This window comes from Streptomyces canarius, from assembly GCF_014650735.1.
In the GTDB taxonomy this organism is placed as follows: Bacteria; Actinomycetota; Actinomycetes; order Streptomycetales; family Streptomycetaceae; genus Streptomyces; species Streptomyces olivaceoviridis.
The window spans coordinates 113,283-167,283 of record NZ_BMVN01000011.1 but is presented as its reverse complement, the minus strand read 5'-3'; the positions used below and the strand labels follow the sequence as shown (position 1 = coordinate 167,283).

Sequence of the window (54,001 nt, the reverse complement as noted above, 5' to 3'; positions counted from 1 at the left end):
GCCGAAGGACACGCCGAACACAGCGAGCAGGACGCCACTCCACACACTGGTGGTGCCGATGACGTTGCGCGGGGGGCTGATGACGTCGGTGATGACGTGGGCGGACCGCCCGGACAGGCCCATGCCGTCGGTGAGCCAGGAGGCGAAGCCGCCGCGTACCAGCGGGTCGGCCGCGGCGACCACGATCAGCAGCGGGGCCAGCGTGACCAGGGCCAGGGTGGCGAACCCCATGGCCCGGTGCATCAGCTCCAGCTCCCGGCCGTGCTCGAACAGGGTCTGGACCCGCAGCCACCGCCACGCGCGGTGCAGGCCGCGCCGCAACCGCCTCACGGCTCCTCCCGCCGCTCGCCGCCCACCACACGCTCTCCTGTGCCGATTCATCCAGCCTGGCACGCGCCGCGCGACTCGCAGCCCGAGGGCGGGCACCGGCCCGGGGCACTGCTGCGGACGGGTGACCGTCCGGCCGGCGACACGGCCGGCGGGTGCGCGGTTTGCGCGTCGCGGCGGCGGAGAATCGGACTCCGTGCCTACCACCGAGGACGCGCCGGGCGGCCGGCTGCGCATGCTGATCCTGAGCGCGAGCATGGGAGCCGGTCACGACACCGTGGCCGCCGAGCTGGCGCGGCGGGCCGCCGGCCGGGGCCACGAGGCCCGGGTGGCCGACGTGCTGGCGCTGCTGCCGTACGGGCTGGGTACGGGGCTGCGCCGCGGCTACCAGGCGTCGGTACGGCACCTGCCCTGGCTGTACGGCGGCGTCTACGCCGCGTTCCTGCGCGGTGGGCCCGGCCGGCGGCCCAGCGGGATTCCGCTCGCCCGGCTGGCCGGGGACCGGCTGACGGAACTCGTGGACCGGACGGGCGCCGACGTGGTGGTGTCCGTCTTCCACCTGGCCGCGCAGCTGACCGGGCATCTGCGGGAGCGGGGCGGGCTGCGGGTGCCGAGCGCCGTTTTCCTGCTCGACTTCGCGGTGCACCGGCAGTGGCTGCATCCGGGCAACGACCGCTATCTGTGCCTCACGGACGCGGCGGCGGCACAGGTGCGCCGGTCGCTGGCCGTGCCGGTGGTCACGACGGGCCCGGTGGTCGCGCCCGCCTTCCGCGCGCCGGCCCCCGGAGCGGCCCGCTGGCGGGAGCGGTTCGCCCGGCGGGCGCCCGGCCGGCCCCCGGTGCTGCTGTCCGCCGGTGCCTGGGGCGCGGCGTCCCGCCCGGCCGCCACCGCCCGGCTGCTGGCTGCGGCCGGCTATCTGCCGGTGGTGCTGTGCGGCCGCAACGAGCGGCTGCGCGCGCATGTCTCCCGGGAGCCGGCGGCGCTCGCCCTGGGCTGGGTCGACGACATGCCGGGCCTGCTGGCCGCCTGCTACGCGCTGGTGGACAACGCGGCCGGTCAGACCGCCGTCCAGGCCCTCGCCGCGGGCCTGCCCGTGATCGCCCACCGCCCGCTCCCCGGCCACGGCACGGACGGCGTGCGCCGCATGACCGAGCTGGGCCTGTCCGAGCTGGCCCCTAACGCCCCCGCCCTGCTGGCGGCGCTCGGGCGGCTCGGGGAGCACACCCGGGAGCGCACGGACCGGGTGGCCCGCGGGCGCACGGTGTTCCGAGGGGAGGCCCTGGACCGCGTAACGGATCTGGCGACGAACCCGTGACCGGGCCGGGGCCGGACGCCCGGGAGCCATGGCCGAGACGGGTCGGGTCGGCTCGGCTCGGCTCAGGTCAGGTCAGGTCAGGTCAGGTCAGGTCAGGTCAGGGAGGCGTACGGCACCGCGCCGACCGGCACACCGGTCCCTGACCGACACCGCCGACACACCCGTACGCCGGCAGGCCCCCGCTCCGGCAGCGAAGCCGATCCGTGCTCGCCGGGAGACCCCCACGGTCGCTGACCGGACCAGCCGAGCCCGAGCGCCGCCCGTCACTCCCCCGCCACCACCCCACCCGGAACCGGAACCGGCCCATGGTCACGCAGAGGCCCCACCACCAGCCCCGCCTCACGGCAGTCCCCGACCACCGTCGGCAGGGCCGCCAGGGTCGCGTGCCAGCAGCCGGGGGCCGAGTGGCGGTCGGAGTCGTGGAGCAGGACGGTGCCGCCGCCACGCAGGTCCGCGGCGACCCGGGCCCGTACGGACGCGGGCGTGGCGTCGGCGGTCCAGTCCCTGCCCCATGCCGACCACAGCACCGTCCGCAGTCCGGCCCGCCGGGCGGCCAGCCAGCGGCTCGTGGTGAGGATGCCGTACGGCGGGCGGTACCACCGCGGGCGGTGGCCGGTGAGGTCGTGCACCGCGCGGACGGTCCGGGCGACCTCCTCGGCGTCGCGGGCGAACGCCGGCCACCAGGGCCGGTCGTGGGTCCAGCCGTGCACCCCGAGCTCGTGCCCGCGCCGTACCGTCTCGCGGGCCAGCGCGGGATGGCGCACCGCCTGCTCGCCGAGGACGAAGAACGTGGCCCGCACCCCGAGCTCGTCCAGCGCGTCGAGGAAGCGCGGGGTCGACACCGGGTCCGGTCCGTCGTCGAAGGTGAGCGCGATGTGCCGGCGGGGCCCGGTGCCGACGAGTCCGGGGAAGAGCGGCAGCCGTACGCCCGGGAGCCAGGTGGCCGCCGGGCCGATGTGGGCCGCGGCGACCGCGGCGGGCAGCAGGACGGCGGCCGTCCGCACGGCGCGGCCGGACACGAGGGACATGGGTGACCTACCTCCTCGGGGTGCGCGGGACCGCGGCGGTGGAGCCGGAGGACTCCTCCGGGTCGGTGGCGTCCCACTCCCCGCCGACCGACGGCGAGTGGACCAGGCCGATGCTGCCCGCGCCGATGAGGGCGACGCCGATCGCCTCCGGCAGCAGGCTGAGGCCCAGGTGGATGGTTTCGCCGAACAGCACCCAGCCGAGTACCACGCTGGTGAGCGCGTCGCCGAGGGTGAGGGCGGGCTGGGAGGCCGTCAGCGAGCCGGCCCCGAGCGCACCCTGGAGCAGCAGGAACGCGACGAGTCCGGCGACCCCCGTGGCGTACAGCGACCAGTGGCCGAACATCTCCGCGGGCCCCTGCGCGAGCCGCCCCACGGCCTCCTTCAGCAGCGCCGCGGTCGTGGCGAAGGACACGGCGGAGGCGAGGCCGAGCAGCGCGGCCCGCGACGCGCCCCGGGTCGGGCGCGCGGCCACCACCAGCAGGATGACGACGCCGAGCGCCCCGCCGCCGCCCAGCAGCCAGTCCCCCGGCCGCGCGGTGGGCCGGCCGGCGGACGGCGCCGCCGCCAGGAGGAACAGGGCCAGTCCGCCGGCGAGGGCGACGAACGCCAGCCAGGTGCGGGCTTCCGGGCGGCGCCGGAAGACGACACTGCCCACGGCCAGCGTGAACAGCAGTTCGGCGGTGAGCAGGGGCTGGACCAGGGACAGGCTGCCCACGGCCAGCGCCCCGGCCTGCAACAGGCTGGACAGCCCGAGCAGTCCGGCGCCCGCCAGCCAGTAGGGTCTGCGCAGCAGATGGGCGAACCGGCGCACCGCGGACCCCGCCCCGCCGTCCTGGTCCGGCTCCTCCTGCACGGCGGCCCGGCGCTGGAGGACCGACGCGGACGCGTTGGACAGGGCCGCGAGCAGGGCGAGCAGCACCGTCAGCGCCATCATGGCCGTTCACCCGAAGCGGGCGGCGAGCCGCCGGTAGAGTCCGGGCGCGGCGCCGCGCACCCGGGCGGGCAGCCGGAGCCACCCGGGGACGTACACCTCGTCCCGGCCGTGCAGGACGGCGGCGCAGACCGCGTCGGCCACGCGTTCGGCGGACACGGGCCTCGGCCAGGCCCGGGTGTAGGGGGTGCCCCGCCGGTCGAAGAAGGGGGTGGCGACCACGCCGGGGATGACATGGCTGACGCCCACCCCGGTGCCGCGCAGTTCGTAGCGCAGGCAGTCGGCGAAGGTGGCCAGCGCGGCCTTCGCCGCGGAGTAGACGGCCTCACCGCGCACGCCCACGCTGCCGGCGAGGGATCCGATGAGCACGACGCGTCCGGATCCGGCGGCGACCATGTGCGGCAGCACGGTCCGCACCAGGTGCATGGTGGCGAGCAGGTCGACCCCCACGATCTCGTCGATCCGCGCGGCCGGCATGCCGGCGAAGTCGCCGGCCCAGCCGACGCCGGCGCCCGCGACGAGCAGGTCGAGCCGTCCGAGGTGGTCCAGCGCGAGGCCGGCGAGCCGGCGGTCGGCGCCGGGCCGGGTCAGGTCGGCGGGCAGCGCGACCGCACCGGCCTGTGCGGCCACCTGCTCCAGTCGGGTGACGTCGCGTCCGTTCAGGGCCAGCCGCCAGCCGCCCTCGGCGGCCAGCCGGCGGGCCACGGCCGCGCCGATGCCCGAGGAGGCGCCCGTCACCAGGGCGGTGCCGCCCCGGCCGGGGCAGGGGGCGGTGTCCGCCGTTCCGGCCGGGGCCGGCAGCGGCCGGGTGTCGTTCGACGGTCCTGCGGAGGACGGGGCATGGGACATGGTGACGACCTCACTGCGACGGCGTTGCACGGGCTCGCGAACTGTCGGGGCCGAACCTTCGCGGTGTATCCAGGGCGCCACACACTGAAACTCCGCGCACGGCGAAGTGGGCCGCAATAGAGAAACGTTGCCGTTTCGATCGCGGTGACCTAAGCTCTAGGTGTACGAAACAGTTTCGTTTATGAGCTGTTCACCTTCTCGTACCCGTCCGCCGTCCCGTACCCGAACGACTTCCCTGGAGTGGTTCCGCATGCCCGAGAAGACCCTGGCCGAGAGTTCCCGCGCGGGAGCCGCGGCGCCAGAGCGCACCGAGGCCTCGCCCAAGCGGTGGTGGATCCTCGCGGTCATCGCGACAGCCCAGCTCATGGTGGTGCTCGACGCCACCATCGTGAACATCGCCCTGCCGTCCGCCCAGACCGACCTCGGCTTCTCCGACGGCAACCGGCAGTGGATCGTCACGGCCTACGCGCTGGCCTTCGCCTCCCTGCTGCTGCTCGGCGGCCGGATCGCCGACATGTTCGGCCGCAAGACCGCCTTCCTCATCGGTGTCGTCGGCTTCGCCGCGGTCTCCGCGCTCGGCGGCGCCGCGAACGGCTTCACCATGCTGGTCGTGGCCCGCGCCCTCCAGGGCGTCTTCGGCGCGCTGCTCGCGCCCGCCGCGCTGTCGCTGCTCAACACCACGTTCACCGACGCCCGGGAGCGGGCGCGCGCGTTCAGCGTGTACGGCGCGATCGCCGGCGCGGGCGGCGCGTTCGGTCTGCTGCTCGGCGGTGTGCTGACCGACGCGCTGGACTGGCGCTGGACGCTGTACGTGAACGTGGCCATCGCGGTCGTCGCCTTCGCGGGCGGCTGGCTGCTGCTGAGCAACCACCGCGACGCGGCGAACGCCAAGCTCGACGTCCCGGGCACCATCCTGGTCGCCGCCGGTCTGTTCTCCCTGGTCTACGGCTTCTCCAACGCCGAGACCCACGACTGGGGCTCGCCGCTGACCTGGGGCTTCCTGCTGGCGGGCGGGGTGCTGCTGGCCGCCTTCGCCTGGTGGCAGACCCGGACCGCGCACCCGCTGCTGCCGCTGCGCATCCTGCTCGACCGCGACCGCGCGGCCTCCTTCCTCGCGGTGCTGATCGCCGCCGGCGGCATGTTCGGCGTGTTCCTCTTCCTGACCTACTACCTCCAGCTCAACCTCGGCTTCAGCCCCACGAAGACCGGTGTGGCGTTCCTGCCGATGGTCGGCGCGCTGATGGTGACCGCGCAGGTGGGCACCACCGCCCTGCTGCCGCGGACCGGCCCCAAGGTGGTCATCCCGCTGGGCTTCGCGGTCGCCACGGCCGGCATGGCCTGGCTGACCGGCATCGGCCTCGGCTCGCACTACCTCGGCGCGGTGCTCCCGCAGCTGATCGTGATCGGCGTGGGCCTCGGCCTCGTCATGCCGACGGCCATGCAGCTCGCCACCGGCGGGGTCGCGGCCGAGGACGCGGGCGTGGCCTCCGCGACCGTCAACGCCATGCAGCAGGTGGGCGGCTCGATCGGCACGGCCCTGCTGAACACCCTCGCGGCGAGCGCGGCCACCGACTACCTGGCCGGCCGGGACGCCACCAGCAAGCTGGTGCAGGCGCAGGCCACGATCGAGAGTTACACCACCGCCTTCCGGTGGTCGGCGGTCCTCTTCGGCGCCGGGACGGTCATCGCCTTCCTCTGCTACCGGCGCGGGGTGCCGCGGCAGGACGCGGGCGCCGCACCCGTCGTCCACATGTGACAGCCGCAGCCATCCGGGCCCGGGGGGCCGCCGTCCGCAGGGAGACGGCGGCCCCCCGCCCTGTCCGGGGCAGGCTTGGGACGCCTCCGGCGGGTAACCCGCAGGCGAGATCACCTCGCCGACGGAAGGAGACGCCATGCCTGGCGGGAACGGCCACGACGACCACGAGGACCGGCCGGATACGGCCCTGGAGGAGGTGCTCCGGGAGGTCGAGGAGGCCGAGAAGCGCGACGAGGACCAGTCCGCCTCGGGCGAGGCCGGGGACACCATCACCCCGAGCCCCACGGCGCAGGAGCAGGCGAAGGGCGACTGAGGAAGGGCGGCTTGAGGTCAGCCGGGCGGCGCGCCCACGGGGCGCTCCGCCGGAGCCCGTGCCACCCCGTACAGGTTCGCGGCCATGGCCCGGCCGGTGCGGTGCGACCAGTCCCGGCCGCGTTCCTCCTCCAGACAGTCCGGGCCGGGGCCGGGGCCCAGGTGCCAGTACGTCCAGGCCCGCCCGGGGACGGTGGAGCCGATGTCGGCGAGGGCGCCCTGGAGCTCGCCGATCACGTGGTGGGCGCCGTCCTCGTTGCCGGTGACGACCACACCCGCGACCCGGTTGGAGGCGACCGGGCGGCCCTCGTCGTCGGTCTCGGAGACCCGCTGCGCGACGGACGAGGGATGCCCGAACCAGGCCGACGAGGCGACCACCAGGATCTCGGCGTCCAGCAGCTTGTGGTGCACGGCCGGCCAGGCGCCGCCCTCCCGCACGGCCTCGCTGACCACACCCGGCCCGATGGGCAGGTCGACGGCCCGCAGGACCTCCACGGCCACGCCCCGCCCCGCGAGCTGCTCGGTGACGACCCGGGCCGGCGCCTCGGTGTGGGAGGGGTCCGGTGACCTCTTCAGGGTCCAGTTGATCACTAGTGCTTTCCTGCGGGACGGGTACCCGGGCCGCATGAACCACCACGTGCGAGGACCCCTGCTGCCCCCGCCCCGAGGCCCGCTCTCCGCCGCGGTCACCGCGTACCTGCGCGGCACGGGCCCGCTTCCCGACCCCGCGTGCGCCGGGGCCGCCGATCCGTACGGCGACGACCTCCAGCTCGCCCTCTACCTCTGCTACGAGCTGCACTACCGCGGCTTCGCCGGTGTTCCGCCGGAGACCGAGTGGGACCCGGAGCTGCTGCGGGTCCGGGCCGCGCTGGAACACCGCTTCGGTGCCGCGCTGCGCGCCGACACCCCGGTCCACGACAGCCTGGACGACGCGCTCGCCGCCCTCCTGGTCGAGCCGGCCGAGGGCACGGGGGTCACCCACTTCCTGTGTGCCGAGGGCGAGCCGTGGCAGCTGCGGGAGTACGCGGCGCTGCGCTCGCTGTACCACCTGAAGGAGGCCGACCCGCACGCCTGGGTGCTGCCGCGGCTGTGGGGCCGGGCGAAGGCGGCGATGGCCGCGGTGGAGTACGACGAGTTCGGCGGCGGCCGGGCCGAGCGGGTGCACGCGCGCCTTTTCGCCGACCTGATGACGGACCTGGGCCTGGACACCACGTACGGCCGCCACCTGGACGCGGCCCCGGCCGAGATGCTGGCCGTCGTCAACCTGATGTCCCTGTTCGGCCTGCACCGCGATCTGCGCGGCGCGCTGGTGGGCCACTTCGCCGAGGTGGAGATCACCTCCTCGCCCGGCTCCCGCCGGCTGGCCGAGGCGATGCGCCGCACCGGCGCCGGCCCGGCCGCGGAGTTCTTCTACGACGAGCACGTGGAAGCGGACGCGGTGCACGAGCAGGTCGTCCGGCACGAGGTGATCGGCGGACTGCTCGCCGAGGAGCCGGAGCTGGCGCCGGACATCGCCTTCGGGATCGACGCGACCGAGTACCTGGAGGACCGGCTGGCCCGGCGGCTGCTGACGGACTGGCGCGCGGGACGGTCGTCCCTGCGGACCCCCCTGGACTCCTCCGTGCGCACAGCCCCGGACTCCCCCGTGGGGACACCCCTGGAACAGGAGGTTTCCCATACATCCCGATGACCGGGGTACCCGCGCGATGTGATCGCTTTGGTGCTTCCGGGTGTGTACGCCCCGCAGGACGATACGGAGCTGCTGGCCGAGGCCCTCCACGAGGAGGCGCCGCCGCCCGGCGCCCGGGTGCTGGACGTCGGCACCGGGAGCGGGGCGCTGGCCCTGGAGGCGGCCCGTCGGGGCGCCGAGGTGACCGCGGTGGACGTGTCCCGGCGGGCGGTGTGGACGGCCCGGCTGAACGCGTGGCTGACCCGGCTGCCGGTGCGCATCCGGCGCGGCAACCTCTTCGCACCGGCGCGGGACCGGACGTACGACCTCATCCTGGCGAACCCGCCCTACGTGCCGGCGCCCGACGCCGGGCGAGGGCCGCACGGGCGGGCCCGGGCCTGGGACGCCGGGCGCGACGGGCGGCTGCTGCTGGACCGGATCTGCCGGGACGCGCCGGCGCTGCTGCGCCCCGGCGGGGTGCTGCTGATCGTGCACTCGGCGCTGAGCGGTTCCGACCGCACCCTGGAACTGCTGCGGGCGGCGGGCCTGAAGGCCTCGGTGATCCGGCGGCGCTGGATCGCCTTCGGCCCGGTGCTGCGCGCCCGGGAGGACTGGCTGCGCCGGAGCGGGCTGCTCGCGCCGGCCGAGGACAGAGAAGAGCTGGTGGTCATCCGTGCCGAACGACCCTGCTGAGGCCGCGGACTGCGCGGCTGCCTCCGCCGACTCCACGGCGGACACCGCCCCCGCCGGCCCGGCGGCCGGCGCTCCGGCCGACCGGGCGCGGCGGATCACCGTGCAGCGACGCGGGCCCCTCCTCGTGGAAGGGCCCGTGGAGATCGAGCTGGAGGACGGGACCACGGTCTCCTCGGACCGCTTCCGCGTCGCTCTGTGTACCTGCCGGCGCAGTCGCCGCTACCCCTGGTGCGACACGAGTCACCGGCGCAAGGCCTGAGCAGCTCGTTGAAACCGATTGTTTTTCGCCGCTCCCCGGGCGGTCCCCCACGGACCGGCCCGGGGAGCGGCTGTGTGCCCGGGTCCTGCGGGCGGCCCCACTCCGCCCGCCGGCCCCGGCGCGAGATCGCAGGTTCCCCGCTCCAGGGGGCCGCACTCCCCAGTTGCGGGCCTGATCCGGTGTCCACGGGGACCCGTGCGATCCCGGTCCTAGAAGGCGAACAGACCGCCGCCGACGGCATCCCTCACACACGCGTTGCCGAAGCTGCGCTCGTAGGAGACGCGCTTGCCCTGCCAGACACCCTGGACGGTAACGACGACGGGGTCGTAGACCTTGGCGCACATCACGTCGCCGGCCGGCTTCAGCGCGTCCGGTTCGCCGCCGACGCCGCGCAGTTCGGCGCAGGCACGGGCAGCGGCCGGATGGGTGCCGGAGGCGGTGGGGGCGCAGGTGAGGGTGACGGCACGCTCCGGAGTGGCCGTGGCCGCGTCGTCGCCGTGGCCGGTGGTGAGCACCAGCGCGGAGGGGGCGTAGAGCGACGACGGGGCGGCGCCCGGTGCGGCGACGGCGGCCCCGGTCAGGGGTCCGCAAACGGCGGCGGCCGTGAGGCCGAGGGCCGCTGCCCAGCGCGCGGTGTTCCGCATTGTGTGCATCCTTCCGCTCGAACAGTCGGGTCGCCGGCTCCGGTCCGGTCGGGCGCCGGAGCGGCGAGCGCCACTCTGCCGACTCCCTCGGGGAAACTCACATCGAACCCACGGGTTTCAGTAACCTTTCGTGTTGAATCAGTGGCGTGAAGTCACGGAATTCGAACGTCGTGACCCCGGAACCAAGCGGTTGCCCCGCTGCGGAAGCAGCCAGTTGGCCGAAAAACAGCTCTTCGTTAATCGTCCTGAAACACTCCGGCTCCGACCGCGTCGCGCCCCTTCATGACTCCTCGTGTTCATGAAGCGATCACCAGACGCCGGTGTCCCCGTCGCCCGACCCATGGGCGATTCATCCATGAGCGGCGCGAAATTTGGATGAACCGTCCTCTGGATCACATGGTTCCGCCCGCCGTACCGTCAGCGCACCCCGCTGCCGTCCCCGCTGGAGCGCCCGTGTCCGCACAGCCCGCACCACCCACCGAGTCCGCCTCCTCGTCCGCACCCGCCCTGACCGAGGTCGAGGCCCACGGTGTGGAACGCATCCCCGACGCCGACCGCACCGCGACCCCGCTGGACCTGTTCCGGCTCGCCTTCGGCGGCGCCAACACCTTCTCCACCTGTGTCCTCGGCGCCTTCCCGATCCTGTTCGGGCTCTCCTTCTGGCAGGGCCTCGCGGCCACCGTGCTCGGTGTCCTCGCGGGCGCGCTGATCCTGTGCCCGATGGCGGTGTTCGGCCCGGTCAACGGCACCAACAACGCCGTGTCGTCCTCGGCGCACCTCGGGGTGCACGGCCGGGTGGTCGGTTCGTTCCTGTCCCTGCTGACCGCCGTCGCGTTCTTCTCGCTGTCGGTGTGGAGTTCGGGCGACGCCCTGGTCGGCGGCGCGCACCGGCTGTTCGGCCTGGAGCGCGGCACCCTGTCGTACGTCGTCGCGTACGCGCTCTTCGCCGGTCTGGTGCTCGCGGTGTGCGTCTACGGCTTCCGGTTCATGCTGTTCGTCAACAAGATCGCGGTGACCTCCGCGAGCGTGCTGTTCCTGCTCGGCGCGGTCGCGTTCGCCGGTGACTTCGACCCGTCGTACGCCGGGGTGTTCACCGACTCGGCGGACGCGGCGACGCGGTCGATGTTCTGGCCCTCCTTCATCGGCGCGGCGCTGATCGTGCTGTCCAACCCGGTGTCGTTCGGCGCGTTCCTCGGCGACTGGTCGCGCTACATCCCGGCCGCCACCCCGCGCCGCCGGGTGGTCGGGGCCGCGTTCCTGTCCCAGCTCGCGACGCTGCTGCCGTTCGTGTTCGGTCTGGCGACGGCCAGCATCGTGGCGACGGAGGCACCGAAGTACGTCGACCCGGCCGCGCCGGACTTCGTGGGCGGGCTGCTGGCGATCTCGCCGAGCTGGTTCTTCCTGCCGGTGTGTCTGCTGGCGCTGATCGGTGGCATGTCCACGGGCACGACCTCGCTGTACGGCACCGGCCTCGACTTCTCCTCGGTGTTCCCGCGGCTGTCGCGGGTCCAGGCGACGCTGCTGGTCGGCGTGTTGTCGATCGCGTTCATCTTCGCCGGCCGGTTCGGCCTGGACCTGGTGCAGTCGATCTCCACCTTCGCCACCATGATCATCACCTGCACCACGCCCTGGATGGTCGTGCTGATGCTGGGCTTCTGGACCCGCCGCGGCTGGTACGACCCGGACGCGCTCCAGGTCTTCAACCGCCGTCAGCGCGGCGGCCGTTACTGGTTCGCGCACGGCTGGAACTGGCGCGGCATGACCGCGTGGTGGGTGTCGGCGCTCATCGGAGTGCTGTTCACGAACATCCCGGGCCAGTTCGTGGGTCCGCTGGGCGATCTGGCGCACGGCGTCGACATCAGCCTGCCGCTCTCGCTGGCGACGGCCGCGGTGCTCTTCCTGGCGCTGCTGTGGCTGTTCCCCGAACCCCGTGCCGCGTACGGCCCCGAGGGCGCCCGGCTGGTCCGTACGGTCGAGGTCCCGGTGCCCCCGATCACCGGTCCGGGAGCCGCCGTCGACGCCCCCGCGCCCGTGCCGGCGGGCGGGGCCGGCTGACGTGGTCCCGCGGCACGCCGTCCGACGTACCGGTCGGTATCGTCGGGGGCGCACGCGGCCGACGACGCGCGGGAGTTGACGGATGGCACAGCACTGGGCGGACTTCCAGTACGAGATCTACCTGAACGGGGTGACCGGGGCCGTCCCCCGGCTCCCCACCGACCTGACCCGGCTGGAGGAGCTGGCCGAACACCGGCTCGGCCCGGGCCCGGTGGGCTATGTGGCGGGCAGCGCGGGCGACGGCGGCACGGCCCGCGCCAACCGGGCGGCCCTGGCCCGGCGCCGGATCGTGCCGCGCATGCTGCGGGACGTGCACGAGCGCGACCTCACCACCGAGGTGCTCGGGCGGACCCTGCCGGCACCGCTCGCCCTCGCCCCCGTCGGCGTGCTGTCGATCATGCACCCGGACGCCGAGACCGCCGCCGCCCGGGCCGCCGCCGCACAGGGCGTGCCGTACGTCCTGTCGTCGGCGTCGAGCACGCCGATGGAGCAGGTCGCCGAGGCGATGGGGGACGCCGAGCGGTGGTTCCAGCTGTACTGGGGCAAGGACCGCGAGGTGACCCGGAGTTTCCTCGCCCGGGCCCGTGCGGCCGGCTTCTCGGTGCTGGTCGTCACGCTGGACACCCCGCTGCTGGCGTGGCGGCCCCGCGATCTGGACCAGGCCTACCTGCCGTTCGTGCACGGCGTGGGCACCGCCAACTACTTCACCGACCCGGCGTTCCGGGCGGGCCTCGCCAAGCCGGTGCACGAGGACCCGAACGCGGCGGTGCTGCACTTCCTCGGCCTGTTCGGGGACGCGAGCCACACCTGGCCGGACCTGGCCTTCCTGCGGGAGCACTGGGACGGGCCGATCGTACTCAAGGGCGTCCTGCACCCGGACGACGCCCGGCTCGCCGCCGACGTCGGCATGGACGGTGTGGTGGTCTCCAACCACGGCGGCCGGCAGGTGGCCGGTTCGGTCGCGGCGGCCGACGCGCTGCCCAGGGTCGCGGACGCGGTGGGCGACCGGCTGACGGTGCTGTTCGACAGCGGGGTGCGCACCGGCGACGACGTCTTCAAGGCCCTGGCCCTGGGCGCACGGGCGGTCCTGCTCGGGCGCCCGTACGTCTACGGCCTCGGTCTGGACGGCCAGGCGGGCGTGGAGCACGTCGTCCGCTGCCTCCTCGCGGAGTTCGACCTGACCCTCGCCCTGTCGGGCCACGCTCGCCCGGGTACGGTGACGCGGTCGGACCTGGAAGCCGACGGCGGCGCGGCCTCCTGAGGGCCGCGGGCCGGTGCCGGCGTGCGGCCCCCAGCCGGGAAACGGGCGGCGCCGTCGCCACCGGGACCGCGGCATGCTGCACGAGCGGCCGGCCGCCCGTCTGCCGCTGCGGGCCCGATATCCCGGCGGGCACCGGAGCGCCGGGGCTTCGCGTGCCCTGATGCCGGTGCCGCTGCCGGTCCGCGACGGGCCGGCAGCCGGTGTGACGACCTGCCGCAGCCCTACGCTCGGCCGCCAAAGACCCACCGTTGGCCGGCGGACCCGTCCCGGACCTTGACGACGAGGTCGGCCCCCGCCTGGTCGCCACCGGCGGCGAGCGCGAGCGTCCGGTCCCACCGCGGCAGCAACTCGCCCTGCGCAGAGAGGTCGTAGCGCACGTCGTCGCCCCGTTCCGACCCGGCTCCGGCGCAGCGGCCGAGGAGCACCACGCCGGCGTCGGCGTGCGAGTCCAGGCACAGACCGGTACCGGCGGCACTGCGCAGCAGCCCGTCCGTCTCGTACGTCCATCGCTGCGTGGCCGAGCCGGAGCACTCGGCGAGCACGGCGCTCGCCCCCGCCTCCGGCGTGCCCTTGACGTCCAGGCACCGGCCGGCGGCGTTGCGCAGCGGACCCGGCCGGCCGGCGGCGGGCAGGCCCGGGGTGCCCGACGGAGCCGACGCGCCGGGGACGGCGCTGGTGGCGACGGGGGCGGTGCCGCCGTCGGCGTCCGGCCACACGCCGACCGCGAGGACGGTGGCGAGCAGCCCGGCCGAGGCCACGCCGACCCCGGTCAGCAGCGTCCGGGACGACCAGGCGGTGCCGGGTGCGCGGTGCGCGGACACCCCGGCGAGGAACCGGGCCGGCAGCCCCCTGCCGCCCTCGGTGCCGCGCCGGCCGCCGCCGGACCGCCGGGAGCCGCCGCGGGCGGGGCCGGGACGTCGGCCGGGGCGCGAGTCGAGGTAGCGGCGGGCACCCCAGCCGAGCACGGCCTCGGCGAGCAGCACGCCCAATGCCGCGTCGGCGTGGCCGAGTTGCTCGGCCGCGTGCCGGCAGTAGGCGCAGCCGGCCAGATGCTCCTGGACGTCGGGCAGCAGCGCGCCGCCCCGGCGGATCGGGACGTCGAGCAGGCGGTTGTAGTAACGGCAGTCCTTGCCGGGCGCGAGTTCCCGGTGGGCGCGTACCAGGCCCTCGCGGAACTTCTCCCGGGCCTGTTCGAGCGCGGCGGCGGCGTTCCGGATGTCCACGCCGAGCAGTCCGGCGGGCACGTCCAGCGGTTCGGCCTCGACCTCGACGTGCCACAACAGGGCCCGTTCCAGGCGGGACAGGCCGTGGAAGGAACGGTCGGAGAGGGCGCGGTTCTCCGGTACGAGCGGTTGCGCGGCCCGCATTCCGCGGCCCCCGGCGGGTTTGCCGAGTCCGGGGAGCACGGCGGTGATCCGGTCGGTGCCGGACCAGTTCAGGACCGTGTCACGGACGGCCACCAGCAGGCGGGGCCGCAACGCGTCGGCGGGTTCGCCGAGCGCCAGCCGGCCGAGGACCTGGTGGAAGGCGGTCGCGGTGACCATGTGGGCGAGGGGTCCGGAGGCGGCCAGGCAGATGACCGCGTACTCCTGGGCCGACTGCCAGTGCCGGGCCATCAGGAGGGCGGCCGACCGGGAGGCCTCCGCGTCGGAGCCGGCCCGCAGCGGGCCGGCGAGGAACTCGTCGGATTCCCCGGGATCGGCGCCGGACGGCGGATAGGGAGGACGAGGGGGGTGGGGGGTGAGCACGGAGCGGATTCCTTCTGGCGCGTGTGCGAGCGGGAAATTCACCGCGCTCGAACCCTTGCACACGTGCGACACGGGCAACAAGGCGCACGGAAGACATAGCCGGTTTGAAAGAAAGTCAGAATCGCGGCCGCGGCCTGGGGTTGTCGTGAAAGCGGCCGGATTTCTCAGGCGCCCCGTGTGAAGCGTGCGCACGCGTCCACCGGACGCGCACGCTCCCGCGGCGGGCGGCCCGGTGGTGGACTGGGTACCGGTCCTCCTCGGAAAGGCCCGCTCCCGGCCGGCGGCTCCCGGCGGCTTCCCCCGCCGGCCGGGGGCGGGCGGGCCCGGCCGCCTCAGATCTGCCAGGAGCGGAGCCGGTCGGCGGCGCCGTACACGTCGGTCTTGCCGGAGATCAGGTCGCGGGCCAGGTCGACGAGCGCGCCGTAGGGCGGGTCGATGCCGACGCCGCTGACGAACATGTAGGCCACGGCGGTGGCGCAGGCGAAGCGGGCGTTGGCCGCGGGCAGCGGCTTGAGCACGGCGAGGGTGTGCAGCAGCGCGGCGGCCCGCCAGGCGGCGTCGGAGTCCACGCCGAGCCGGGGTGGGTCCACCCGGTGCCGGGCGACGGCGGCGACCAGCGCGGAGAAGTCGTCCACGGCGGGCTGGTCGGGCAGGACCTCCTCGTGCCGCTGGAGCAGCCACGGGACGTCGATGTGGATGACGGAGGGCATCGCTCAGGCGGCCTCGCCCTTGGCGGGGCGCTCGTCGTCGGGGAAGGCCGCCGCGAACTCCTCGGCATGGCCGGCGAAGAAGCGGCGGAACGCCTCGGCGCCCTCCTGGAGGGCCCGGTGCCGGGCGATGTCGGCGGCGGCGGCCTCGCGCACGAGGGCCTTCATCGACGTACCGCGCTCCTTGGCGATCTGCCGCAGGTCCTCTAGTTCCCGTTCGCTGAACTCCACGTTGAGAGCTGGCATGCCCCTCACGGTACCGTGCGGGTACTCACGCGTAAATATGCCCAGGTCAACAGGGCCTCGGTGCGGTACCGGCCGGGGCCGAGGACCATGTCCGGTTCCCGCCGGTGGCACGGCCGGCGGCGCAGCAGACTCGACTCGACAGCGCCGAAGGTTCTCGACGCCTGCTTGGGGCGCGCTCCACCCCCGCCTGCTGCCGGTCGCCCGGGACCGGGCGGCCCGGCTGGACCGTCCGGCCCCCTGACCCGGCTCGCTCGACGCGTGGTCGGCGCGGATCCTGCTCAGATACGGTCCGGGCGACCGGAACGCGCTGCACCGGGACGTGTTCGGGGAGCCGGTCTTCCCGCTCCAGGTGGTGATCGCGCCGGACGCGCACGGCACCGACTGCGCCGGTGGCGAGTTCCTCATGTCGGAACAGCGCCCGCGCGCCCAGTCGCGGGGTACGGCGAGCGTCTCGCGGCAGGGCACGGGCTGCTGTTCGCCACCCGGGACCGCCCCGTGCGCACCCGCCTCGACCGGTCGGCCGGGCCTGGTCCTCCACGGTGCCGCCCGACCGTCCCCGGGCCGTGCCCGTCCCGTCACACGTCCAGCCGGCTGATCCGCACCGCCCCCTTCGTCTGCCCCGGGTACGCGCTGGTGAGCGTCAGCCGCAGCCGGGAGCCGCGTACCGCGTCGAAGGTGATGGCCGTCGGGCTGTCGGAGGCGGTGGCCCACTCCACCTCCGCCCCGGTCACCGGGACCCAGGCGTGGCCGTCCCACACCGCCACCTCGGCCCGCGCGGGCAGGGTGTGGCCGGCGTCGACGGTGAAGGAGACCGTGACCCGGTCGAAGGTCCGGGTGCGCCCGAAGTCGACGGACACCCAGTCCTTCGGCCGGGCCCCGCTGAACGCCGGCAGCAGCGCGGTGGCCTGCTTGACGAAGGCGTTGGACCAGCCGGTGGCCGGGTCGCCGTCCAGCATCGCGGCGGGCAGGGTGTCCGGACGGCCGGAGTAACCGGCGTCGGCGTACGGGTAGCCGGGCGGCGTCGGGTGGTCGGGCCGGAAGCCGGCGGGTTCGGTCGTCGCGGCCGAGCGGGCCGGGCTCGTGACCAGGCGGGCCGTGCCGGTGCGCAGGCCGTCCACCCGGGCGCTGACCTTCAGGGTGCCGGGCCTGGTGCCGGAGCGGACGATGGCGAGGGCCGTACCGGTCCCGGTCCTTCTTGTGCCCGTACTCGCCGCTCATCGTCCAGGAGGCGAGGTTGTTGTCGTACGAGGAGACCACCCGCCTGCCGGGCGTGTGGTTCTCGCCGGTGTTGAGGTGCTCCGGCTCCTGGTAGGTGCCGCGGGTCGAGGTCTGCGAGGAGGACTCGGACTCGAAGAGGAACAGGTGCGGGTAGGCGGCGTGCAGGGCGTCCACCGACTTCGCCGTGTTGTAGTTGAGGCCGAGGCCGTCCAGTTTGGCGAGCATCAGGTCGGCCGCCGAGCCCTTGGCGGGTACGCGCCGGTACTTGTCGGAGCCGATGACGAGCGGCCGGGTGTCGTCGGCGGCCTTGGCGCCCCCCGGCGGCGGGCGCGTCGGCGGCGAGGGCGGCCGGAGCCGCGGAGATGTCCAGGAGCGTCCCTGCCGCGGGCGCTGCCGTGGCTGCGACCAGAACCGATCTGCGCGTGACCGACATGGGCGGCTCTCCCTCATACAGGCCCAGAAGTACTCATAACTGATCGTGAACAAACAGATTCTGACGTCCGGCCACACACGATCGTCAAGGGTCCGGACCCCTCCGAGTACCGTCGGCGGCGCATCGGCCGGATGTGCCCCTTGACCGTGCCCCCGGCGTGTTCGACGGGTCGGCCCGGCGGCCGGGAATCGGGGCTCATGGGCGGGCGCGAAGCACTAGGCTGGTACACGAGTGGTGCCACCTGTTCACTGTGAGTGTGCGCTTGGGAGCGGCGACGATGAGCCGGGTCTATCCGTTCGACGATGCGGCGACGGCCCGGGCTGTCATCGGCCACGACGGAACGCTGGTGGAGTGGAACGAGGGCGCCCGCCGCCTGCTCGGCCACCCGGCCGACGCCGTCCTGGGCCGTCCCGCCGCCGAGCTGCTGGCCGACGTCGGCACCCCGGTACCGCCCACGGGCCCCCGCTGGACGGGGACGGTCGGATTGCGCCACCGGGACGGCAGTACGGTCCCCGTGTGGCTGCTCGCCCACCACCGCCCGCCGCACGACGAGCACCCGGGTGACTGGCTCGTGGTCACCCCGCTCACCGGCACCGAACCGCCCGCCGGGGACGACCCGCTCACCGAGGCGGGCCTGATCCAGTCGCCGTGCCCGGTCGCCGTCTACGACGACCGGCTGCGGCTGCGCCGGATGAACGAGGCGATGGCCGCCGTCGTGGGGCTGCCCGAGGAGCGGGTACGGGGGCTGCGGCTCGCGGAGATCGGCGGCAGACCGCAGAGCGAGGAGCTGGAGGAGAGCATGCTCCGGGTGCTGGCCTCGGGCCGGCCCCTGGACGTGCAGACCTTCACGCGCACCGGCGGGGAGGACCGGGCCCACGCCTGGCTCGCCAGCATGGCGCCGATCCGGGACCCGGCCGGCCGGGTCCGGGGCGTGTGCCTGGCCGCGCACGACATCACCGACAACCACCGCGCCCGGCAGCGGCTGCAACTGCTCAACGAGGCCAGCGTGCGCATCGGGACCACGCTCGACGTCACGCGTACCGCGCAGGAGCTGGCCGACATGTGCGTGCCCGCGCTCGCCGACTTCGTCACCATCGACCTGCTGGACCCGCAGGAGTACGGCGGTGAGCCCCCGGCCCGCATCACCGCGCCGGTACGGCTGCGCCGCGCCGCCCACCAGTCGGTGCTGCCGGACCTGCCGGAGGCGGTGGTCCAGCCCGGGACGACGGAGGAGTACCCGGCCCTCTCCCCCCAGGCCGACTCGCTGACCGCGGGCCGCACGATCACCGCCGCCGTGTCCGCCGGTGACATGGACCAGTGGCTGGCCTGGCATCCGGTGCGCGGCGAGCGGGTGCGGCGGTACGGCATCCACTCCTCGATGTCGGTGCCGATCCAGGCACGCGGACTCACCCTCGGGGTCGCGGTGCTCACCCGGCACCGCCGCCCGGACCCCTTCACCGCGGACGACGTGCTGCTGGCCGAGGAGATCACCGCGCGGGCGGCCGTCTGCATCGACAACGCCCGCCGCTACTCGCGCGAGCGGGAGACGGCGCTCGCGCTCCAGCGCAGCCTGCTGCCCCGCTCGCTGCCGCGCACGGCCGCGCTGGACGCCTCCTCCCGCTATCTGCCGGCCGCGCGGGCCGGCGTGGGCGGGGACTGGTTCGATGTGATCCCGCTGTCCGGGTTGCGGGTCGCGATGGTCGTCGGGGACGTCGTCGGGCACGGCATCCAGGCCTCGGCCACCATGGGCCGGCTCCGCACCGCCGTGCGTACCCTCGCCGACATCGACCTGGCCCCGGACGAGCTGCTCACACACCTGGACGACCTGGTGCTGCGGCTGTCGGAGGACGCCGGCGCCGAGGGCAGCCCGGGGGAGGTCGGCGCGACCTGCCTGTACGCCGTCTACGACCCGGTGTCCCGCCGCTGCGCGCTGGCCCGCGCCGGGCATCCGCCGCCCGTCCTGCTGCGGCCGGGCGGCCGGCCGCAGCTGCTCGACCTGCCCGCCGGTCCCCCGCTGGGCCTCGGCGGGCTGCCGTTCGAGTCCACCGAGGTGGACCTGCCCGAGGGAACCGTCCTCGCGCTGTACACGGACGGTCTGGTGCAGTCCCGGGAGCGGGACCTGGACGCCAGCCGCGAGCTGCTGTACCGGGCGCTGGGGCGGGACACGGACTGCCTGGACGAGGCGTGCGACGGCGTCCTGCACGCCCTGCTCCCGGGCGGGGCCGCGCCGGACGACGTGGCGCTGCTGCTGGCCCGGACCCGGGGCCTGCCCGCCGCGCAGGTGGCGACCTGGGACATCCCCGCCGACCCGGCGCTGGTCGCGCCGATCCGCAAGCAGGTCGTGGACCAGCTGGACGCCTGGTCGCTGAGCGAGGCGACGTTCACGGCGGAGCTGGTGGTCAGCGAGCTGGTCACCAACGCCATCCGGTACGGGGCGCGGCCGATCCGGCTCCGGCTGATCCACGACGCGACCACGCTGATCTGCGAGGTCTCCGACACCAGCCACACCGCGCCGCACCTGCGCCGGGCGAAGACCTTCGACGAGGGCGGCCGGGGCCTGCTGCTGGTCGCCCAGCTCACCCAGCGCTGGGGCAGCCGGCACACCCCCGACGGCAAGACGATCTGGGCCGAGCTGTCGCTGTACGAGGAGGACCGGTAGGCGCGGGGCCGCGTCTCAGGAGGCGGCCAGCCAGGGCCGCACCTGTTTGCGGGCCTCGTGCAGACGGGACTTGAGGGTGCCGAGCGGGATGCCCGCGCGCTCGGCGGCCTCGGCGTAGTCCAGTTGGCAGATGTCCCGGTAGACCAGCGGCGCCACCAGATGCGGATGCTCGCGCTCCAGCCGGTCCAGGGCCTCCAGCAGATCCACCCGGGAGCCGGCTATGACGCTGGTGGTGCGCGGGTCGACGGCGTGTGCGGGCTCGATGGCCGCGGGCTGTTCGGCGGCCCGCCGTTTCAGCTCGCGGTACTTCTGCCGGCAGCAGTTGGCGACGACGGTGTACAGCCAGGTGCCGAAGCGGCTGCGGCCCTGGAAGCCGGTGATGTGCCGGGCCACCTGGAGCAGCACGTCCTGCGCGGCCTCCTCGGCGTCCTCCCGGCAGGGCAGGAAGCGCGCGCAGCGGCGCACGACCTCGGGCCGGATCTCGGTCAGCAGCCGGTCCAGGGCCCCGCTGTCGCCGGCGGCGGCGCGCCGGGCGAGGTCTTCCGTCGGCGCCTGGTCCTGCACGGACGGGCCCCCCTCCAAGTCGATCTCAGGCCAGGCATGATAGTCGTATGCACCCCCTGGAGCGGATCGGCCGCCACCGTCTCGAACGGCCGCTGGGCAGCGGCGCCTTCGCCACGGTGTGGCTCGCGCACGACCCCGAGCTCCAGGCCCCCGTGGCGGTGAAGGTCCTCGCCGAGAACTGGTCACACCGGCTCGACATCAGGGAGCGCTTCCTGTCCGAGGCGCGGCTGCTGCGCCGGGCCGGGTCCAGCCGGGTGGTGCAGGTCTACGACATCGGGGAACTCCCGGACGGCAGGCCGTACTTCGTGATGGAGTACGCCGCCGGCGGGACCCTCGCCGATCTGCCGGCGGGCGGCCCGCTGCCGGTGCGGGAGGCGCTCGCGCTGACCGCCGAGGCCGCGCGCGGCGCCGCCGCGCTGCACGAGGCGGGCATCGTCCACCGCGACATCAAGCCGACCAATGTGCTGCTGCACCCCGCCCCGGACGGCACCCGCCGGGTGCTGCTGGCCGACCTGGGGCTGGCCAAGAGCCTCGCGCAGGCGTCGGTGCTGACCCTGGCGGCCGGTTCGGCGGGCTACCAGCCGCCGGAGCAGGCCGAGCCGGGCGAGGGCATCGACGAGCGGGCGGACGTCTACAGCCTGGGCGCGGTCGGCTACGAACTGCTCACCGGGACCGTCCCGGGCCCGCCGGGGAAGGTGATACCGCCCCGGCGGCTGCGGCCGGAGCTCGGCGCGGACGTGGAGCGGGCGCTGCTGCGCGCGCTGGAACCGGACCGGGCGCGGCGCTGGCCGGGCGCCCTGGCGTTCGCCCACGAGCTGGACCGGCTGGCCGCGGGTCCGTCGGTGCGGCCCGCGCGGCGCCTGGACGGGGTGCGCGGCCGGCTCAACACCGTGACGCTGGCCGTGGCCGCGGTCCTCGCCGCCACCGCCGCCGCGGTCACGGTGACCGTGGCGCTGCACCGGGACGGCGGCACGGACGACGGGGTGCGGGTCGCGGACGCCACCGGGCGGGTGACCCTCCGGGTGCCCGCCGGCTGGGGCCGCGAACTGCGCGACGCCGGCTGGGACCCGCACGCACTCGGGCTGGCGGCGGGGCACGAACCGGGTCTCGTGGTGGCCGACGACCTGTCCCGCTGGTCCGATCCGAAGGCCGCCGTGGACGGGGTGTTCGTCGGGGTCGGCGGGCGCGGCGACGTCACCGCGAAGGTGAAGGCGCTCGCGCACCCCGGCTGCCGCTACGCGGGCGCCCACAGCTTCACGGACCCCGACTGGCACGGGCTGGTCCGGTCCTGGAGCGACTGCCCGGACGGCGGCTCGATCACCGAGTCCGCGCTGGCGCCGGCGGGCGGGGCGGCGCGGTCGCAGGTGTACGTACAGGTGCGCGAGCGGGGCGACGGCGGCGCCACCGACGGCGTGCTCCGTTCGCTGCGGGTGGCCTGAACGCGCCTGCCGGGGGGCGGGGCGGGGAAGAGAACACGACAGAACCCGGCGCGTCCCGAACTTTTCCGGCGGTCCGTGCATCGGACGGAGAGGACGGCGCACCCGGCGCCGTAGGCACGCGTTCCCGTCGCGTGCCGTGACCTCCAGGAGTGTTGAGCGACATGGTGTACACCCCCCGGTCCGCCCCCCGGTCCGCGCGGCACGGGGCCCTGCTCGTGAGCACGGTCGCCGTGCTGGGCCTGCTGACCGCCTGCGGCAACGGCACGAGCGCGCACGGCGACGCCCCGGCCACCGTCTCGGGTACGGCCGCCCCCGCGACGGACGGCACGACGAGCCCGGCGCCGCCCGCCACGGCCTCCTCCGCCACCGGCACCGGCTCGCCGGCCGCGCCCCGGACGACGGCGTCCCCGGGCGGCGCCACGGCCACGAGCGCTCCGGCCGCGGCGAGCACCCGCTGCCACACCTCCGAGCTGCGCGCCTCCGTGGGCCGCAACGACCCGGGCGCCGGCCAGGAGAACTTCCCCGTGGTCCTCACCAACGCCTCCGCCCGGACCTGCACCCTGCACGGTTATCCGGGCGCGGCCTTCGTGGGCGCCTCCGGCGACCAGCTCGGTCCGGACCCCCAGCGGTCCCCGGGCACCCCGGTGACCGTCACGCTCAAGCCCGGGCAGAGCGCCTGGGCGGGGCTGACCTTCTCCAACCCGGGGGTCAGCGGGGCCAAGACGGCCACGCCGGCCACGCTGCTGGTGACCCCGCCGGACGAGCGGGACCAGGTGAAGGTGGTCTGGAAGGGCGGCCCCGTGCCGGTTTCCGGCAACTCCTCGACCGTCCGTCTGACGGTGTTCAGCCCCGGCGCCGGGCCCTCCTGACCCGACGCCCCTCCGCGCGGACCCCGCTGTCACTCCCCCGAGGCGGCGGGGTCCGCCACGTCGGTGCCCGCCGCGTTTGTCATGCTGGCGCCACAACTGTCACAGGACGGCAACAGCCGCCGCGGGCCGCGATCTTTTCCCGCCCCCCGGTCATCGAACCCGGTCGACCGCACAGCGAAGTGGCCCCCACAGGGGCCGTGACCAGGGAATCGGGGAGAAGATGAGCGGGATCTCACGCAGGCGGATGCTGGCGTCCGGGGCGGTGGCGGGCGCCCTCGGGACACTGGCCGCCTGCTCCTCCGGCACCGGCCTGAGGACCGGCGGGCCGGACCCGGCGGACGGGAAGGGCACCGCGCAGGCCCGGCCGGTGAAGCCGATCGGCGACGGCTCCACCGCCGACACCGGCGCCCAGCCGCACCAGCCGGAGCCGGAGCGGCTGCGTCCGGGCCGGCGGCCCCCGCAGTTCGTGGTGTTCTCGTGGGACGGCGCGGGCGAGCTGAGCAACAAGCTGTTCTCCCGGTTCCGCAAGGTGGCCGCCGACCACGGCGCCGGGATGACGTTCTTCCTCAGCGGCATCTACACCCTGCCCGAGTCCAAGAAGCACCTGTACCGGCCGCCGCAGCACCCGGTCGGCGCCTCCGCGATCGGCTACCTCGCCGACCGGCACATCCACGCCACGCTCCAACAGGTGCGCGCGGCCTGGCTGGAGGGCCACGAGATCGGCACCCACTTCAACGGGCACTTCTGCGGCGCGACCGGCGTGCGCAACTGGTCCCCGGCCGAGTGGCGCAGCGAGATCGACCAGGCGGTGGACTTCGTGACGAAGTGGAAGACCAACACCGGCTTCACCGACCTCGACCCGCTGCCCTTCGACTACCGCAAGGAGCTGATCGGCGGCCGTACTCCCTGTCTGGAGGGCCAGGCCCGACTGCTGCCCACCGCCGCCGCGCTCGGCTGGAAGTACGACGCCAGTTCCCCCGGCGGCCTCCAGGTCTGGCCGGGCAAGGTGCAGGGGGGCAGGCTCTGGGACTTCCCGCTCCAGTCCATACCGTTCGCCGGGCACTCCTTCCAGGTCCTCTCGATGGACTACAACATGATGTTCAACCAGTCCGGCGGGAACCCGCTCGGCGACCGCGCGCAGTACGACACCTGGCGCGTCCAGGCCCGCGACACCTACCTGGCCGGTTTCCGGCGGGCCTACGAGTCCAACCGCGCGCCCCTCTTCATCGGCAACCACTTCGAACGCTGGAACGGCGGCATCTACATGGACGCCGTCGAGGAGGCGATCGGGAAGATGGCCGCCTACGACGACGTGCGGTTCGTGTCCTTCAAGCAGTTGGTGGCCTGGCTGGAGGCGCAGGACCCGGCGGTGCTGCGCAAGCTGCGCACGCTCGTGCCCGGGCAGTCCCCGGCGGGCGGCTGGGCGGAGTTCCTGGGCGCGGCGGGCGCCCGGACGTCATAACCCTTCGGGATCATCTGTTTTCATGGGCGGGCACCCCCGATCCACTCCGGAAGGACCCGCCCTGAACACCCCGCTCGCCGAGGCGCTGTCCGCCGTACTGCTGGTCGCCGTGCTGGCCTGGGCCGTCGTGCGGCCCTTCGGATGGCCGGAGGCGGTCATGGCCGTGCCCGCCGCCGGGATCGCCGTCGCGACCGGCGCGATCTCCCTCGGGCACGCGCGGGCCGAGGCGGAGCGGCTCGGCCCGGTGGTCGGGTTCCTGGCGGCGGTGCTGGTGCTCGCCCACTTCTGTGACGTGGAGGGGCTGTTCCAGGCGTGCGGGGCGTGGATGGCGCGGTGGGCGGCGGGCCGTCCGGTGCGGCTGCTGACGGCGGTGTTCGCGCTGGCGTCGGCCATCACCGCCGTCCTCAGCCTGGACGCGACGATCGTGCTGCTCACCCCGGTGGTCTTCGCCACGGCCGCGCGCACGGGCGTACGGCCCAAGCCGCACGTCTACGCCTGTACGCATCTGTCGAACACGGCGTCGCTGCTGCTGCCGGTGTCCAACCTGACGAACCTGCTGGCGTTCGCGGCGAGCGGGCTGAGCTTCACCCGGTTCGCGGCGTTGATGGCGCTGCCGTGGCTGGCCGCGATCGGCGTCGAGTTCCTGGTTTTCCGGCGGTTCTTCGCCCGGGACCTGGCGGCGGCGGCCCCGGCGGGCCGGGACACCGGTGAGACGCCCGAGCTGCCGCTGTTCGCGCTGCTGACCGTGGGCTGCACGCTGGCCGGGTTCGTGGTGGCGTCGGCGTTCGGCGTGGAGCCCGCGTGGGTGGCCGCGGCCGGCGCGCTGGTGCTGGCCGGGCGGGCGCTGGTGCGCCGGAAGGCGGGCCCGCTGACCGTCGTACGGGCGGCGGCCCCGGCCTTCCTCGCGTTCGTGCTGGCGCTGGGCATCGTGGTGCGGGCGGTGGTCGACAACGGACTCGCGGACGTGCTCGGGCGGGTGATGCCGGGCGGCACCGGGCTGCCCGCGCTGCTCGGGATCGCCGCGCTGGCCGCCCTGCTGGCCAACCTGATCAACAACCTGCCCGCCGTCCTGGTCCTGCTGCCACTGGCGGCACCCGCCGGTCCGGGGGCCGTCCTGGCCGTGCTGCTCGGCGTGAACATCGGCCCCAACCTCACCTACGCCGGGTCGCTGGCCACGCTGCTGTGGCGGCGGATCGTCCACCAGCACGAGCACGACGTCGACCTCCGCGAGTTCACCCGGCTCGGGCTGCTCGCCGTGCCCTCCTCCCTCGCCGTCGCGGTGGTGGCACTGTGGGGGTCACTGCGGATCGTGTGACGGGTAGTGAGCCGAGGAGGCCGAGGAATGCGCGTGATCGTCTGGCTCGTGGAAGGCACCTGGCCCGCCTGCGTGGACGCGGTGCGCGCCCACGCACCGGGCGACGCCGAGGTGGTGCTGCTCCATGTGAGCGGACCGGACGTGCCGGCGGTGGCGCACGGGGCCTTCGCCGGGCTGCTCGGGCGGCGCAGCCAGGACCCGGGTGACCGCCTCGAAGCGCTCGGCGACACGTCGGCGACGGCCCTGCTCGACGCGGCGGCCGAACGACTGGGCCGGCCCTGCCTGCGCGAGGAGCGGTCGGGCCGGGTCGAACGGGAGGTCGTGGCCGCCGCCGAGGGTGCCGGGCTGCTCGTGCTGGCGCGGGACGGGGACCGGTCCCGGCTGGGCCCGAAGAGCCTCGGCCCGGCCGTCCGCTTCGCCGTCGACCACGCGCCCTGCCCGGTCCTGCTGGTCTGGCCGGAACCGGCCCCGCGTCTGGACACGATCCCGCCCCCTCCGCCGCACCACCACCCCTGACCCGGCGGCGCCGGCGTCCTGTGGGGCCGCCCTACGTCACGGCCGGTGCGGCGTGGAGAGGGGCACCGGGGTCTTGCCGCCGTCCCAGTCGACGTTCTCCATCCGCAGGTCCGGGTGGGCGGTGTCGATGGCCCAGCGCTGCGCGGTGCCCCCGGCGCGGGTCTTGACCACGAGGGCGCCGGAGCCGTCGGTGGCAGCCGGGGTGAGGGCCAGTTCCTGGTCGGAGCGCGGCACCAGGGCGCCCTGGAGGGTGAAGTCGTAGCGCAGGGCGCGGGCGGCCTCGCCGGTTGCCGTGCAGGGGGTGAGGCGCACGGAGTAGCCGAGGCGGGAGTCCAGGCACAGCCGTGGGGCGGCGCCGCTGCGCAGCAGACCGTCGGTCTCGTACGTCCACTGCTGGGCCGGGGCGGCGGAGCAGTCGGCGAGTTCCGTCTCGGCGCCCCGGACGGCCTTGTCGCCGACGACTCCGACGCACAGGCCGGAGGCGAGGTTGCGCAGCCGGCCCCGCAGCGTGCCGTGGCCCGAGGCGTTCCGGCCGGCCCAGGAGGGACCCGGGGAGGCGGCGTCGCCGCCCGGTGTCCGCGAGGGCGTCCCGGTGGCGCCGGACGCGGGCACGTCGTCGGAGCCGAGCGCCGACCACAGCGCCAGGGGCAGGACGACCAGACCGCTGACGGTGAGGACGGCCAGCGCGAGGTTCCGGCGCCGGGCCCGGCGGGCGGCGCGCTGGACGGAACGGCGGGAGGCGGGTCCGGGTCCGGGTCCGGCACCGTCCGCGCCCGGGGCGGTGACGGGGTTCGCACGCGTACGGCGCCGGGCGCTCCGCGCGCCCGACAGGGCGGATCCGGCACGCTCGATGCCGCCGGCGACGGCCGAGGAGACCGCGCCTCGACGCCGGACGAAGAACACGCCACCGCCGACCGCACGACGCGCACCCCCCGCACCCGGCCCACCAGGTGCACCGCGCCCCGTACCGTCGGCCGCAGCGAAGGAGGCTCCCCCTCCGCGCCGGACACGCGACGCACCGCGCCCCGCCGACCGGCGGGCGCCGCCCAGACCCGGCACCCCGGAGTCGACGTCGTCCGTGCCCTCCGCAACGGTGGACCGTGCTCCCCCGGACGACGGGCCGCGGCGGGCCGATCGACCGGGGGCGAACTCCTCCCCGGCCCGGGGGCCCGCGGGTGCTACGGCGGCGGCAGCCGGGGCCGGCGGCTGCTGCGGGTCCGCCGCCCGGGACTCCAGGTAGCCGCAGGCACCCCAGCCGAGGACCGCCTCGGCGAGTGCGAGGGCCAGGCCGTCGTTGAAGCGGGCGAGTTGGTCGGCGGTCCGGGCGCAGTGGGAGCAGCCGGCCAGGTGCTGACGCAGGTCGGGGTCGATGCCGGTGCCGCCGCGCCGGAAGGTCACGTCGAGCATGCGCAGATAGCGCTGGCAGTCGTCCTCCGGGGCGAGTTCGCGGTGCGCCTGGAGGCATTCCTCACGCAACCGCTCGCGGGCCCGGCGGAGTTCGACGCGGGCGTCCTCCTCGTCCAGGCCGAGCAACGCGGCGGGCACGGAAAGGGGTTCGGCCTCGACCTCGGTGTGCCACAGCAGGGCGCGGGAGGACTCGGGCACCCGCTGGAACGCCCGGGACAGCACCCTCCGGCCGGGCGGTGGCAGCAGCCGGGCCGAGGCCCGCTCGCCGGTGCCGTCCCCGGAACGCAGGGCCGGGTGGAGGAGTTCCCGGCGGCCGTCGGTGTCCCACTCGGCCGCGATCCGGCGGACGGCGACCAGGGCATGGGGCCGCCAGGCCGCGCTAGGGCCGGATTGCCGGAGGGACGCGCCGAAGAGCCGCGTGAAGGCGGCGGTGGTGAGCATGCCGGCCGAGCGTGGTCCGTCGGTGCACAGCCGGGCGTAGGCGAAGGCCGCCGCCCAGTGCCGGTCGAGGAGTTCGCCGACGGGGCGCAGGGTGGGCGACGCTCCCGTCCACTTCTTCAGTTCGGCGCTCAGCTGCTCGTCCGACAGGCCTGCGTCGGTCACGGCCGAATTCCTCCCGAGGCATTACCGAAATAAGTCCATACCAAGCGGTACGGCGATGTCGTGGCAGCTCGAACGACCACCTGAGGCGGCACTTTTACACAGCCGGAGACACCGGAACAAGCGATCTCCCGATTCTCGGGATTTCCCGCCCCGGATTCTCTCTATTGACATTTCGTCAAGGGCCGCCATTTCCTCCCCTTACCGCTGTTCGCCCACCCGACAGGCGCCGGCCGCCGGAGCGCGGGAGTCGGTGAGCATCCGGCCGAGCACATCGGCGCCTGCTGCCGGACCTGACGATGCCGGGGGCGAGGGCGGGGGTCCGTGCGGCACGGAAGTCCGTACCGCGCGGACCGCACTGACCGGTCAGTGGCCGCTGATCTCGTGCGGCGCGTACGGCCGCTCCAGTTCCTCGATCTCCTTCTCGCTGAGCTTCAGTTCGACGGCGGCCACCGCGTCCTCGATGTGCTGCGGCTTGGCGGCGCCGACGATCGGTGCCGCCACGGTGTCCTGGTGCAGCAGCCAGGCGAGGGCCACCTGGGCGCGTGGCACGCCCCGCTCGCCGGCGATCCGGGTGACGGCCTCGACGATCGCGTGGTCGCTCTCCAGGTAGAGCCGGCTGCCGAAGGCGTCGTTCGCGCTGCGCTGGGTCACCGCGCCCCAGTCACGGGTGAGCCGGCCACGGGCGAGCGGGCTCCACGGCAGCACGCCGACGCCCTGGTCCGCGCACAGGGGCAGCATCTCCCGCTCCTCCTCGCGGTAGAGCAGGTTGTAGTGGTTCTGCATGGACACGAACTTGGTCCAGCCGTGCCGCTCGGCGGTGTACTGCGCCTTGGAGAACTCCCACGCGTACATCGAACTCGCCCCGATGTAGCGGACCTTGCCCGCCTTCACCAGGTCGTGCAGCGCCTCCATCGTCTCCTCGACGGGGGTCTCGTGGTCGTAGCGGTGGATCTGGTAGAGGTCGACGTAGTCGGTGCCGAGGCGGCGCAGGCTGTGGTCGATCTCGCTCATGATGGCCTTGCGGGACAGCCCGGCCCCGTTGGGACCCGGCCGCATCCGGCCGTGCACCTTGGTGGCGAGCACGATCTCGTCGCGGTGGGCGAAGTCCCGCAGCGCCTTCCCGACGATCTCCTCGCTGGTGCCGTCGGAGTAGACGTTCGCGGTGTCGAAGAAGTTGACGCCCGCCTCCAGCGCCTGCCGGATCAGCGGGCGGGACGCCTCCTCGTCCAGGGTCCACTCGTGCGTGCCGCGGTCCGGCAGTCCGTAGGTCATGCAGCCCAGACAGATCCGCGAGACGTCCAGGCCCGTGGAACCGAGCTTCACGTACTGCATCGTTGCTGCTCCTGCCTTCGGGACGATGGTCACGGCCGAGCCTACGACGTGCGGCGGGGCCGACTTGACGTCCGGAGCGCACGGACGATCTGATCCTGACACGTACCGCGCCGCCCGGCGTGGACAGGACGGAGCGGACGTGCCCCTGACACGTGTTCACCGCGCCACTGGGGCGCGCACGGCCCTGGGAGCCCTGGCAGCGGCCCTGGTCGTCGCGGTGACGGCGCTGTCCGGCTGCGCCTCCGGCGAGCGGGAGGAGGACGGCGCGCCCCGGCGCGCCGCGCTGCGGCTGCCCCCGCGGCACGCCGGGTTCGACTACCAGATCGGCGGTGCCTATCCCCCGCCCGCGGACGTGCGGATCGTCAGCCGCGACCGCTCGGACGGCCCGGCACCGGGCCTGTACAACATCTGCTACGTCAACGCCTTCCAGGCCCAGCCCGGCGAGCGCTCCTCCTGGCCGGCCGACCTGCTGCTGCGCGACGCGCGGGGCCGGGTCGTCGTCGACGAGGACTGGGACGAGCCGCTGCTCGACATCGGCACCCCCGCCAAACGGGACCGGGTGGCGCGGCGGGTGAACCGCTGGATCGACGGCTGCGCGGACAAGGGCTTCGACGCCGTCGAGCCCGACAACTACGACAGCTACACCCGCTCCCACCGGCTGCTCACCGCGTCCGACGCGACGGCGTTCATGCGTCTGCTGTCCCGGCACGCGCACGCCCGGCGGCTGGCCGTCGGGCAGAAGAACACCGCGGAGCTGGCCGGGCGGCGCGAACGGGCCGGGCTGGACTTCGCGGTGACGGAGGAGTGCGGGCAGTACGACGAGTGCGATGTGTACGCGAAGGCGTTCGACGACCGGGTGGTGGACATCGAGTACACCGACGCCGGCCTGCGCGCGGCCCGCGCCCGCTGGGGGGACCGGCTGAGCATCGTCCGCCGGGACCGGGACGTGTCGACGCCGGGCAGCGCCGGGTACGTCCGCACGGTGCGCTGGGAATCGTCCGGCGGTACGGCGGTCCGGGCGCCGTACCGCCGGACGGTCGTCAGCCGGTGCTGTCCCGTACGGTGATCGCGCTGACCGGGCAGGCGCGGGCCGCCGCACGGACCATGGGGTCGCCCGCGCCGTCCTCGTGTCCGGGCACGAGCGTGCTGTAGCCGTCGTCGTCCTGGGTGAAGACGCCCGGCGCGGCCAGCGCGCACTGCCCGGCGCCGATACAGACGTCCTTGTCGATGTCGATGTGCATGAGGAGAGCCTCTTACCAGGTAACGGGGAGTTCCAGCATCCCCTGGACCGTGTCGCCGGGTTTGAAGGGGATGTCCTCGGCCGGCACGGCCAGCCGCAGCTCCGGCAGCCGGGTGAACAGGCTGCCGAGGGCGATCTCCAGTTCCGCGCGGGCCAGGTTCTGGCCCAGGCACTGGTGGATGCCGAAACCGAAGGCGACGTGGTGGCGGTCGGGGCGGTGGAAGTCCAGGGCGTCGGGGTCGTCGTACACGGACGTGTCACGGTTGATCACGGAGGTCCCGAAGAGCACGCCGTCGCCGGCCCGGATCGTGGTGCCGGCGATCTCGATGTCCTCCAGCGCCACCCGCTGGAGCCCCTCCGCGATGGACAGCATCCGCATCAGCTCCTCCACGACGGCGGGCAGCAGCGCGGGGTCGGCGCGCAGCTCGGCCAGCCGGCCGGGGTGCCGGAGCAGGGTGTAGGTGCCGAGGGAGATCATGTTGGCGGTGGTCTCATGGCCGGCGACCAGCAGGATGATGGCCAGCGACACGGCGTCGGCGCGGTCCAGCTCCCCCGTGCGCAGCCGGTCGTGGACCAGCTCGTCGAGGATCCCGTCACCGGGCTCGGCCTCCTCCGCCTTGGCGTCGATCAGTCCGCCGAGGTAGTCCTCCAGCCGTTCGCGGGCCTCCACCGTGTCGGCGGCGGTCGGGCCGCGCAGCAGCCGGCGGGACTGCTCCTCGAAGAACTCGTGGTCGGCGTACGGCACGCCGAGCAGACCGCAGATCACCATCGACGGCACGGGCAGCGCGAAGGCGGAGACCAGCTCGGCGGGCGGACCCTGGGCGATCATCGCGTCCAGCAGTTCGTCCACGATCCGCTGGATCCAGGGGCGCAGCGCCGCCGCGCGTTTGACGGTGAACGACGGGATCAGCATCCGCCGCTGCCGGTGGTGCTCCGGGTCGTCCACCCCGAGCAGGGCCACCCTGCGGTCGCGGCCCGCCGCGAACCGGGGCGTGGGCATGGGGAAGCCGGGGCGGCGGCGCTCGGTGGACAGGCGGGGGTCGGCGAGCAGGGCGCGGGCGGCGGAGTACCCGGTGACCAGCCAGACCTCGCGGCCGTCGTAGAGGGTGACCCGGGACAGGGGGCGCCCGTCGCGCAGCGGGCCGTAGCCGGTGGGCGGGTGGTAGGGGCAGGTGCGGTTCTGGGGGAAGGCGACGGGGTCGGGCGGGGCAGCCGGGGCGGAGATGTCCGTCAGTTCCGTCATGGAAAGACCTCGCAGACGAAGAAGTGCGTCGAGTCGATCATCATTAGATGCCCCAGGCACCTATAGGTCGACGCCAAGTTCGGCCACTTAGGTGACCGTCGTCATCTGGCCGAAGTACCCAGGGTCCGACGGACGGAAACCGGCCACGGCCGCGCGCGGGGCCGCGGCCCGGAGGCGCGCCCGGTCACGGCGTCCGGGCGCCCTGCTCGCCGGGGGCGAAGGCACGGGCGACGGCGAGGCTGTCCTCGTACACGTGGTGCCGTACGACCAGGCCGTCCCGGACGGTGAGGTGCAGGGCGAACCGGGCGGCGTAGGCGCGGCCCGTCGGGACGGCGGTCTGCCGGATGACGCCGAGCACGACCGCGTCCTCGCCGTCGGCCAGGACGCGCTCGATGGTGGTGCCGGCCTTCTCCGGGACGTGGTGGGCGGCCAGTTCCCGGTAGTGGGCGGCGGCGTCGGCGCGGGTGGCGCGGTGCCGGATCCACGGCGTGTCGGCGCGGCCGTGTTCCTCCTCGGGCCAGTCCAGCCGCCAGTCGCAGTCCTCCGCGTACAGCGCGGCGATCCGCTCCGGATCGCCCTGGCCGATCCTGCGCAGGAGTTCCCGGACGGCGGCACGGGTCGCGTCGGTGCGGTCGGCGGACATGGGTGGTTCCCTCCCCGGGTGGGCAGTGATCGGGACGCGGATCACTGTGCCGCGCGCGGCGCGGCGGCGCGATGACCCCGGAGGTAATCACCGTGGACGGACGGCGATCACCCCATCGGCGCCATCGGCGCGCGGTACGGATGATTCACGGCGTCACCGGTGTTGTGGCGATGGCAGTCAGCCGTTTGGACCGACGAAGGGAACGAAAATCCCATGCCTCTTGAGGGCGAGTACGAACCCAGTCCGACGCAGTGGGTGCGCGAGCAGGTCGAGTTGTACGAGAACTCGGGCGGGACGAAGGGCACGACGCTGCTCGACACCGGGCTGCCGGTGATCGTGCTGACCACCCGGGGTGCGAAGAGCGGGAAGATCCGCAAGACGCCGTTGATGCGGGTGGAGCACGAGGGCCGGTACGCGGCGGTCGCCTCCCTCGGCGGTGCGCCCAAGCATCCGGTCTGGTACTTCAACGTGAAGTCCGACCCGCATGTCGAGCTCCAGGACGGCCCGGTGAAGCGGGACATGCGGGCCCGCGAGGTCACGGGGGCGGAGAAGGCCGAGTGGTGGGAGCGGGCGGTGGCCGCGTACCCGGCGTACGCCGACTACCAGACGAAGACGTCCCGGGAGATCCCGGTCTTCGTGCTGGAGCCGCTCGACCAGCGCTGATTCGGGCCGGGGGCCGCCCCGTTCCAGAAAAATCCGTTCCGGGGAGGTGTGAGCCGGTCCCCGGACGGGCACTCGTGGGTCAGGCCCCGCCGCGTTCCCCCGTCGCGGCGGGGCTTTTCCGCGCCTCGCCCGCCGGCCGGTCGGTCACGTCGAGGAAGACCTGGTCGGCCTCGGGGAACGTCTGGGCGAGGGACCGCTTGATGCGTACGGCGACCTCCTCGACGCGTTCGCTGTCCAGGCCCGGCACCAGGTCCACGCGGGCGGCGACCAGCGTGGAGTCCAGCCCCATCTTCATCGTGAACAGCGCCTCCACACTGTCGATCTCCGGCTGCGCCCGCAGCAGCGCGCGGATCCTGCCGGTCTGCTCCGGGTCGGCGGCCTCCCCGATCAGCTGGGCGCGGGCGTCGCGGCCGAGCCGGAAGGCGACGTAGACGAGGAGCACGCCGATCGCCAGCGAGGCGGACGCCTCCCAGACGACCTGTCCGGTCACCATGTGCAGGGCCATGCCGCCCAGGGCGAGGGTCACGCCGAGCACCGCCGTGCCGTCCTCGGCGACCACCGTGCGCAGCGCCGGGTCGCGCAGCGCGCGGAGGCCGCCGCCCTGCCGGCGCACCTGGTGCAGGGCCCGCAGCAGTGAGACGCCCTCGGCGATGAGGGCCACGCCCAGCACGATCAGGCCCGCCACATAGCCGCTGAACTTCTCCTCGGTGTGGCTGCCGAGGGCCTCCACGCCCTGGAAGAAGGAGAAGCAGCCGCCCATGACGAAGATGCCCACGGCGGCGAGCAGGGACCAGAAGAAGCGTTCCTTGCCGTAGCCGAAGGGGTGCCGGGCGTCGGCGGGGCGGCGGCTGCGGCGCAGGGCGGCCAGCAGGAAGACCTCGTTGAGGCTGTCGGCGACCGAGTGCGCGGCCTCCGACAGCAGCGCGGGCGAGCCCGCGAGGACGCCGCCGACCGCCTTGGCGACGGCGATCACCAGATTGGCCGCGAGCGCCACGAGGACGGTGATCTTGGTGTGCCGGTCGCCGTCGGCACCGGCACGCCCGCCGGGGTCTCGGTCGGTGTGGTCGCGTGCGCCGTCCGGTGCGCCGTCCTGGGCGTGTGCCGACGGCGCTTGTGGGCGCGACGCATGCGGGGGTGGCGCTGTCCGGTCCGTGTGGTGCACCGGTTCCGGTGCGCCGTCCGGGGCGTGCGCCCGTGCCGGTGCGCCGTCCGGGGTCTGTGCCCGCGCCGGCGCGCCGTCCGCGGCCTGTGCCGGGCGTGTTCCGTTGTCCTCGGCCGTGCGTGCGGCCGGCTCCCGTTCCGAGGGTGTCCCACTCATCTCTCGCCGGTTGCCCCCGACCGGGCCGCTCACACCGTGCCGGCCGGGTGAAACGGGGAACGCGGTCGTCAGGACCACCCGTGCGGCGAGGAGGAGACATGAGCGGCGACGGCAACCGCGCCTACGGACACCAGACCTTCAGCAGGTCCAGGAGCCACTTCCAGGACCGGGTCACCGCGGACGGCCGGGACGGCTGGCCGGTCGAGGCGGGCCGCTACCGGCTGGTGATCTCCCGCGCCTGCCCGTGGGCGAGCCGCGCGGTGATCTCGCGCCGGCTGCTGGGGCTGGAGGACGCGCTCTCGATGGCGATCGCCGATCCGGTCCAGGACGACCGCAGCTGGCGGTTCACCCTGGACCCGGACGGGCGGGATCCGGTGCTCGGTATCCGGTTCCTCAGCGAGGCCTACGACAAGCGCGAGACCGGCTACCCGGGCGGGGTGAGCGTGCCCGCGCTCGTGGACGTCCCCAGCGGCCGGCTGGTCACCAACGACTACCAGCGGATCACCCTGGACCTGGCCACCGAGTGGACCGCCCTGCACCGCGCCGGCGCGCCGGACCTCTACCCGGCCGGCCGGCGCGACGAGATCGACGAGGTGATGGCCGAGGTCTACGAGGACGTGAACAACGGGGTGTACCGGGCCGGGTTCGCCACGCACCAGAAGGAGTACGAGGAGGCGTGCACGGCCGTGTTCCGGCGGCTGGAACTGCTCGGTGAGCGGCTGTCCGGGCAGCGGTATCTGGTCGGTGACACCCTCACGGAAGCGGACATCCGGCTGTTCACCACGCTGGTCCGGTTCGACGCGGTCTACCACGGCCACTTCAAGTGCAACCGCTGGAAGCTGGCGGAGCACCCGGTGCTGTGGGCGTACGCCCGGGATCTGTTCCAGACGCCGGGGTTCGGTGACACGGTGGACTTCGACCACATCAAGCGGCACTACTACCAGGTGCACACCGGTATCAACCCGACCGGCATCGTGCCGCTCGGCCCGGACCTCGGCGGCTGGCTGAGCCCGCACGGCCGCGCGGAGCTGGGCGGCCGGCCGTTCGGTGACGGTACGGCGCCGGGTCCGGTGGCCCCGGGCGAACGAGTGGCCGCGCAGGGACGGCCCGCATGAGGGCCGATTGACGAGGAAGTAGTCACCCATGGCCAAGAACAAGAAGAAGAAGCTCCCTCTCGTCTACCAGCCGGTCGGATTCGTGCTCAGCTGGGCGGGCGGCGCGCTGGCCGGTATGGCCTTCCGCAAGGCGTGGATGGCGATCCGGCACGAGGAGGACGCCCCCGACGCCCTGGACCCGGACCGCGGCTGGGGCGAGATCCTGCTGGCCGCCGCGGTCCAGGGCGCGATCTTCGCGGTGGTGCGCAGCGCCGTGGACCGCACCGGCGCGAAGGCCATCGCCCGGTCGACGGGCGTGTGGCCGGCGACCGACAAGGGCGGCCGGGACTGACCGGACCGACCGCCCCCTGCCCCGGCGCCCCGGCCGAGCACCGTCGCGGCGCCGGGGTTCATCCCCGCCCCGGCACCACCGCCGCCGACCCGGCACCCCCGCCGTCCGCCGGCCTCGCCGGGTGCCACGGGCAGCCGCCGCCCGGTCGACCCCGTTCCCGCACCGCCGTCGACCGGGCCCCCACGGCGTCGGTCACCCCTGCTTCGGTGCTGTCGGCGGCAGCAGGCGCAGGGTGAAGGAGTGGCCGGCGGGGTCGGCGTAGCCCCGTTCCTCGTACGGGCCCGCCGCGTCCCGCGTCTCGATCGGCCGCCCGCCGAGTCCCACCACGCGTCGCTCGGCCTCGTCCAAGTCCTCGACGAGGAAGTCGAGATGGGCCTGGAGGGAGTTCTCCGGGCGCGGCCAGCTGGGCGGGGTCGCGTTGACATCGCGCCGGAAGGCCAGCCGGACGCCGTCGGCGCCCCTGACCTCCACGAGGTTGGCGGACGCGCTCACCCGCTCTCCGTCCAGCAACTCGCGGTAGAACTCGGCGAGTTTCTCAGGCTCGGCGCAGTCCAGCACGACCACGCCCGCTTTCACCAGTGACATGGGTCCTCCCGGGAAGTGTCCTCTCCCCAGCGGATATCCCCGGCCCCCGGATTCAGTCGGCGGGCAGCCACTGTCCGTCGCGCATCAGCTCCCGCCCGCGCAGCTCGTTCTCCTCGCGCCAGGCCTGGATCCGCTCCGGGAAGACCCTGAAGTACAGGTAGCGGGCGGCCAGTCGGCGCGGGTCGAAGCCGGTCTTCCCGGCGAAGACCTCGGCGTCCTCCTCGGGCAGGTCCTCGGGTGTCACCGCGCGGACGCCGCCGTCGACCAGGACGACGTCCCGGGTGGGGCCGATGCCGAGGCGGGCGCGGCCGGTGGCCACGAGATTGCGGCCGGTGGGGCTGTCCGCCGGGGTGGCGATCAGCAGGCAACTGCCGTCCCACACGAACGACAGCGGTACGAGGTACGGCGCCGCGCCGTCGGGTCCGGCGGTGGCGACCCACGCGTCGACGTCGTGGTCCAGTCGGTGCAGGGTGTCCTTCTTGCGCTGTTCGGCGGTGCGGGCGGGGGGCGGGGTCATGGCGTACGGCCTCCTCTGCGTGATCGTCCCGACCAGTGTGGCCGTGGGCCCCCGGTCCGCGCACGGAGTCGCCCGAGGCGTGTCCGGGTGCGCCCGAGCGGATCAACGAGCTGGACGTGCTCGGCGTCCGGTGTCAGGTCCACGCGCCGAGCGACGAGGAGCCCACCATCCCGTCACCCGGCCCCGAAACCCCCGCCCGCGCCGGTCAATCGCACCCGACGCCCTCCTTCACCAGCGGCCACGCCTCCACCCCGTGGTCCGTGCGGACGTACGCCGTCGCCCTGCCCGCCGTCAGCCACAGCCGCCGGTCACGGAAGCGGTACCCGGTGTCCCGGGCGTCCGCGGGCATGCGGACCCTCGCGCGGTAGGGCGCCCGGAGCAGTTCGTCCCGGCCCAGCACGCCCTCGGGGTCGCGGGCGTAGGTCCGGTCGGCCAGGGCGAGGAAGTCGGCGGACTGCCAGCCGCAGTGCTCCGGTCCCGAGGAGCTGTGCAGCCGGGCCACCGGCACCCTCCGGCCCGCGCGGTCGGTCCAGATCTGCCAGTCCGTGGTGGACGTGAAGCTCTCCGGGAGTTCGGCCGGGTCGCAGGAGGCGTGCGTCTCGGGGCCCCAGCCGGGGCGGTCCTTCTGGTCCTTGGCCACGACGACCGCCACCTTGGTGCGGCCGTCCACGTCGTAGGAGTACAGGACCCGGTCCGCCTCCTCGCGTTCCACGCGGTACCCGTGGTCGGGCTCCTCCGGCCGGACCATGTCGAAGTAGAGGGCCAGCCCCTCCTGCGGGGTGTCCCCGCCGTCGGACCTGCTCCAGCCGTCGGGTCCGGAGCCCTGGAAGATCTCCCCGTCGCACTCCAGCGCCCGGCCGGCCGCCCCGGAGGCCAGGCGCAGCGCCCGGGGCGTGCTCTCGTCGAGTTCCTTGGTCGGTACGTCGAGCGGTCCGCTGTAGGGGGTCGGCGGTGGGGTGCCCTCCACCACCAGGTCGGGCCCGGGCCCGGCGTCGCACCCGGCCACCGCCCCCACCGTCACGGCCGTCAGTACCGCCGTCGCCACCAGCCCTCTGCGCATTCCCGCCCCTGTTCTCCCGTGCTCCGTGCGGTCCTTCGACGCCGGAGCCGGACGGAACGTTCAGCGGGCCCGCTGGAAGGTCCTCCGGTAGGCCTGCGGGGACACGCCGATCGCCGCGTGCAGGTGCTGGCGCAGCGAGGCGCCGGTGGCGAAGCCCACCTCGGTGGCGATCCGGTCCACCGGCAGGTCGCTGGCCTCCAGCAGGTGCCGGGCGCGGGCCACCCGCTGCTGGATCAGCCAGCGGCCGGGGCTGAGGCCGACCTCGTCGCTGAAGCGGCGGGCGAAGGTGCGCAGGCTCATCCGGGCGTGCCCGGCGAGGTCCGCCAGGGTGAGCGGTTCGTCCAGCCGCTCCAGTGCCCAGGCGCGGGTCGCGGCCGTGCCGGCGGCGCCGCTCTCGGGGACCGGCTGCTCGATGTACTGGGCCTGGCCGCCGTCCCGGAACGGGGGCACGACACAGCGGCGGGCGACGGCGTTCGCCAGTTCGCTGCCGTGGTCGGTGCGGACGATGTGCAGGCAGATGTCGACGCCGGAGGCCGCGCCGGCGGAGGTGAGGATGCGGCCGTCGTCGACGAAGAGGACGTCCGGGTCGAGGTCGACCCGGGGGTAGCGGCGCCGGAACAGGTCGGCCACCTGCCAGTGGGTGGTCGCCCGGCGGCCGTCGAGCAGTCCGGCCTCGGCGAGGACGAAGGCGGCCGTGCAGATGGAGACGATCCGGGCGTCCGGGCGGATCCGGTCGAGCGCGGCGGCGACCTCAACCGGCAGCTCGGTGGGGATGTGGGCGGGCGCCATGGAGGCGACGACCACCGTGTCGGCCGTCTCCAGGATCTCGGGGCCGTGGACGACACCGACGGTGAAGTCGGCGTTGGTGCGCACCGGGCGGCCGTCGACCGTACAGGTGAACACCTCGTAGTGGCCGTCGGCCGCGCCGAAGATGCGGCTGGGGATGCCCAGCTCGAAGGGGTAGACGCCGTCGAGGGCCAGGACGACCACGCGTTCGGGACTCGGTGTGCCACGCATGGCACGATCCTATCGAAGCTTGGCATTCATGCCATTTCCCGGCCGGGCGGGCTTCGGCAGGCTGGGTGACCATGAGCGATGTGAACACGATGCGAGCCATCAGCCAGGACGTTCTCGGCGGTCCCGAGGTCCTGAGGGAAGTGCGGGTCGAGCGGCCGAAGCCGCGTCCGAACGAGGTGCTGGTCCGGGTGCGGGCCGCCGGGGTGAACCCCACCGACTGGAAGCACCGGGCCACCGACGGGTTCCTGGGCCGGCCCCCGTTCGTGCTCGGCTGGGACGTCTCCGGGGAGGTCGCGGAGACGGGGATCGGCGTGGCCGCGTTCCGGCCCGGCGACGAGGTCTTCGGCATGCTGCCCTACCCCTTCGGCCACGGCTCGCACGCCGAGTACGTCATCGCCCCGGCCCGGGCCCTGGTGCGCAAGCCGGCCTCCCTCGACCACGTGCAGGCGGGCGCGCTGCCGCTGGTGTCCCTGACCGCCTGGCAGGCGCTGACCGAGCACGCGGACGTCGGGCCGGGGCAGCGGGTGCTGATCCACGCGGCGGCCGGCGGGGTCGGCCATGTGGCCGTGCAGATCGCCAAGGCGCGCGGGGCGTACGTGATCGGGACGGCCAGCGCGGGCAAGCACGACTTCCTGCGGGAGATCGGTGTGGACGAGCCGGTCGACTACCGCACGACGGATGTCACGGAGGCGGTGCGGGACGTCGACGTCGTCCTGGACACCCTGGGCGGTGAGACCTCCGTGCGCTCGCTGCGGGTGTTGCGGCCGGGCGGTGTCGTGGTGTCGATCCTGCCGGTGGGCTCCGCGGAGTTCCACGAGGAGGCCGAGCGGCTCGGGGTGCGGGCGGTGCGGATGCTGGTCGACGCCGACCGGGCCGGGATGCGGGCGGTCGCGGAGCTCGCGGAGTCCGGCCGGCTGAAGGCGACGATCGCCGGGACGTTCCCGCTGGCCGACGCGGCGAAGGCGCACGAGCTGGGCGACACCGGGCGGACGACGGGCAAGCTGGTGCTGCTGGCGGACTGAGCGCTGCGCGCCGACAAGCGGCAAACTCGAAGACATATGTCAATCGAACATGCTCAAATTCCTTCCATCGAGGGTAACTTGACGATCGGGAAACGACGTCCGGGCGCGGGTGGGAGGTGGTGGCGAGGTGCGACACGAACCCGTACCTCTCCCCCGGCAACTGGGCGTGTACGCGTACCGCGGGCACACGGTGCTGGAGTTCCGGGGTGAGATCGACATCGTCTCGGCGACGGAGATCGGCCCGTTCGTCGACCGGGCCACCGACCGGCCCGGGGCGCGCGTCGTGATCGACCTGCGGCCCGTGGAGTTCTTCGACGGCTCGGGGCTGCGGCTGCTGTACCGGGCGCGCGTCCGGGTGCAGGAGCGCGGCGGGCAGTTGCACCTCGTGTGCACGCACCCGCTGACGCTGCGCGTGTTCCGGGTCACCGGTCTGGCCCGGCTGCTGCCCCCGCAGCCGAGCCTGGACGCGGCCCTGGCCCGCTCCGGGGCCGCGTCCGGCTCACTGTGACCCCGGCCGGCCGCATCGCACACATGACGCACCGGTCTGCTCCGGCTGTTGACGGGCATGCGGTCAACAGGAAGGAGGACGGTCGCGATGACGACTTCCGTGAGGCGCCTGCCGGGGTGGGCCAAGGCCGTGGCGGCGCTCGTGCTGGTGCTCGCCGTACTGTTCGCCGGCATCCGGCTGGCCGTACTGCCCGGCATCAAGGACCTGTTCGGCACCGAGACCCATGACCGCTCCGGCCCGGCTCTCCTCAAGTCCATCCAGGACATGAGCCGTTACGACGCGGCGTCGGGCAACTTCCAGGTCGTCGTGGACCTGGACAAGGACGCGAAGTTCCTGCCCGACGCCATCCGCGGCACCCGCACCCTGTACGTCGGCGCGGGCACCGTGGACGCCTACGTCGACCTGGGCCGGGTCGGCGAGAGGGACGTGACGGTCAACGACGACCGTACGTCCGCCACCATCCGGCTGCCGCACGCACGGCTCGGCAGGCCGGCCCTCGACCCCGACCACTCCTACGCCGTGTCCAAGCAGCGCGGGCTGCTGGACCGGCTCGGTGACCTGTTCTCCGACAACCCCAACAGCGAGCAGGCCGTGCAGCAGCTCGCCGTCCGGCACATCGGGGACGCGGCGCGCACCAGCGGGCTGACCGCCCGGGCCGAGCGCAACACCACCGGCATGCTCCAGGGCCTGCTGCGCTCCCTCGGCTTCACGGAGGTGCACATCGCGTACGGCACCTGATCAGGAACCGAGAATCCCCGGCAGGGCCAGCGCCCCCAGCACGGTCGCGCCCACCAGCAGCCAGGCCACGTAGTCACCCACGTGCCCGGACTGGAGGCGCCTGAGGGGTGCGGCCCAGCCGGGCGCGGCCACCCAGCCGGGGCGGCTGACCGCGAGCCCGGCCAGCGCCAGGGCCAGCAGGGCGGAGGCCACGCCCAGCAGGACGCCGGGCAGGGTCCAGTGCGCGGAGGCGTGGGCGCCGCCCGAGCCGGCCTCGTTCACGGAGCGGGCGACCAGGGCGCCGAAGCCGGGGGCCACCCCGACGGCGAAGGCGGCGGCGAGCAGCACGGCGGGCACGATCGTCATGGTGTCCGGGATCCGGCGCAGCGGGCCGGACGTCTCGGGTTCCTCGTCGGAGCCGCTGGTCTCGTACTCCGCGTCCCCGGGGCGCGGCCCGAGGCCCAGGAAGACGCGGGCGGTGACCCGCAGGACCGCGCCGGCGGTGATCGCGGAGGCCGCCACGTACACCACGGTGAACGGGCCGCCGACCGCCTCCTCGGTGATCGCCTTGCCCAGCGCCGTACCGAACGGCGGCAGACCGGCCAGGCCGAGGCCACCGACGGCGAACATCACGGCGGTGGCGCGCAGCCGCCCCCGGGCCCGGCCGTGCAGCGCGTGCTCGTCGACGCTGCCGAACCGGTCCAGCAGGACGCCCGCGCAGGCGAACAGCGCGGCCTTCACGCCGGCGTGGCCGAGGAGGTACAGGGCGACCCCGTCGTCGCCCTCGGGGGTGAGGACGCCCAAGCCGACGAGGAACAGGCCGGTGTGGGCGACGGTGGAGTAGGCGAGGAGCCGTTTGATGTGCCGCTGGTACCAGCACATGACGGCGCCGGTCACGGCCGTGAGGGCGCCGAGCGTCACCAGGGCGCGGGTCAGGTCGGCGGCGGGGATGCCGCCGGGTCCGGCGAAGACGGTGCCGTACACCCGCCATACGCCGTAGGCGCCGAGTTCCACCATGACGCCGGACAGGAGCATGCAGACCGGGGTGGGGGCGACGGCGTGCGCGTCCGGGAGCCAGAAGTGGAACGGCACGGCCGCCGCCTTCACCAGCAGCCCGGTCAGCACCAGCACGAAGGAGGCGAGGACCAGCGCGTCCGGCCCGCCCGGCCCGGCGGCGGCGTCGAGCCCGCGGCCGATCTTCGCCATGGCCAGCTCGCCGGTACGGGCGTACAGCAGGGCGATGCCCATCAGCATCGCGTACGCCCCCAGGGAGTTGACGACCCCGAAGGTCAGGGCGCCCTGCACGGCCTTGGCCTCGTCGATGCGGTAGCCGGTCAGCGCGTAGGCGACCACGCTCATCAGCTCGAAGAACACGAACGCGTTGAACAGGTCGCCCGCGACGGCGAAGCCGCACATGGCTCCCTGGAAGACCAGCATCAGCGCGGTGAAGGAGCCGGTGCGGTCGCGCGGGGGCTCGTCGAAGTAGCGCCAGGAGTAGGCGAGCGCGGCCAGGGTGAGCAGTGAGGCCAGCGCGGCCATGCCGAGCGCCGGGCCGTCCCCGACCACCAGGATGCCGACGCTCTCGCCGTCGACGGGCAGCCAGCCGCCGACCCACTCGACCATCGGCGGGGCGGAGTTCAGCAGCAGGATCAGCGCGAGGGCGGCCGTGGCCCCGGAGACGACGAATCCGGTGAGTTCGGCGGCGGTCCGGGGCAGATGGCGGCCCGTGGCCACCAGCAGGGCGGCGCCGAGCAGCGGGATCGCGACGAGCAGCGGGATCAGGTGGTGCATCAGCCGCGCAGCTCCCGCAGTTCGTCGGGGTCGACCGTGCCGTGCCGTTTGGCGATCTGGAGGACGAGGGCGAGCAGCAGCGCGGTGACGGTGGCGCCGACGACGACGTCGGTGAGGGTGAGGGCCTGCACGACCGGGTCGACCACCGGACGGGAGCCGGGCTTCATGTCGGAGAAGACGGGTGCGGTGCCGCCGTCGCGGTAGCCGACCGCCAGCAGCAGGACGTAGGTGGCGGACTGGCAGACCGCGAGGCAGCCGACGGCGTGGATGAGGTTCCGGCTGGTGGCGAGGCCGTAGCAGCCCGTCAGGAAGATGTAGGCGGCGACCAGGTACGGAAGGACGTGCATCACGGTGTTCCCCTCCCGTGCTCTTCCTCGATCTCCACGGCCTGGTCGAGGAAGTGGGCGAGCAGGACGACGACCGCGCTCGCCACCTCCATGCCGATGGCCGCGTTCAGCAGGGGGACGGTGCCGCCGGACGACAGCGTGTTGAACGTGCCGTACGGCAGCAGGGTGTTGGCCAGGAACGCGGTGCCGGCGAGGATCCCGGCGGCGCCGAGCACGAGGTAGGAGGAGACGGCGAGCGCGTCGGTGGTCTCGTAGACGCCGAGCGGGCGGACGCGTTCCAGCGCGTGGTAGTCGGCGCCCAGGTAGAGCAGGTGCAGGGCGGTCGCGGCGACGACCCCGCCCTGGAAGCCGCCGCCGGGACTGAGCTGGCCGTGGGCGATGACGTACAGGCCGGTGACCAGGGCGACGGGCAGCACGAGCAGGGCGTAGCGGCGGACCGGACGGGCCACGTCGGCGGGTTCGGGCCGTGCCCGGTGCTCGTCGCGGGCCTCGCGCAGCAGCACCACGCAGCCGAGGACGGCGGCGAACAGGATGCTCATCTCGCCGAGGGTGTCGTAGGCGCGCTGGTCGAAGTTGACGGAGGCGATGGTGTTGGCGGTGTGCCGGGAGAGGGCGGCGTGGACGGCGCGGTCGCCGTACGGGTGGCGGGACCCGCCGAAGCCGGGCAGGTCGAGGCAGGCCGCGACGAGCAGGGCGGCCAGGCCCGCGCCGCCGACGGCCAGCAGCCACAGCCGCAGCCGGTTCACCCGTCACCCTCCTCGGAGCGGCCCCGGCGTCTGACCTTGCGCACCGACAGCATGATCAGCAGTGGGGTGAGGGCGGAGCCGACGGCGAGCTGGGACAGGCCGACGTCCGGGGCCTGGAGCACGGTGAACAGCACGGCCAGCAGCACGCCCAGGAAGGACAGCACGAGCGCCTGGCGGGCGGGGTCGCGCTGGGCCACGGCCGCGGTGGCGGATCCGGCCACGAGCAGCAGCACGACGACGATCAGGGCGTCGGACACACGGCACCCGCCTTCCACGTGCCGGCGGGCGCGCGCCCGCCCCGCGGGGCGTACCGGCGGCCGGCCGCACCCGGCGTCCCGTCAGCCACCCCGCACCCCCCGGTATCCGCCCGCCAGGGCGCGGGAGGCGATCACGTTGCCGCTGATCAGCAGGGCGCCGATCACCAGGAGCTTCACCGTCGCCCGGCCCGGGGCGCCGGCCACGCACAGGGCGAGCACGACCGCCGCGCCCAGGCCCGCCGCCGTCCAGGTCAGGGCCCACGCGCCCGGGTGTTCCCCGGCCAGGTCGTCGGAGAGCAGCCGGGCGAAGACGAGCGTGCCGACCGGGCCGAGCAGGGCCAGCAGCAGGGCGAGGTCGACATAGGAGGGGCGGCCGTAGCCCTGGGCGAGGAGCAGCAGGGCCGGGCAGACGGCGGAGGCGGTGAGGTTCTGGGCGATGACCCGGCGGGCGGGCGGGCCGGTGGTCACGCCCCACAGGGCCGCCGCTCCTCCCCCGCCCAGCTCGACGGTCGCCGCGAGGATCCAGCCGTTCACCGCCGGCTCACCGCCCGCCGGCCGGTCCGGGCGAGGACCGCGCCCACGGCGGCACAGCTCGCGCCGACGATCCGTTCCAGGGTGTCGACGGTGCTGATCAGCACCAGCCACAGCAGTGCCAGCACCGCCCACCAGGCGAGGAGTTCACCGGCGGCGAGGAAGGCCGCCCGGGGTGCCGTACGACGGGTCACGCAGCACCTCCTGGGTCCGCTGTGCTCGGATACGCGGCGATGTGTCCACCAAGCCGCTGGGGGCATCCAAGCACCGCCGGACCCGGGCGGGAGCGGCGGCACGCGGGTCCGCACCCGGAGTGCCCCTCAGGCGTGAACGGAAACCACGGGTGCGGGCCGGACGGCGGGCATCCTGGGCCGCGGCGGGGGTAACCGACGTTCGGACCGCGGAAGTTGACGAATGGAGGAGCACATGGCCCGTACCGTGCCGCGCCTGCCGGAGATCCTGCGCGCCGCCCGGAAACGGCAGCCGGCCGAGGGGGTCCGCCCCGCCCGGAAACGGCAGCCGGCCGACGGGGCGCGCCCCCGGTCCACCCGGACGTGGTGGCCGGCCGGGAAGCTGCGCCCCCGGTCCGCCGCCCGCCGGCGCCCGGCCGAGGGCACCCGGGAGCGACCCGCCGAGGAAGGCCGGCCCCGGCACGTATGGCCGCTGCCCGTCCGGCTGCTGGCGATCCTCGTCGCCTTCGCGTGCATGGTCGCGTTCGCCGTCGCCCTGGCCCGCATCACCCTCCAGCCGTCCCCCGCGTCGGTGCCGCTGACGCACAGCAACCTGCACCCGGGCCGCTCGCTCCAGGCCTATCTGGAGCAGGCGTCGCTGCGGGACGCGCTCCGGCAGCTCGGCGGCAACGTGCTGCTCGGCGTGCCGTTCGGGGTGCTGGTGCCGGTCCTCGCGCCGCGTGCCCGGGGTGTGCTCCAGGTGCTCGCGCTGACGGCCCTCGTGATGCTGATGGTGGAGCTGGTCCAGGGGGCGCTGGTCACCGGGCGGGCCTTCGACATCGACGACGTCATCCTCAACACGGCCGGGGCGCTGCTGGGTTGGCTGCTGCTGGGGCGACGGCTCGGACGGGGGGTGCACCGGCGCGTGCGTGAGCCGTCCGCCGGCTGATCGTCAGCGACAGGTCCGTACCAGAGTATTGACGGCCCCTTATCTCACTCCTTAAATCAAGAGGCGCACCGCTCACACCCCCACATGAACGGAGAGCCATGGCCTCCCCACGCCTGCTCCGCAGATGTCTCCTGGCCGCCCTGTCCGCGGCACTGATCGGCTCGGCCGCCGTCGGCCCGGCGCGGGCCGACACCGCCGCCCCCACGGCGGCGGCCGTCACCACCTTCTCCGACACCTTCGACGGGCCCGCGGGCGCCGGCGTCGACTCCTCGAAATGGACCCTGGAGACCGGCGACAACGTCAACAACCACGAGCGGCAGTACTACACCTCGGGCACGAAGAACGCGGCCCTCGACGGCCAGGGCCACCTGGTGATCACGGCCCGCAAGGAGAACCCGGCCGGCTACCAATGCTGGTACGGCAGTTGTCAGTACACCTCGGCCCGGCTGAACACGGCCGGGAAGTTCAACGCCCAGTACGGCCATGTGGAGGCGCGGATGAAGATCCCGCGCGGCCAGGGCATGTGGCCCGCCTTCTGGATGCTCGGCACGCCGGTGAACTGGCCGGACTCGGGTGAGATCGACGTCATGGAGAACGTCGGCTTCGAACCCTCGACCGTGCACGGCACCATCCACGGCCCCGGCTACTCCGGCTCCGGCGGCATAGGCGCGGGCTACTCGCTGCCGAACGGGCAGGCCTTCGCGGACGCCTTCCACACCTTCGCCGTCGACTGGGCGCCGAACTCGATCACCTGGTCGGTGGACGGCAACGTCTACCAGCGGCGCACCCCGGCCGACCTGGGCGGGAAGACCTGGGTGTTCAACAAGCCGTTCTTCCTGATCCTGAACCTCGCGGTCGGCGGCTACTGGCCGGGCGACCCCGACGGCTCCACGCAGTTCCCGCAGGCGCTGGTGGTGGACTCGGTGTCGGTGACGACGAGCGACAGCGCCGCCGGTGTGCCGATCCGGGGCCTGGCGGGCAAGTGCGTGGACGTGGCCGGCGCCAACCCCGCGAACGGCACCCCGGTCCAGCTCTACGACTGCAACGGCTCGGCCGCACAGTCGTGGACGGTGGGCTCGGACGGCACGCTCCGGGCGCTCGGCAAGTGCCTGGACGTCAGTGGCGGCGGCACCGCCGACGGCACGCCCGTCCAGCTGTGGGACTGCAACGGCAGCCCCGCCCAGAAGTGGGCCCTGCCGGCGGCCCGCGACATCGTCAACCCGCAGGCGAACAAGTGCCTCGACGTCACCGGCAACAACTCGGCCAACGGGACACGGTTGCAGATCTGGACCTGCACGGGCACCGCCAACCAGAAGTGGACGGTCGGCTGACCCTGCCCCGCCGGCCGGTCAGTGCAGCGTCCAGGTGTACTTGCCGCCGCCCACCCAGCGGACCGCGTCCGGGTCGTCCAGGTCGTGGATGGGGATGCCGTAGGAGGCGGCCGTCTCCAGCACGTCCGTGACGGTCCTGGCCTCACCGACCACCTGACCGTCGATCTCCATGATCCGGAAGGGCGGCTCGCCGTGCCGGCCCGGGCACACCCCGAGGACCAGGATCCGCGGGCGGGAGATGTGGGGGGCTGCTTGTTCGGTCATGCAATCGAGGGTAGAACGCAACCCGCGCCGACGGGTCATCCGCCGGAGCCGTCGAGGAGATCGAGTACGGCCGCCTCGACGGCTCCCTGCGTGGCCGGACGACCGAACTCCCCGTGTTCGCCCAGCCGGGTGAGCACGGGGGCGACGGTGACGCCCTGCTCGAACAGCTCGAAGACCTTCGGGTCGATGTACGACGTCCGGCACACCGCGGGCGTGTTGCCCAGGTAGTGGCTGACCTCGCGGACGGCCCGGGCGCCCCGCGCGGTCACGGAGACCGCCACGGCGGCCAGCACGGTGGCGTGCCAGGTGCGGAAGTCCTTGGCGGTGAGTCGGTGCCGGACAGCCGGCGCAGGGCCTCGTTGAGGTCGTCGCCGCGTAGGTCGTGCCAGGCGCCGTGGTCCCAGCAGGCGAGGAAGCGGTCGCCGCCGCGCGGGCGGCGCAGCAGGGACCGGGCGACCGCGTGCACCTGCTCGTCGACGAGGGCGCGGACCATCTCGGTGCCGCCCTTGGCCGGGTGGCCGAAGCCGATCTCGCCGCGTGCGCAGCCGACGTGCTCGCGGAGCACGGTCGTCAGGCCGTAGGTCTCGCTGGTGCGGGTGTGCCGGTCTCTGCCGATGCGGAAGAAGCCGAGGTCGAGCAGGCGGACCGCGCAGGCGGCGACCCGGTCCCGGCTCAGCCCCCGCCCGGCGAGGTCCGGCGCCACCTTGGCGCGCAGCTCGGGCAGGGCCCGTGCCACCTGCCGTACGTGCTCGTGCTCGGCCTGGTCCTGCTCGGCCCGGAAGCGCTCGTGGTACAGGTACTGCCGGCGTCCGGCGTCGTCGGTGCCGACGGCCTGGAGGTGGCCGTTGGGCCAGGGGCAGATCCACACGTCGCGCCAGGCGGGCGGGATGGTCAGGGCGCGGAAGCGGGCGAGTTGCTCGGGGTCGGTCAGGGGCTCGCCGGCGCCGTCGGCGTAGCGGAAGCCCCGGCCGCAGCGTAGCCGGGGTCGTCGGGCGAACTGCTGCGCAGCCTCACCGCGGTCTCCCCCCGGCCTCGTCGCCGTCCCCGCCGCCTCAGGGCCGGCGCCAGTCGTCGCTGGTCAGATGGGAGCCGGCCTGCGGGCCCATGCGCAGCATGCCGCCGTCGACGCTCCACGAGGCGCCGGTGACGTAGGAGGCGTCCGGGCTCGCGAGGAACGCGATCACGGCGGCGACCTCGCGGGCGTCACCGGGCCGGCCGAGCGGCACGCCGGGACGGCGCTCGCCGCGCACGTCGGTGTCCTCCTGGCCGGTCATCGGGGTGGCGATCTCACCCGGCGCGACCGCGTTCACCGTGATGCCGTACTCGGCCAGCTCCAGGGCCATCACCTGGGTGAGCAGTCCGAGCCCGCCCTTGGCCGCGCAGTACGGGGCCGCGCCGACCCGGGGCTGGTGCTCGTGCACGGAGGTGACGTTCACGATCCGGCCGCCGCCGCCCTGCCGGATCATGCGCCGCGCGGCCCGCTGCCCGAGCAGGAACGGGCCCACGAGGTCGACGTCCAGGACCCGGCGCACATCCGTGAGCGTCAGGTCGAGATAGGGGGTCATCGTGCCGGTACCGGCGTTGTTGACGAGGACGTCGATCCGGCCGAGCTCCTCGCACAGGTCGTCCACCGCGTCGGCGGCCTCGGGCAGCCGGGTCAGGTCCAGCCGGCCCACGGCGGCACGGCGGCCGTGCGCGCGGACCTCCTCCGCCGTCTGTTCGGCGCCCTTCTCGTCCGTGTGCCAGGTGATGCCGACGTCCAGGCCCGCCTCGGCCAGCCGTACGGCGGTGGCCCGACCGATGCCGCTGTCCGCGCCGGTCACCACGGCCGTTCGCTGCGCATCCGGTACGGACATCACGGGCCTCCTCACGGTGGGTCACGTGCACGGGTCACGCAGTACCCGGGGGCGGTGGGGACAAACGGACCCGCCACCGCGGACACGGAAGGCGGCCGGTCGCGCGGTTCCCCGCGCCCCTCCGGGGCGCCTGGTGCACCCTTGGTTCCCATGGACCCCGTCGCCGCCCTCGACCGGATCGCGTTCCTCCTGGAGCGGGCGCTCGCGCCCACCTACCGGGTACGGGCCTTCCGCACCGCCTCCCGGACGCTGGCCGCGCTGCCCGAGGGAGAGGTGGCCGAGCGGGCCGCCGCCGGGACGCTGGAGTCGCTGAAGGGGGTCGGACCGAAGACCGCGCAGGTGGTGCGGGAGGCGCTGGGCGGTGAGGTGCCCGGGTACCTGCGCAAACTGGAGGAGGAGGCCGGGGCGCCGGCGGGCGCCGAGGGGGCCGGGGCCGGGCTGCGGGCGCTGATCCGCGGGGACTGCCACACGCACTCGGACTGGTCCGACGGCGGCAGCCCGATCGAGGAGATGGGGCGGGCGGCGGCCGGGCTGGGGCACGAGTGGGCCGTGCTCACCGACCACTCGCCGCGGCTGACCGTGGCCCGTGGCCTGTCGCCCGCGCGGCTGCGGGAGCAGTTGGCGGTGGTCGCGGAGCTGAACGCGCGCTGGGCGCCGTTCCGGCTGCTCACCGGCATCGAGTGCGACATCCTGGACGACGGCTCGCTGGACCAGGAACCGGAGCTGCTGGACCGGCTGGACGTGGTCGTGGTGTCGGTCCACTCCAAGCTGCGGATGGACGCCCGGTCCATGACCCGGCGGATGGTCGCCGCCGTGCGCGATCCGCACGCCGACGTCCTCGGGCACTGCACCGGGCGGCTGGTCACGGGCCGGGGGCGGCCCGAGTCGCAGTTCGACGCGGACGAGGTGTTCGCCGCGTGCGCCGAGTCGGGGACCGCCGTGGAGATCAACAGCCGCCCGGAACGGCTGGACCCGCCCCGGCGGCTGCTGCGCCGGGCGGTCGAGGCCGGGGTGCTGTTCTCGGTCGACACCGACGCCCACGCGCCCGGCCAGCTGGACTGGCAGATCCTCGGCTGCGCGCGGGCCGAGGAGTGCGGGGTGCCGCCCGAGCGCGTGGTGACCACCTGGTCGGCCGACGAGCTGCTGGACTGGACGCGGGAGGGCCGGCTGCCGGCACGCGTGGCGGGTTCCGGGCGTGGTACCCGTTCCGGGAGCTGACCGCGAGGACCCTGGGGCCGGCCGGAAGGACCCGGGGCTGACGGAGAGGACCCGGAATGGACCGTGCCGCCGTGTTCGACGTCGACGGTACCCTCGTCGACACCAATCACCTGCACGTCGCGACCTGGTGGGAGGCGTTCCGGCAGGCGGGCCACGAGGTGCCCATGCACGCCGTGCACCGGGCCGTCGGCCTCGGCTCCACGGACCTCGTCGCCCATCTGCTCGGCGACGACCGCGACCGGGACCAGGACGCCGCGCTGAGCGCCGCGCACACGGCGCTGTACGGCCAGTACTTCGACCGGCTCCCCGCCCTGCCGGGGGCCGGCGAGCTGTTGCGGCGGCTGCACGGGGACGGCTGGACGGTGGTCCTTGCCACCTCGGCGAGCGGTGCCGAGCTCGGTGCGCTGCGCCGGGCGATCGACGCGGACGACGCCATCGCGGCCACGGCGAGCGCGGACGACGTGCGGGAGGGCAAGCCGGCCCCGGAGCCCGTGGAGCACGCGCTGGAGCTGGCCGGGGTGCCGGCCTCGCGGGCGGTGTTCGTCGGGGACACCGTGTGGGACATGCGGGCGGGCAGCAAGGCCGGCGTGCGCTGTCTGGGCGTGCTGTGCGGCGGGATCCCCCGGGCCGACCTGGAGGAGGCGGGGGCGGAGGCGGTGTACGCGGACCCCGCGGACCTGCTGGCGCGGCTGGCCGGGAGCCCGCTGGGCTGAGGGGTTCCGGTGGTGACGCACGTCACGCGGGGGGCTGGAACACCTGGGTGTGGTTGCCCGTTGAACAAGCCGTGGGTGCGGATGGGACAGTGTCCCCGGGCCTCACCTTTTGCCCACAGGGACGATCGTTCGGCTGAAGCCCTGTGGAGCGTCTCGCCGAGAGGCGACCGCCATCCGCCCCCACCACCTGACCGCCCCGGTCGTGATTCCCCCGTCACGGCCGGGGCTTCCCCGTGCCGCCCCCGTGCCGCGTGTGCGGACGCGGCGCCCGGGTACCCGGCCGCTCGTCGCAGCCTCCACCGTGCCGACGTAAGGAGCCGAAGGTGAGCAGCTCAGCGGGCAGCAGGGTCGTCGTGACAGGCGCCACCGGCAACGTCGGGACGAGTGTGGTGCGCCTGCTCTCCGAGGACCCGGACATCAAGTCCGTGCGCGGGCTGGCCCGGCGGACGCCCGAGTGGTCGCCGCCGAAGACCGAGTGGTCCGCCGTCGACCTCGCCGGGGACCGGGCGAACCTCGCCGAGCGGTTCGAGGGTGCCGACGCCGTGATCCATCTGGCCTGGGCCTTCCAGCCGACGCATGATCCGGCCACCACCTGGCGGACCAATGTGCTCGGAGGCATCCGGGTGTTCGAGGCGGTCGTCGCGGCCCGGGTACCGGTGCTGGTGCACGCCTCCTCCGTCGGGGCGTACTCGCCGGGGCCGAAGGACCGCCCGGTGGACGAGTCCTGGCCCACGCACGGCTGGCCGGACGCCGCGTACTGCCGGGAGAAGGCCTACCTGGAGCGCACGCTGGACGTGTTCGAGCGCGACCACCCCGAGGTGCGGGTGGTCCGGATGCGGCCGGCGTTCCTGTTCAAGTGGGAGTCCGCGAGCGAACAGCGGCGGATCTTCGGCGGGCGGTTCCTGCCCGGTCCGCTGGCCCGGCCGGACCTGCTGCCGTTCCTGCCGGACATCCCCGGCCTGCGGGTGCAGGCGCTGCACACGGACGACGCCGCCGAGGCCTACCGGCTCGCGGTGCGCTCGGACAGCGCCCGGGGCGCCTTCAACCTGGCCGCCGATCCCGCGCTGGACGCCGGTGTGCTCGCCGAGCTGCTCGGCTCCCGGCCGGTCCGGCTGCCGCGTACGGCGGCCCGCTCGGCCATCGCCGCCGCCTGGGGGCTGCACCTGCTGCCCGCCTCGCCGCACCTGTTCGACGCCGTGCTGCGGCTGCCGCTGATGGACTGCGCGCGGGCGCGCGCCGAGCTGGGCTGGGAGCCCCGGCACACGGCGACCGAGGTGATCCAGGAGTTCCTGGACGGCCTGCGCAAGGGCGGTGGGCTGGAGACCGAGCCGATGCGCGGGCGGAAGGTCGGCTGAGCGCGCCCGGAGCACCGAACGAGCCGACGAGGAGCGGAGAAGACCATGACGGTGCGCAAACCTGGCTCCGGGTCCGGAGCCGAGCAACGGCCGGTGCCCCGGGACATGCCCGACCAGCAGGCCCGGCCCGCCGAGGATCCGTGGGACGTGTCCCCGCGGCACGCCGCCGGCAAGGAGGCGGACGAGGACGTCGCACCGGACACGGACGAGGCCGGCACCGGCCCCCGGGGCGCCCCGCAGCCGGGCACGGTACACCCGGAACACCCGGCCCCGGACGAACCGACGGCCTGACCCCGCGGCCGTGGGCCGGAGCGCGGGGCCGGGCGCCTCGCTCCCCCGGTCCAGCCCGCCCCAGCCCCTCAGTGCGGGGCGCGTTCCTGGAGCGCTGTGCGCCAGGCGGGCAGGCGGTCCTCGGCGGCCGGTTCCGGGCGGCGCCCGCCGCTGGCGAAGAAGTCGGCGAGCGGCAGGATCGCGGCGCCGACGGTGACCGCGTCCGGGCCCAGCCGGCCGAGGTCGATCGTCACCTTGTCGGCCGGGTGCCGCAGGGCGTACGTGGCCGCGTGCCGGCGTACGGCGGGCAGGAACCGCGTGCCGAGCTGGAGCCCGGCCCAGCCGCCGATGAGGATCCGCTCGGGCTGGAAGAGGTTGATCAGATCGGACAGGCCGGCACCCAGGTACTCGGCGGTCTCCTCCAGGACGGCCAGCGCGACCGGGTCGGCCGTACCGCCCTCGGACGGGTACGCGGCGGCGAGCATCGCGGTGAGCGCGGTCTCCTCGTCGGTGTCCTCGGGCGGCCGGCCGCCCTCCTCGCGCCAGCGGGCGAGCAGCGACTCGGCGCCCGCGTACGCCTCCAGGCAGCCGGGCGCGCCGCAGCGGC

Annotated in this window: 59 protein-coding genes and 2 pseudogenes (2 of these 61 only partly in view); 28 read left to right on the top strand and 33 right to left on the bottom strand. The window is 74.4% G+C overall.

What is annotated here, in order from left to right:
- A protein-coding gene (locus tag IE294_RS18425) for a YhjD/YihY/BrkB family envelope integrity protein (RefSeq protein WP_189887386.1) crosses the window boundary here: on the bottom strand, positions 1–330 show its beginning. The gene continues 501 nt to the left of window position 1, outside the view; only the first 330 of its 831 coding nucleotides appear in the window; it begins with the start codon at positions 328–330; its stop codon lies off the left edge, out of view.
- Between the two features lie 193 nt (positions 331–523).
- Here IE294_RS18425 and IE294_RS18420 point away from each other — a divergent pair, with 193 nt between their 5' ends.
- A complete protein-coding gene (locus IE294_RS18420) occupies positions 524–1,642 on the top strand; it encodes an MGDG synthase family glycosyltransferase (RefSeq protein WP_189887383.1) in 1,119 nt (372 codons plus the stop codon).
- 263 nt (positions 1,643–1,905) lie between these two features.
- Here IE294_RS18420 and IE294_RS18415 read toward each other — a convergent pair whose 3' ends face one another.
- Genes IE294_RS18415 through IE294_RS18405 form a run of 3 tightly spaced genes read right to left on the bottom strand, consistent with a single transcriptional unit; the run spans position 1,906 to position 4,450 of the window.
- Positions 1,906–2,670 (bottom strand): polysaccharide deacetylase family protein, encoded by a 765-nt coding sequence (locus IE294_RS18415; RefSeq protein WP_189887381.1) that lies wholly within the window; start codon positions 2,668–2,670, stop codon positions 1,906–1,908.
- A 7-nt stretch (positions 2,671–2,677) separates the two neighbouring features.
- On the bottom strand, positions 2,678–3,604 hold the full coding sequence (locus IE294_RS18410; protein WP_189887379.1) for a DMT family transporter: 927 nt from the start codon (positions 3,602–3,604) through the stop codon (positions 2,678–2,680).
- A gap of 6 nt (positions 3,605–3,610) precedes the next feature.
- Complete coding sequence (locus IE294_RS18405) at positions 3,611–4,450, bottom strand: SDR family NAD(P)-dependent oxidoreductase (protein WP_189887377.1); 840 nt, start codon at positions 4,448–4,450, stop codon at positions 3,611–3,613.
- 250 nt (positions 4,451–4,700) lie between these two features.
- Here IE294_RS18405 and IE294_RS18400 point away from each other — a divergent pair, with 250 nt between their 5' ends.
- Both IE294_RS18400 and IE294_RS18395 read left to right on the top strand, forming a co-directional pair.
- Positions 4,701–6,206 (top strand): MFS transporter, encoded by a 1,506-nt coding sequence (locus tag IE294_RS18400; protein WP_189887375.1) that lies wholly within the window; start codon positions 4,701–4,703, stop codon positions 6,204–6,206.
- 136 nt (positions 6,207–6,342) lie between these two features.
- Complete coding sequence (locus IE294_RS18395) at positions 6,343–6,519, top strand: hypothetical protein (RefSeq protein ID WP_189887373.1); 177 nt, start codon at positions 6,343–6,345, stop codon at positions 6,517–6,519.
- 17 nt (positions 6,520–6,536) lie between these two features.
- Here the strand turns inward: IE294_RS18395 and IE294_RS18390 are convergent, their stop codons facing one another.
- Positions 6,537–7,145, bottom strand: coding sequence for a flavodoxin family protein (locus tag IE294_RS18390; protein WP_189887371.1), 609 nt, complete (start codon positions 7,143–7,145; stop codon positions 6,537–6,539).
- Here IE294_RS18390 and IE294_RS18385 point away from each other — a divergent pair.
- The 3 genes from IE294_RS18385 (at position 7,144) to IE294_RS18375 (ending at position 9,139) form a co-directional block, all read left to right on the top strand.
- Positions 7,144–8,208 carry an iron-containing redox enzyme family protein gene (locus tag IE294_RS18385; RefSeq protein ID WP_189887369.1) on the top strand — a complete coding sequence of 355 codons (1,065 nt, stop codon included), beginning with the start codon at positions 7,144–7,146 and terminating at the stop codon, positions 8,206–8,208. The genes IE294_RS18390 and IE294_RS18385 overlap by 2 nt on opposite strands.
- Before the next feature lie 42 nt (positions 8,209–8,250).
- Positions 8,251–8,880, top strand: a complete 630-nt coding sequence (locus IE294_RS18380; protein WP_189887458.1) for a HemK2/MTQ2 family protein methyltransferase — start codon at positions 8,251–8,253, stop codon at positions 8,878–8,880.
- A 94-nt stretch (positions 8,881–8,974) separates the two neighbouring features.
- Positions 8,975–9,139, top strand: coding sequence for a CDGSH iron-sulfur domain-containing protein (locus IE294_RS18375; RefSeq protein ID WP_103816469.1), 165 nt, complete (start codon positions 8,975–8,977; stop codon positions 9,137–9,139).
- Positions 9,140–9,348: 209 nt separating this feature from the next.
- On the opposite strand, the gene IE294_RS18370 is transcribed toward IE294_RS18375, so the two are convergent.
- Positions 9,349–9,783 (bottom strand): subtilase-type protease inhibitor, encoded by a 435-nt coding sequence (locus IE294_RS18370; protein WP_189887366.1) that lies wholly within the window; start codon positions 9,781–9,783, stop codon positions 9,349–9,351.
- A gap of 453 nt (positions 9,784–10,236) precedes the next feature.
- On the opposite strand from IE294_RS18370, the gene IE294_RS18365 reads away from it, so the two are divergent.
- Positions 10,237–11,838, top strand: coding sequence for a purine-cytosine permease family protein (locus tag IE294_RS18365; RefSeq protein ID WP_189887364.1), 1,602 nt, complete (start codon positions 10,237–10,239; stop codon positions 11,836–11,838).
- An 82-nt stretch (positions 11,839–11,920) separates the two neighbouring features.
- Entirely contained in the window at positions 11,921–13,099 is a 1,179-nt protein-coding gene (locus IE294_RS18360; RefSeq protein WP_189887362.1) for a lactate 2-monooxygenase, read from the top strand.
- Between the two features lie 221 nt (positions 13,100–13,320).
- On the opposite strand, the gene IE294_RS18355 is transcribed toward IE294_RS18360, so the two are convergent.
- From IE294_RS18355 to IE294_RS18345, 3 genes are all read right to left on the bottom strand, one after another.
- On the bottom strand, positions 13,321–14,847 hold the full coding sequence (locus IE294_RS18355) for an RICIN domain-containing protein (protein WP_189887360.1): 1,527 nt from the start codon (positions 14,845–14,847) through the stop codon (positions 13,321–13,323).
- A 332-nt stretch (positions 14,848–15,179) separates the two neighbouring features.
- Positions 15,180–15,557, bottom strand: coding sequence for a toxin Doc (locus IE294_RS18350; protein ID WP_041666033.1), 378 nt, complete (start codon positions 15,555–15,557; stop codon positions 15,180–15,182).
- A gap of 3 nt (positions 15,558–15,560) precedes the next feature.
- Positions 15,561–15,800: a hypothetical protein gene (locus IE294_RS18345; protein ID WP_030344647.1), complete on the bottom strand. Its 240-nt coding sequence runs from the start codon at positions 15,798–15,800 to the stop codon at positions 15,561–15,563.
- Between the two features lie 319 nt (positions 15,801–16,119).
- Here IE294_RS18345 and IE294_RS49705 point away from each other — a divergent pair, with 319 nt between their 5' ends.
- Entirely contained in the window at positions 16,120–16,395 is a 276-nt protein-coding gene (locus tag IE294_RS49705; protein ID WP_373315829.1) for a 2OG-Fe(II) oxygenase, read from the top strand.
- Here IE294_RS49705 and IE294_RS18335 read toward each other — a convergent pair.
- Positions 16,376–17,327, bottom strand: a pseudogene (locus IE294_RS18335) (discoidin domain-containing protein); the annotation flags it as partial. The gene IE294_RS49705 and the pseudogene IE294_RS18335 overlap by 20 nt on opposite strands.
- Positions 17,328–17,728: 401 nt before the next feature.
- On the opposite strand from IE294_RS18335, the gene IE294_RS18330 reads away from it, so the two are divergent.
- Positions 17,729–20,110 carry a SpoIIE family protein phosphatase gene (locus tag IE294_RS18330; protein WP_189887358.1) on the top strand — a complete coding sequence of 794 codons (2,382 nt, stop codon included), beginning with the start codon at positions 17,729–17,731 and terminating at the stop codon, positions 20,108–20,110.
- 15 nt (positions 20,111–20,125) lie between these two features.
- Here IE294_RS18330 and IE294_RS18325 read toward each other — a convergent pair whose 3' ends face one another.
- A complete protein-coding gene (locus IE294_RS18325; protein ID WP_189816711.1) occupies positions 20,126–20,674 on the bottom strand; it encodes an RNA polymerase sigma factor in 549 nt (182 codons plus the stop codon).
- A gap of 47 nt (positions 20,675–20,721) precedes the next feature.
- Here IE294_RS18325 and IE294_RS18320 point away from each other — a divergent pair, with 47 nt between their 5' ends.
- From IE294_RS18320 to IE294_RS18300, 5 genes are all read left to right on the top strand, one after another.
- Entirely contained in the window at positions 20,722–22,113 is a 1,392-nt protein-coding gene (locus tag IE294_RS18320) for a serine/threonine-protein kinase (RefSeq protein WP_189887357.1), read from the top strand.
- A gap of 161 nt (positions 22,114–22,274) precedes the next feature.
- Positions 22,275–22,982 (top strand): DUF4232 domain-containing protein, encoded by a 708-nt coding sequence (locus IE294_RS18315; RefSeq protein WP_189887354.1) that lies wholly within the window; start codon positions 22,275–22,277, stop codon positions 22,980–22,982.
- Positions 22,983–23,202: 220 nt separating this feature from the next.
- Positions 23,203–24,444, top strand: coding sequence for a polysaccharide deacetylase family protein (locus IE294_RS18310; protein ID WP_189887352.1), 1,242 nt, complete (start codon positions 23,203–23,205; stop codon positions 24,442–24,444).
- Positions 24,445–24,466: 22 nt separating this feature from the next.
- Positions 24,467–25,759: an arsenic transporter gene (locus IE294_RS18305; RefSeq protein WP_189887350.1), complete on the top strand. Its 1,293-nt coding sequence runs from the start codon at positions 24,467–24,469 to the stop codon at positions 25,757–25,759.
- 27 nt (positions 25,760–25,786) lie between these two features.
- A complete protein-coding gene (locus IE294_RS18300) occupies positions 25,787–26,275 on the top strand; it encodes a universal stress protein (protein WP_189887348.1) in 489 nt (162 codons plus the stop codon).
- A gap of 36 nt (positions 26,276–26,311) precedes the next feature.
- Here IE294_RS18300 and IE294_RS18295 read toward each other — a convergent pair whose 3' ends face one another.
- Positions 26,312–28,285 (bottom strand): RICIN domain-containing protein, encoded by a 1,974-nt coding sequence (locus IE294_RS18295; RefSeq protein ID WP_189887346.1) that lies wholly within the window; start codon positions 28,283–28,285, stop codon positions 26,312–26,314.
- Positions 28,286–28,648: 363 nt separating this feature from the next.
- Positions 28,649–29,617: an aldo/keto reductase gene (locus IE294_RS18290; protein WP_189887344.1), complete on the bottom strand. Its 969-nt coding sequence runs from the start codon at positions 29,615–29,617 to the stop codon at positions 28,649–28,651.
- A 139-nt stretch (positions 29,618–29,756) separates the two neighbouring features.
- On the opposite strand from IE294_RS18290, the gene IE294_RS18285 reads away from it, so the two are divergent.
- The gene (locus IE294_RS18285) at positions 29,757–30,683 is read left to right on the top strand and encodes an endo alpha-1,4 polygalactosaminidase (protein ID WP_229917206.1); all 927 of its coding nucleotides are present in this window, start codon (positions 29,757–29,759) and stop codon (positions 30,681–30,683) included.
- On the opposite strand, the gene IE294_RS18280 is transcribed toward IE294_RS18285, so the two are convergent.
- From IE294_RS18280 to IE294_RS18270, 3 genes are all read right to left on the bottom strand, one after another.
- Positions 30,658–30,858, bottom strand: a complete 201-nt coding sequence (locus tag IE294_RS18280; RefSeq protein ID WP_189816703.1) for a ferredoxin — start codon at positions 30,856–30,858, stop codon at positions 30,658–30,660. The genes IE294_RS18285 and IE294_RS18280 overlap by 26 nt on opposite strands.
- 12 nt (positions 30,859–30,870) lie before the next feature.
- The gene (locus IE294_RS18275) at positions 30,871–32,100 is read right to left on the bottom strand and encodes a cytochrome P450 (RefSeq protein WP_189887342.1); all 1,230 of its coding nucleotides are present in this window, start codon (positions 32,098–32,100) and stop codon (positions 30,871–30,873) included.
- Between the two features lie 184 nt (positions 32,101–32,284).
- Complete coding sequence (locus IE294_RS18270) at positions 32,285–32,743, bottom strand: nuclear transport factor 2 family protein (RefSeq protein WP_189887340.1); 459 nt, start codon at positions 32,741–32,743, stop codon at positions 32,285–32,287.
- Between the two features lie 213 nt (positions 32,744–32,956).
- Here IE294_RS18270 and IE294_RS18265 point away from each other — a divergent pair, with 213 nt between their 5' ends.
- Complete coding sequence (locus IE294_RS18265) at positions 32,957–33,406, top strand: nitroreductase family deazaflavin-dependent oxidoreductase (RefSeq protein ID WP_189887338.1); 450 nt, start codon at positions 32,957–32,959, stop codon at positions 33,404–33,406.
- 79 nt (positions 33,407–33,485) lie between these two features.
- Here IE294_RS18265 and IE294_RS18260 read toward each other — a convergent pair whose 3' ends face one another.
- Positions 33,486–34,568 (bottom strand): cation diffusion facilitator family transporter, encoded by a 1,083-nt coding sequence (locus IE294_RS18260; protein WP_189887456.1) that lies wholly within the window; start codon positions 34,566–34,568, stop codon positions 33,486–33,488.
- Between the two features lie 254 nt (positions 34,569–34,822).
- Between IE294_RS18260 and IE294_RS18255 the strand changes: the two genes are divergently transcribed.
- Positions 34,823–35,839, top strand: coding sequence for a glutathione S-transferase family protein (locus tag IE294_RS18255; RefSeq protein ID WP_189887336.1), 1,017 nt, complete (start codon positions 34,823–34,825; stop codon positions 35,837–35,839).
- A 28-nt stretch (positions 35,840–35,867) separates the two neighbouring features.
- Complete coding sequence (locus tag IE294_RS18250; RefSeq protein ID WP_014676628.1) at positions 35,868–36,170, top strand: DUF4235 domain-containing protein; 303 nt, start codon at positions 35,868–35,870, stop codon at positions 36,168–36,170.
- Between the two features lie 192 nt (positions 36,171–36,362).
- Here the strand turns inward: IE294_RS18250 and IE294_RS18245 are convergent, their stop codons facing one another.
- From IE294_RS18245 to IE294_RS18230, 4 genes are all read right to left on the bottom strand, one after another.
- Entirely contained in the window at positions 36,363–36,755 is a 393-nt protein-coding gene (locus IE294_RS18245) for a VOC family protein (RefSeq protein WP_189816697.1), read from the bottom strand.
- Positions 36,756–36,807: 52 nt separating this feature from the next.
- Positions 36,808–37,272 (bottom strand): pyridoxamine 5'-phosphate oxidase family protein, encoded by a 465-nt coding sequence (locus IE294_RS18240; RefSeq protein WP_189887334.1) that lies wholly within the window; start codon positions 37,270–37,272, stop codon positions 36,808–36,810.
- A gap of 205 nt (positions 37,273–37,477) precedes the next feature.
- On the bottom strand, positions 37,478–38,332 hold the full coding sequence (locus IE294_RS18235; protein WP_189887332.1) for a hypothetical protein: 855 nt from the start codon (positions 38,330–38,332) through the stop codon (positions 37,478–37,480).
- A gap of 60 nt (positions 38,333–38,392) precedes the next feature.
- On the bottom strand, positions 38,393–39,349 hold the full coding sequence (locus tag IE294_RS18230) for a GlxA family transcriptional regulator (protein WP_189887330.1): 957 nt from the start codon (positions 39,347–39,349) through the stop codon (positions 38,393–38,395).
- Positions 39,350–39,420: 71 nt separating this feature from the next.
- On the opposite strand from IE294_RS18230, the gene IE294_RS18225 reads away from it, so the two are divergent.
- The 3 genes from IE294_RS18225 to IE294_RS18215 all read left to right on the top strand — a co-directional run bounded on the left by IE294_RS18225 (position 39,421) and on the right by IE294_RS18215 (position 41,617).
- Positions 39,421–40,371: an NADP-dependent oxidoreductase gene (locus tag IE294_RS18225; RefSeq protein ID WP_189887328.1), complete on the top strand. Its 951-nt coding sequence runs from the start codon at positions 39,421–39,423 to the stop codon at positions 40,369–40,371.
- A gap of 127 nt (positions 40,372–40,498) precedes the next feature.
- Positions 40,499–40,879 (top strand): anti-sigma factor antagonist, encoded by a 381-nt coding sequence (locus tag IE294_RS18220; RefSeq protein ID WP_189887326.1) that lies wholly within the window; start codon positions 40,499–40,501, stop codon positions 40,877–40,879.
- 87 nt (positions 40,880–40,966) lie between these two features.
- Positions 40,967–41,617, top strand: coding sequence for a DUF4230 domain-containing protein (locus IE294_RS18215; RefSeq protein ID WP_189887324.1), 651 nt, complete (start codon positions 40,967–40,969; stop codon positions 41,615–41,617).
- On the opposite strand, the gene IE294_RS18210 is transcribed toward IE294_RS18215, so the two are convergent.
- The 6 genes from IE294_RS18210 to IE294_RS18185 all read right to left on the bottom strand — a co-directional run bounded on the left by IE294_RS18210 (position 41,618) and on the right by IE294_RS18185 (position 45,462).
- Positions 41,618–43,387, bottom strand: coding sequence for a complex I subunit 5 family protein (locus IE294_RS18210; protein ID WP_189887322.1), 1,770 nt, complete (start codon positions 43,385–43,387; stop codon positions 41,618–41,620).
- The gene (locus IE294_RS18205; protein WP_189887320.1) at positions 43,387–43,734 is read right to left on the bottom strand and encodes a sodium:proton antiporter; all 348 of its coding nucleotides are present in this window, start codon (positions 43,732–43,734) and stop codon (positions 43,387–43,389) included. Before IE294_RS18205 ends, IE294_RS18210 begins: the two co-directional genes overlap by 1 nt.
- On the bottom strand, positions 43,734–44,480 hold the full coding sequence (locus IE294_RS18200; protein ID WP_189887318.1) for an MnhB domain-containing protein: 747 nt from the start codon (positions 44,478–44,480) through the stop codon (positions 43,734–43,736). The genes IE294_RS18205 and IE294_RS18200 overlap by 1 nt, the downstream gene beginning before the upstream one ends.
- The gene (locus tag IE294_RS18195; protein WP_189887316.1) at positions 44,477–44,737 is read right to left on the bottom strand and encodes a Na(+)/H(+) antiporter subunit B; all 261 of its coding nucleotides are present in this window, start codon (positions 44,735–44,737) and stop codon (positions 44,477–44,479) included. The genes IE294_RS18200 and IE294_RS18195 overlap by 4 nt, the downstream gene beginning before the upstream one ends.
- Positions 44,738–44,818: 81 nt before the next feature.
- Positions 44,819–45,271: an MrpF/PhaF family protein gene (locus IE294_RS18190; protein ID WP_189887314.1), complete on the bottom strand. Its 453-nt coding sequence runs from the start codon at positions 45,269–45,271 to the stop codon at positions 44,819–44,821.
- On the bottom strand, positions 45,268–45,462 hold the full coding sequence (locus IE294_RS18185) for a hypothetical protein (protein ID WP_189887312.1): 195 nt from the start codon (positions 45,460–45,462) through the stop codon (positions 45,268–45,270). Before IE294_RS18185 ends, IE294_RS18190 begins: the two co-directional genes overlap by 4 nt.
- Before the next feature lie 220 nt (positions 45,463–45,682).
- Here IE294_RS18185 and IE294_RS18180 point away from each other — a divergent pair, with 220 nt between their 5' ends.
- Together IE294_RS18180 and IE294_RS18175 are read left to right on the top strand one after the other, a co-directional pair.
- Positions 45,683–46,387, top strand: a complete 705-nt coding sequence (locus tag IE294_RS18180; protein ID WP_189887310.1) for a VanZ family protein — start codon at positions 45,683–45,685, stop codon at positions 46,385–46,387.
- Between the two features lie 98 nt (positions 46,388–46,485).
- Entirely contained in the window at positions 46,486–47,718 is a 1,233-nt protein-coding gene (locus IE294_RS18175) for a glycoside hydrolase family 16 protein (protein ID WP_189887308.1), read from the top strand.
- 18 nt (positions 47,719–47,736) lie between these two features.
- Here IE294_RS18175 and IE294_RS18170 read toward each other — a convergent pair whose 3' ends face one another.
- The 5 genes and pseudogenes from IE294_RS18170 to IE294_RS18160 all read right to left on the bottom strand — a co-directional run bounded on the left by IE294_RS18170 (position 47,737) and on the right by IE294_RS18160 (position 49,838).
- The gene (locus tag IE294_RS18170) at positions 47,737–47,982 is read right to left on the bottom strand and encodes a hypothetical protein (RefSeq protein ID WP_189887306.1); all 246 of its coding nucleotides are present in this window, start codon (positions 47,980–47,982) and stop codon (positions 47,737–47,739) included.
- A gap of 35 nt (positions 47,983–48,017) precedes the next feature.
- Positions 48,018–48,263, bottom strand: a complete 246-nt coding sequence (locus IE294_RS49700) for a hypothetical protein (RefSeq protein WP_373315828.1) — start codon at positions 48,261–48,263, stop codon at positions 48,018–48,020.
- Positions 48,248–48,850: a hypothetical protein gene (locus IE294_RS49695; RefSeq protein ID WP_373315827.1), complete on the bottom strand. Its 603-nt coding sequence runs from the start codon at positions 48,848–48,850 to the stop codon at positions 48,248–48,250. Before IE294_RS49695 ends, IE294_RS49700 begins: the two co-directional genes overlap by 16 nt.
- A 9-nt stretch (positions 48,851–48,859) precedes the next feature.
- Positions 48,860–48,913: pseudogene (locus tag IE294_RS49690) on the bottom strand (hypothetical protein); the annotation flags it as partial.
- Positions 48,914–49,034: 121 nt separating this feature from the next.
- Positions 49,035–49,838 (bottom strand): SDR family oxidoreductase, encoded by an 804-nt coding sequence (locus IE294_RS18160; protein WP_189887304.1) that lies wholly within the window; start codon positions 49,836–49,838, stop codon positions 49,035–49,037.
- Between the two features lie 150 nt (positions 49,839–49,988).
- On the opposite strand from IE294_RS18160, the gene IE294_RS18155 reads away from it, so the two are divergent.
- From IE294_RS18155 to IE294_RS18140, 4 genes are all read left to right on the top strand, one after another.
- Complete coding sequence (locus tag IE294_RS18155; protein WP_189887302.1) at positions 49,989–51,056, top strand: PHP domain-containing protein; 1,068 nt, start codon at positions 49,989–49,991, stop codon at positions 51,054–51,056.
- A gap of 56 nt (positions 51,057–51,112) precedes the next feature.
- Positions 51,113–51,769, top strand: a complete 657-nt coding sequence (locus IE294_RS18150; protein WP_189887300.1) for an HAD family hydrolase — start codon at positions 51,113–51,115, stop codon at positions 51,767–51,769.
- A gap of 323 nt (positions 51,770–52,092) precedes the next feature.
- On the top strand, positions 52,093–53,124 hold the full coding sequence (locus IE294_RS18145; RefSeq protein WP_189887299.1) for an SDR family oxidoreductase: 1,032 nt from the start codon (positions 52,093–52,095) through the stop codon (positions 53,122–53,124).
- 45 nt (positions 53,125–53,169) lie between these two features.
- Positions 53,170–53,415: a hypothetical protein gene (locus tag IE294_RS18140; RefSeq protein WP_229917205.1), complete on the top strand. Its 246-nt coding sequence runs from the start codon at positions 53,170–53,172 to the stop codon at positions 53,413–53,415.
- A gap of 68 nt (positions 53,416–53,483) precedes the next feature.
- Here the strand turns inward: IE294_RS18140 and IE294_RS18135 are convergent, their stop codons facing one another.
- Positions 53,484–54,001 carry the end of an ROK family transcriptional regulator gene (locus IE294_RS18135; RefSeq protein ID WP_189887297.1) on the bottom strand. Its footprint extends 772 nt past the window's final position, so the window shows 518 of its 1,290 coding nt (coding positions 773–1,290); its start codon lies beyond the right edge, outside the window — the gene reads right to left on this strand; it ends in the stop codon at positions 53,484–53,486.

What these genes read in the sequence shown, in the direction of transcription:
- IE294_RS18385 (WP_189887369.1), top strand. Translation starts at nt 7,144, where the DNA reads ATGAACCACCACGTGCGAGGACCCCTGCTGCCCCCGCCCCGAGGCCCG.
- IE294_RS18205 (WP_189887320.1), bottom strand. Translation starts at nt 43,734, where the DNA reads ATGCACGTCCTTCCGTACCTGGTCGCCGCCTACATCTTCCTGACGGGC.
- IE294_RS18330 (WP_189887358.1), top strand. Translation starts at nt 17,729, where the DNA reads ATGAGCCGGGTCTATCCGTTCGACGATGCGGCGACGGCCCGGGCTGTC.
- IE294_RS18240 (WP_189887334.1), bottom strand. Translation starts at nt 37,272, where the DNA reads ATGACCCCGCCCCCCGCCCGCACCGCCGAACAGCGCAAGAAGGACACC.
- IE294_RS18265 (WP_189887338.1), top strand. Translation starts at nt 32,957, where the DNA reads ATGCCTCTTGAGGGCGAGTACGAACCCAGTCCGACGCAGTGGGTGCGC.
- IE294_RS18390 (WP_189887371.1), bottom strand. Translation starts at nt 7,145, where the DNA reads ATGCGGCCCGGGTACCCGTCCCGCAGGAAAGCACTAGTGATCAACTGG.
- IE294_RS18305 (WP_189887350.1), top strand. Translation starts at nt 24,467, where the DNA reads ATGGGCGGGCACCCCCGATCCACTCCGGAAGGACCCGCCCTGAACACC.
- IE294_RS18395 (WP_189887373.1), top strand. Translation starts at nt 6,343, where the DNA reads ATGCCTGGCGGGAACGGCCACGACGACCACGAGGACCGGCCGGATACG.
- IE294_RS18300 (WP_189887348.1), top strand. Translation starts at nt 25,787, where the DNA reads ATGCGCGTGATCGTCTGGCTCGTGGAAGGCACCTGGCCCGCCTGCGTG.
- IE294_RS18275 (WP_189887342.1), bottom strand. Translation starts at nt 32,100, where the DNA reads ATGACGGAACTGACGGACATCTCCGCCCCGGCTGCCCCGCCCGACCCC.
- IE294_RS18175 (WP_189887308.1), top strand. Translation starts at nt 46,486, where the DNA reads ATGGCCTCCCCACGCCTGCTCCGCAGATGTCTCCTGGCCGCCCTGTCC.
- IE294_RS18140 (WP_229917205.1), top strand. Translation starts at nt 53,170, where the DNA reads ATGACGGTGCGCAAACCTGGCTCCGGGTCCGGAGCCGAGCAACGGCCG.
- IE294_RS18215 (WP_189887324.1), top strand. Translation starts at nt 40,967, where the DNA reads ATGACGACTTCCGTGAGGCGCCTGCCGGGGTGGGCCAAGGCCGTGGCG.
- IE294_RS18230 (WP_189887330.1), bottom strand. Translation starts at nt 39,349, where the DNA reads ATGCGTGGCACACCGAGTCCCGAACGCGTGGTCGTCCTGGCCCTCGAC.
- IE294_RS18370 (WP_189887366.1), bottom strand. Translation starts at nt 9,783, where the DNA reads ATGCGGAACACCGCGCGCTGGGCAGCGGCCCTCGGCCTCACGGCCGCC.
- IE294_RS18400 (WP_189887375.1), top strand. Translation starts at nt 4,701, where the DNA reads ATGCCCGAGAAGACCCTGGCCGAGAGTTCCCGCGCGGGAGCCGCGGCG.
- IE294_RS18345 (WP_030344647.1), bottom strand. Translation starts at nt 15,800, where the DNA reads ATGCCAGCTCTCAACGTGGAGTTCAGCGAACGGGAACTAGAGGACCTG.
- IE294_RS18155 (WP_189887302.1), top strand. Translation starts at nt 49,989, where the DNA reads ATGGACCCCGTCGCCGCCCTCGACCGGATCGCGTTCCTCCTGGAGCGG.
- IE294_RS18350 (WP_041666033.1), bottom strand. Translation starts at nt 15,557, where the DNA reads ATGCCCTCCGTCATCCACATCGACGTCCCGTGGCTGCTCCAGCGGCAC.
- IE294_RS18170 (WP_189887306.1), bottom strand. Translation starts at nt 47,982, where the DNA reads ATGACCGAACAAGCAGCCCCCCACATCTCCCGCCCGCGGATCCTGGTC.
- IE294_RS18315 (WP_189887354.1), top strand. Translation starts at nt 22,275, where the DNA reads ATGGTGTACACCCCCCGGTCCGCCCCCCGGTCCGCGCGGCACGGGGCC.
- IE294_RS18320 (WP_189887357.1), top strand. Translation starts at nt 20,722, where the DNA reads ATGCACCCCCTGGAGCGGATCGGCCGCCACCGTCTCGAACGGCCGCTG.
- IE294_RS18250 (WP_014676628.1), top strand. Translation starts at nt 35,868, where the DNA reads ATGGCCAAGAACAAGAAGAAGAAGCTCCCTCTCGTCTACCAGCCGGTC.
- IE294_RS18210 (WP_189887322.1), bottom strand. Translation starts at nt 43,387, where the DNA reads ATGCACCACCTGATCCCGCTGCTCGTCGCGATCCCGCTGCTCGGCGCC.
- IE294_RS18415 (WP_189887381.1), bottom strand. Translation starts at nt 2,670, where the DNA reads ATGTCCCTCGTGTCCGGCCGCGCCGTGCGGACGGCCGCCGTCCTGCTG.
- IE294_RS18225 (WP_189887328.1), top strand. Translation starts at nt 39,421, where the DNA reads ATGAGCGATGTGAACACGATGCGAGCCATCAGCCAGGACGTTCTCGGC.
- IE294_RS18280 (WP_189816703.1), bottom strand. Translation starts at nt 30,858, where the DNA reads ATGCACATCGACATCGACAAGGACGTCTGTATCGGCGCCGGGCAGTGC.
- IE294_RS18405 (WP_189887377.1), bottom strand. Translation starts at nt 4,450, where the DNA reads ATGTCCCATGCCCCGTCCTCCGCAGGACCGTCGAACGACACCCGGCCG.
- IE294_RS18290 (WP_189887344.1), bottom strand. Translation starts at nt 29,617, where the DNA reads ATGCAGTACGTGAAGCTCGGTTCCACGGGCCTGGACGTCTCGCGGATC.
- IE294_RS18150 (WP_189887300.1), top strand. Translation starts at nt 51,113, where the DNA reads ATGGACCGTGCCGCCGTGTTCGACGTCGACGGTACCCTCGTCGACACC.
- IE294_RS18270 (WP_189887340.1), bottom strand. Translation starts at nt 32,743, where the DNA reads ATGTCCGCCGACCGCACCGACGCGACCCGTGCCGCCGTCCGGGAACTC.
- IE294_RS18160 (WP_189887304.1), bottom strand. Translation starts at nt 49,838, where the DNA reads ATGTCCGTACCGGATGCGCAGCGAACGGCCGTGGTGACCGGCGCGGAC.
- IE294_RS18235 (WP_189887332.1), bottom strand. Translation starts at nt 38,332, where the DNA reads ATGCGCAGAGGGCTGGTGGCGACGGCGGTACTGACGGCCGTGACGGTG.
- IE294_RS18310 (WP_189887352.1), top strand. Translation starts at nt 23,203, where the DNA reads ATGAGCGGGATCTCACGCAGGCGGATGCTGGCGTCCGGGGCGGTGGCG.
- IE294_RS18360 (WP_189887362.1), top strand. Translation starts at nt 11,921, where the DNA reads ATGGCACAGCACTGGGCGGACTTCCAGTACGAGATCTACCTGAACGGG.
- IE294_RS18180 (WP_189887310.1), top strand. Translation starts at nt 45,683, where the DNA reads ATGGAGGAGCACATGGCCCGTACCGTGCCGCGCCTGCCGGAGATCCTG.
- IE294_RS18245 (WP_189816697.1), bottom strand. Translation starts at nt 36,755, where the DNA reads ATGTCACTGGTGAAAGCGGGCGTGGTCGTGCTGGACTGCGCCGAGCCT.
- IE294_RS18410 (WP_189887379.1), bottom strand. Translation starts at nt 3,604, where the DNA reads ATGATGGCGCTGACGGTGCTGCTCGCCCTGCTCGCGGCCCTGTCCAAC.
- IE294_RS18255 (WP_189887336.1), top strand. Translation starts at nt 34,823, where the DNA reads ATGAGCGGCGACGGCAACCGCGCCTACGGACACCAGACCTTCAGCAGG.